The 57671-nt window shown below is 37.0% G+C and carries 55 protein-coding genes, 1 tRNA gene and 1 pseudogene (1 of these 57 running past the window's edge); 28 read left to right on the top strand and 29 right to left on the bottom strand.

Going from position 1 to position 57671, the window contains the following annotated elements; all coding sequences use genetic code 11:
* Positions 1 to 84: 84 nt before the first annotated feature.
* Positions 85 to 1518, bottom strand: a complete 1434-nt coding sequence (locus tag AVJ19_RS09625; RefSeq protein ID WP_111859511.1) for an amino acid permease — start codon at positions 1516 to 1518, stop codon at positions 85 to 87.
* Positions 1519 to 1796: 278 nt separating this feature from the next.
* On the opposite strand from AVJ19_RS09625, the gene AVJ19_RS09630 reads away from it, so the two are divergent.
* Both AVJ19_RS09630 and AVJ19_RS09635 read left to right on the top strand, forming a co-directional pair.
* Entirely contained in the window at positions 1797 to 2273 is a 477-nt protein-coding gene (locus AVJ19_RS09630; protein WP_111859512.1) for a YaiI/YqxD family protein, read from the top strand.
* 9 nt (positions 2274 to 2282) lie between these two features.
* Entirely contained in the window at positions 2283 to 3197 is a 915-nt protein-coding gene (locus tag AVJ19_RS09635; RefSeq protein ID WP_111859513.1) for a DMT family transporter, read from the top strand.
* Between the two features lie 10 nt (positions 3198 to 3207).
* Here AVJ19_RS09635 and AVJ19_RS09640 read toward each other — a convergent pair whose 3' ends face one another.
* Positions 3208 to 3780 (bottom strand): PilZ domain-containing protein, encoded by a 573-nt coding sequence (locus AVJ19_RS09640; protein WP_111859514.1) that lies wholly within the window; start codon positions 3778 to 3780, stop codon positions 3208 to 3210.
* Between the two features lie 23 nt (positions 3781 to 3803).
* Between AVJ19_RS09640 and AVJ19_RS09645 the strand changes: the two genes are divergently transcribed.
* The 3 genes from AVJ19_RS09645 to AVJ19_RS09655 all read left to right on the top strand — a co-directional run bounded on the left by AVJ19_RS09645 (position 3804) and on the right by AVJ19_RS09655 (position 8276).
* Positions 3804 to 5039, top strand: a complete 1236-nt coding sequence (locus AVJ19_RS09645; protein WP_111859515.1) for a lipoprotein-releasing ABC transporter permease subunit — start codon at positions 3804 to 3806, stop codon at positions 5037 to 5039.
* Positions 5032 to 5730: a lipoprotein-releasing ABC transporter ATP-binding protein LolD gene (gene lolD / locus AVJ19_RS09650; RefSeq protein WP_111859516.1), complete on the top strand. Its 699-nt coding sequence runs from the start codon at positions 5032 to 5034 to the stop codon at positions 5728 to 5730. Before AVJ19_RS09645 ends, lolD begins: the two co-directional genes overlap by 8 nt.
* A gap of 116 nt (positions 5731 to 5846) precedes the next feature.
* Positions 5847 to 8276, top strand: a complete 2430-nt coding sequence (locus AVJ19_RS09655) for a DNA internalization-related competence protein ComEC/Rec2 (RefSeq protein WP_111859517.1) — start codon at positions 5847 to 5849, stop codon at positions 8274 to 8276.
* On the opposite strand, the gene AVJ19_RS09660 is transcribed toward AVJ19_RS09655, so the two are convergent.
* Positions 8253 to 9215, bottom strand: a complete 963-nt coding sequence (locus tag AVJ19_RS09660) for a lysophospholipid acyltransferase family protein (protein ID WP_111859518.1) — start codon at positions 9213 to 9215, stop codon at positions 8253 to 8255. The genes AVJ19_RS09655 and AVJ19_RS09660 overlap by 24 nt on opposite strands.
* 135 nt (positions 9216 to 9350) lie before the next feature.
* Between AVJ19_RS09660 and sppA the strand changes: the two genes are divergently transcribed.
* Entirely contained in the window at positions 9351 to 10382 is a 1032-nt protein-coding gene (gene sppA / locus AVJ19_RS09665) for a signal peptide peptidase SppA (RefSeq protein WP_111859519.1), read from the top strand.
* A gap of 77 nt (positions 10383 to 10459) precedes the next feature.
* A complete protein-coding gene (locus AVJ19_RS09670) occupies positions 10460 to 11275 on the top strand; it encodes an alpha/beta fold hydrolase (RefSeq protein ID WP_111859570.1) in 816 nt (271 codons plus the stop codon).
* A gap of 80 nt (positions 11276 to 11355) precedes the next feature.
* Here the strand turns inward: AVJ19_RS09670 and AVJ19_RS09675 are convergent, their stop codons facing one another.
* From AVJ19_RS09675 to purM, 3 genes are all read right to left on the bottom strand, one after another.
* Positions 11356 to 11796 carry an META domain-containing protein gene (locus AVJ19_RS09675; RefSeq protein WP_111859520.1) on the bottom strand — a complete coding sequence of 147 codons (441 nt, stop codon included), beginning with the start codon at positions 11794 to 11796 and terminating at the stop codon, positions 11356 to 11358.
* Positions 11797 to 12039: 243 nt separating this feature from the next.
* Positions 12040 to 12672 (bottom strand): phosphoribosylglycinamide formyltransferase, encoded by a 633-nt coding sequence (gene purN, locus AVJ19_RS09680; protein ID WP_111859521.1) that lies wholly within the window; start codon positions 12670 to 12672, stop codon positions 12040 to 12042.
* Positions 12673 to 12694: 22 nt separating this feature from the next.
* Positions 12695 to 13765, bottom strand: coding sequence for a phosphoribosylformylglycinamidine cyclo-ligase (purM, locus tag AVJ19_RS09685; RefSeq protein WP_111859522.1), 1071 nt, complete (start codon positions 13763 to 13765; stop codon positions 12695 to 12697).
* A gap of 135 nt (positions 13766 to 13900) precedes the next feature.
* On the opposite strand from purM, the gene cxpE reads away from it, so the two are divergent.
* The 10 genes from cxpE (at position 13901) to AVJ19_RS22880 (ending at position 24224) form a co-directional block, all read left to right on the top strand.
* On the top strand, positions 13901 to 15100 hold the full coding sequence (gene cxpE / locus AVJ19_RS09690; RefSeq protein ID WP_111859523.1) for a chloramphenicol efflux transporter CxpE: 1200 nt from the start codon (positions 13901 to 13903) through the stop codon (positions 15098 to 15100).
* A 16-nt stretch (positions 15101 to 15116) separates the two neighbouring features.
* A complete protein-coding gene (hda, locus tag AVJ19_RS09695) occupies positions 15117 to 15827 on the top strand; it encodes a DnaA regulatory inactivator Hda (RefSeq protein ID WP_111859524.1) in 711 nt (236 codons plus the stop codon).
* A 106-nt stretch (positions 15828 to 15933) separates the two neighbouring features.
* A complete protein-coding gene (rbtA, locus tag AVJ19_RS09700) occupies positions 15934 to 17781 on the top strand; it encodes a rhombotarget A (RefSeq protein WP_111859525.1) in 1848 nt (615 codons plus the stop codon).
* A gap of 14 nt (positions 17782 to 17795) precedes the next feature.
* Positions 17796 to 20162: a CSLREA domain-containing protein gene (locus AVJ19_RS09705; RefSeq protein WP_228203340.1), complete on the top strand. Its 2367-nt coding sequence runs from the start codon at positions 17796 to 17798 to the stop codon at positions 20160 to 20162.
* Positions 20150 to 20224: a GlyGly-CTERM sorting domain-containing protein gene (locus tag AVJ19_RS22525; protein WP_228203344.1), complete on the top strand. Its 75-nt coding sequence runs from the start codon at positions 20150 to 20152 to the stop codon at positions 20222 to 20224. Before AVJ19_RS09705 ends, AVJ19_RS22525 begins: the two co-directional genes overlap by 13 nt.
* Positions 20225 to 20415: 191 nt before the next feature.
* The gene (locus AVJ19_RS09710; protein ID WP_111859526.1) at positions 20416 to 21198 is read left to right on the top strand and encodes a tellurium resistance protein; all 783 of its coding nucleotides are present in this window, start codon (positions 20416 to 20418) and stop codon (positions 21196 to 21198) included.
* A gap of 9 nt (positions 21199 to 21207) precedes the next feature.
* Positions 21208 to 22323 carry a toxic anion resistance protein gene (locus tag AVJ19_RS09715; protein WP_111859527.1) on the top strand — a complete coding sequence of 372 codons (1116 nt, stop codon included), beginning with the start codon at positions 21208 to 21210 and terminating at the stop codon, positions 22321 to 22323.
* Between the two features lie 17 nt (positions 22324 to 22340).
* Positions 22341 to 23264, top strand: a complete 924-nt coding sequence (locus tag AVJ19_RS09720) for a hypothetical protein (protein ID WP_111859528.1) — start codon at positions 22341 to 22343, stop codon at positions 23262 to 23264.
* Positions 23265 to 23355: 91 nt separating this feature from the next.
* On the top strand, positions 23356 to 23844 hold the full coding sequence (locus AVJ19_RS09725) for a hypothetical protein (protein WP_162626578.1): 489 nt from the start codon (positions 23356 to 23358) through the stop codon (positions 23842 to 23844).
* A gap of 140 nt (positions 23845 to 23984) precedes the next feature.
* On the top strand, positions 23985 to 24224 hold the full coding sequence (locus AVJ19_RS22880) for a pentapeptide repeat-containing protein (protein ID WP_416240578.1): 240 nt from the start codon (positions 23985 to 23987) through the stop codon (positions 24222 to 24224).
* A 79-nt stretch (positions 24225 to 24303) separates the two neighbouring features.
* On the opposite strand, the gene AVJ19_RS09735 is transcribed toward AVJ19_RS22880, so the two are convergent.
* The gene (locus AVJ19_RS09735; RefSeq protein WP_111859531.1) at positions 24304 to 25491 is read right to left on the bottom strand and encodes a YbfB/YjiJ family MFS transporter; all 1188 of its coding nucleotides are present in this window, start codon (positions 25489 to 25491) and stop codon (positions 24304 to 24306) included.
* Between the two features lie 376 nt (positions 25492 to 25867).
* Between AVJ19_RS09735 and AVJ19_RS09740 the strand changes: the two genes are divergently transcribed.
* Complete coding sequence (locus AVJ19_RS09740; RefSeq protein WP_111859532.1) at positions 25868 to 27259, top strand: L-cystine transporter; 1392 nt, start codon at positions 25868 to 25870, stop codon at positions 27257 to 27259.
* Between the two features lie 58 nt (positions 27260 to 27317).
* On the opposite strand, the gene AVJ19_RS09745 is transcribed toward AVJ19_RS09740, so the two are convergent.
* Complete coding sequence (locus tag AVJ19_RS09745; protein WP_228203341.1) at positions 27318 to 27608, bottom strand: hypothetical protein; 291 nt, start codon at positions 27606 to 27608, stop codon at positions 27318 to 27320.
* Positions 27609 to 27856: 248 nt separating this feature from the next.
* Between AVJ19_RS09745 and AVJ19_RS09750 the strand changes: the two genes are divergently transcribed.
* Together AVJ19_RS09750 and AVJ19_RS09755 are read left to right on the top strand one after the other, a co-directional pair.
* Positions 27857 to 28687: a PhzF family phenazine biosynthesis protein gene (locus AVJ19_RS09750; protein WP_111859533.1), complete on the top strand. Its 831-nt coding sequence runs from the start codon at positions 27857 to 27859 to the stop codon at positions 28685 to 28687.
* A gap of 152 nt (positions 28688 to 28839) precedes the next feature.
* The gene (locus tag AVJ19_RS09755; RefSeq protein ID WP_111859534.1) at positions 28840 to 31608 is read left to right on the top strand and encodes a M16 family metallopeptidase; all 2769 of its coding nucleotides are present in this window, start codon (positions 28840 to 28842) and stop codon (positions 31606 to 31608) included.
* Positions 31609 to 31726: 118 nt separating this feature from the next.
* Here the strand turns inward: AVJ19_RS09755 and AVJ19_RS09760 are convergent, their stop codons facing one another.
* The 3 genes from AVJ19_RS09760 to AVJ19_RS09770 form a co-directional block, all read right to left on the bottom strand.
* Positions 31727 to 32179: a DUF2726 domain-containing protein gene (locus AVJ19_RS09760; RefSeq protein ID WP_111859535.1), complete on the bottom strand. Its 453-nt coding sequence runs from the start codon at positions 32177 to 32179 to the stop codon at positions 31727 to 31729.
* A 57-nt stretch (positions 32180 to 32236) separates the two neighbouring features.
* Positions 32237 to 32312: transfer RNA gene (locus AVJ19_RS09765), tRNA-Asn, on the bottom strand.
* Positions 32313 to 32460: 148 nt separating this feature from the next.
* A complete protein-coding gene (locus tag AVJ19_RS09770) occupies positions 32461 to 32997 on the bottom strand; it encodes a hypothetical protein (protein WP_111859536.1) in 537 nt (178 codons plus the stop codon).
* A 142-nt stretch (positions 32998 to 33139) separates the two neighbouring features.
* Between AVJ19_RS09770 and AVJ19_RS09775 the strand changes: the two genes are divergently transcribed.
* Both AVJ19_RS09775 and mhpT read left to right on the top strand, forming a co-directional pair.
* Positions 33140 to 34084, top strand: coding sequence for an ADP-ribosylglycohydrolase family protein (locus AVJ19_RS09775; RefSeq protein WP_111859537.1), 945 nt, complete (start codon positions 33140 to 33142; stop codon positions 34082 to 34084).
* 295 nt (positions 34085 to 34379) lie between these two features.
* The gene (mhpT, locus tag AVJ19_RS09780; RefSeq protein ID WP_111859538.1) at positions 34380 to 35579 is read left to right on the top strand and encodes a 3-(3-hydroxy-phenyl)propionate transporter MhpT; all 1200 of its coding nucleotides are present in this window, start codon (positions 34380 to 34382) and stop codon (positions 35577 to 35579) included.
* Positions 35580 to 35963: 384 nt separating this feature from the next.
* On the opposite strand, the gene AVJ19_RS22340 is transcribed toward mhpT, so the two are convergent.
* Positions 35964 to 36959: a helix-turn-helix transcriptional regulator gene (locus tag AVJ19_RS22340; protein ID WP_111859539.1), complete on the bottom strand. Its 996-nt coding sequence runs from the start codon at positions 36957 to 36959 to the stop codon at positions 35964 to 35966.
* A gap of 236 nt (positions 36960 to 37195) precedes the next feature.
* Between AVJ19_RS22340 and AVJ19_RS09790 the strand changes: the two genes are divergently transcribed.
* The 4 genes and pseudogenes from AVJ19_RS09790 to AVJ19_RS09805 all read left to right on the top strand — a co-directional run bounded on the left by AVJ19_RS09790 (position 37196) and on the right by AVJ19_RS09805 (position 40960).
* A complete protein-coding gene (locus tag AVJ19_RS09790; protein ID WP_111859540.1) occupies positions 37196 to 38755 on the top strand; it encodes a circularly permuted type 2 ATP-grasp protein in 1560 nt (519 codons plus the stop codon).
* A 22-nt stretch (positions 38756 to 38777) separates the two neighbouring features.
* On the top strand, positions 38778 to 39386 hold the full coding sequence (locus tag AVJ19_RS09795) for an alpha-E domain-containing protein (protein ID WP_111859572.1): 609 nt from the start codon (positions 38778 to 38780) through the stop codon (positions 39384 to 39386).
* Positions 39383 to 40164 (top strand): annotated as a pseudogene (locus tag AVJ19_RS09800) (transglutaminase family protein). Before AVJ19_RS09795 ends, AVJ19_RS09800 begins: the two are co-directional and overlap by 4 nt.
* Positions 40165 to 40225: 61 nt before the next feature.
* Positions 40226 to 40960: a proteasome-type protease gene (locus AVJ19_RS09805; protein WP_111859541.1), complete on the top strand. Its 735-nt coding sequence runs from the start codon at positions 40226 to 40228 to the stop codon at positions 40958 to 40960.
* A gap of 193 nt (positions 40961 to 41153) precedes the next feature.
* On the opposite strand, the gene alr is transcribed toward AVJ19_RS09805, so the two are convergent.
* From alr to AVJ19_RS09825, 5 genes are all read right to left on the bottom strand, one after another.
* Complete coding sequence (alr, locus tag AVJ19_RS09810; RefSeq protein ID WP_111859542.1) at positions 41154 to 42227, bottom strand: alanine racemase; 1074 nt, start codon at positions 42225 to 42227, stop codon at positions 41154 to 41156.
* 482 nt (positions 42228 to 42709) lie between these two features.
* Complete coding sequence (locus AVJ19_RS09815; RefSeq protein WP_111859543.1) at positions 42710 to 43750, bottom strand: AraC family transcriptional regulator; 1041 nt, start codon at positions 43748 to 43750, stop codon at positions 42710 to 42712.
* Between the two features lie 357 nt (positions 43751 to 44107).
* The gene (locus tag AVJ19_RS22530) at positions 44108 to 44377 is read right to left on the bottom strand and encodes a hypothetical protein (RefSeq protein ID WP_228203342.1); all 270 of its coding nucleotides are present in this window, start codon (positions 44375 to 44377) and stop codon (positions 44108 to 44110) included.
* Complete coding sequence (locus AVJ19_RS09820) at positions 44374 to 45105, bottom strand: oxygenase MpaB family protein (protein ID WP_228203343.1); 732 nt, start codon at positions 45103 to 45105, stop codon at positions 44374 to 44376. The genes AVJ19_RS22530 and AVJ19_RS09820 overlap by 4 nt, the downstream gene beginning before the upstream one ends.
* Positions 45106 to 45328: 223 nt before the next feature.
* Positions 45329 to 46096 carry a hypothetical protein gene (locus tag AVJ19_RS09825; protein WP_111859544.1) on the bottom strand — a complete coding sequence of 256 codons (768 nt, stop codon included), beginning with the start codon at positions 46094 to 46096 and terminating at the stop codon, positions 45329 to 45331.
* 233 nt (positions 46097 to 46329) lie between these two features.
* On the opposite strand from AVJ19_RS09825, the gene AVJ19_RS09830 reads away from it, so the two are divergent.
* Together AVJ19_RS09830 and AVJ19_RS09835 are read left to right on the top strand one after the other, a co-directional pair.
* The gene (locus AVJ19_RS09830; RefSeq protein WP_111859545.1) at positions 46330 to 46743 is read left to right on the top strand and encodes a DUF4259 domain-containing protein; all 414 of its coding nucleotides are present in this window, start codon (positions 46330 to 46332) and stop codon (positions 46741 to 46743) included.
* 68 nt (positions 46744 to 46811) lie between these two features.
* Complete coding sequence (locus AVJ19_RS09835; protein ID WP_322873946.1) at positions 46812 to 47447, top strand: hypothetical protein; 636 nt, start codon at positions 46812 to 46814, stop codon at positions 47445 to 47447.
* A gap of 64 nt (positions 47448 to 47511) precedes the next feature.
* Here AVJ19_RS09835 and dnaB read toward each other — a convergent pair whose 3' ends face one another.
* From dnaB to ppsA, 12 genes are all read right to left on the bottom strand, one after another.
* Positions 47512 to 48960 carry a replicative DNA helicase gene (dnaB, locus tag AVJ19_RS09840; protein WP_111859547.1) on the bottom strand — a complete coding sequence of 483 codons (1449 nt, stop codon included), beginning with the start codon at positions 48958 to 48960 and terminating at the stop codon, positions 47512 to 47514.
* A gap of 164 nt (positions 48961 to 49124) precedes the next feature.
* The gene (rplI, locus tag AVJ19_RS09845; protein WP_111859548.1) at positions 49125 to 49571 is read right to left on the bottom strand and encodes a 50S ribosomal protein L9; all 447 of its coding nucleotides are present in this window, start codon (positions 49569 to 49571) and stop codon (positions 49125 to 49127) included.
* A 9-nt stretch (positions 49572 to 49580) separates the two neighbouring features.
* The gene (gene rpsR, locus AVJ19_RS09850) at positions 49581 to 49808 is read right to left on the bottom strand and encodes a 30S ribosomal protein S18 (RefSeq protein WP_004719336.1); all 228 of its coding nucleotides are present in this window, start codon (positions 49806 to 49808) and stop codon (positions 49581 to 49583) included.
* A gap of 11 nt (positions 49809 to 49819) precedes the next feature.
* Positions 49820 to 50206, bottom strand: coding sequence for a 30S ribosomal protein S6 (rpsF, locus tag AVJ19_RS09855; RefSeq protein ID WP_035267614.1), 387 nt, complete (start codon positions 50204 to 50206; stop codon positions 49820 to 49822).
* 236 nt (positions 50207 to 50442) lie between these two features.
* Positions 50443 to 51045, bottom strand: a complete 603-nt coding sequence (locus AVJ19_RS09860; RefSeq protein WP_111859549.1) for an HAD family hydrolase — start codon at positions 51043 to 51045, stop codon at positions 50443 to 50445.
* A 187-nt stretch (positions 51046 to 51232) separates the two neighbouring features.
* Entirely contained in the window at positions 51233 to 52111 is an 879-nt protein-coding gene (cyoE, locus tag AVJ19_RS09865; protein WP_111859550.1) for a heme o synthase, read from the bottom strand.
* Between the two features lie 6 nt (positions 52112 to 52117).
* Positions 52118 to 52447: a cytochrome o ubiquinol oxidase subunit IV gene (gene cyoD / locus AVJ19_RS09870; RefSeq protein ID WP_065994860.1), complete on the bottom strand. Its 330-nt coding sequence runs from the start codon at positions 52445 to 52447 to the stop codon at positions 52118 to 52120.
* A complete protein-coding gene (cyoC, locus tag AVJ19_RS09875) occupies positions 52447 to 53067 on the bottom strand; it encodes a cytochrome o ubiquinol oxidase subunit III (RefSeq protein ID WP_111859551.1) in 621 nt (206 codons plus the stop codon). The genes cyoD and cyoC overlap by 1 nt, the downstream gene beginning before the upstream one ends.
* Positions 53068 to 53071: 4 nt before the next feature.
* A complete protein-coding gene (gene cyoB, locus AVJ19_RS09880) occupies positions 53072 to 55066 on the bottom strand; it encodes a cytochrome o ubiquinol oxidase subunit I (protein ID WP_111859552.1) in 1995 nt (664 codons plus the stop codon).
* A 3-nt stretch (positions 55067 to 55069) separates the two neighbouring features.
* Positions 55070 to 56119 carry a ubiquinol oxidase subunit II gene (gene cyoA, locus AVJ19_RS09885; RefSeq protein ID WP_111859553.1) on the bottom strand — a complete coding sequence of 350 codons (1050 nt, stop codon included), beginning with the start codon at positions 56117 to 56119 and terminating at the stop codon, positions 55070 to 55072.
* 304 nt (positions 56120 to 56423) lie between these two features.
* A complete protein-coding gene (locus tag AVJ19_RS09890; RefSeq protein WP_111859554.1) occupies positions 56424 to 57191 on the bottom strand; it encodes an RDD family protein in 768 nt (255 codons plus the stop codon).
* 235 nt (positions 57192 to 57426) lie between these two features.
* On the bottom strand, positions 57427 to 57671 hold the end of the coding sequence (ppsA, locus tag AVJ19_RS09895) for a phosphoenolpyruvate synthase (protein WP_111859555.1). It continues 2131 nt past the right edge of the window; 245 of the gene's 2376 nt are visible here — the last part of the coding sequence; its start codon lies beyond the right edge, outside the window — the gene reads right to left on this strand; the stop codon is at positions 57427 to 57429.

Below are 57671 nucleotides of genomic sequence, written 5' to 3' on the forward strand. Positions count from 1 at the left end.
ATACACCACCGAATATTTTTATTTTGAGATAGCACATAAAAAAGGTGAATATTTTGAGAATATTCACCTGAAAAATAAATTTTATTATGATTTTTTATTGTGATATAGCCAGTAGTAACTCGCATAACATGCAGCCATAAACAATAAACAACCAATAAAACCTGACAGCATTTCAGGATCAGCAGCCATACTTAAACCTGTAATAGTACAGGTGATGAAACCTAAAATAGGCACTACAGGATACCAAGGAGTTTTAAACTTTAATTCTGCTAAGGTGTGACCATCACGCAACCATTTACGACGGAAGTTAAATTGACTCCAACAAATACTCATCCATACAATCACCATGGTAAATGCTGCAACACCAAGTAGATTTTTAAAAATAACGTCCGCACCAAATTGTTCTGAAAGTAAACCAGGTAAACCACCAATCATGGTGACTAAAATCGCAATGACTGGTGTACCTGATTTGGTCAGTTTAGAGAAGATTTTTGGCAATTGTTTTTGTATTGAAAGTGCCCACATCATACGGGAAGCAGCATATAAACCTGAGTTTGCGGTTGAAAGTAAAGCCGTAATAATGACGAAACGCATAATATCTTCAGCATATGGAATTCCGATATGGTTAAATACTGTCACAAAGGGACTGCTACTTAAACCATCACCATGTCCTGCATTTAAGCCTGCATCTTGGTAAGGCAATAACGAACTGATGACAATGATTGTGCCCACGAAGAAAATCATCAAACGCCATACTGCAGCATGAATGGCTTTGGGTACATTTTTCTCAGGATTCTCAGTTTCACCTGCTGCAATTCCGATCATTTCAGTCCCGTTAAAGGCAAAATTAACAATAAGCATAGTGGCGAAAATCGGGAATAAACCATTTGGCAACCAACCATGTTCAGTTAAATTACTGAATAATGGTGCAGACTCATAACCCGCAAAAGAAATAACACCAAAGATGGCAGCTAAACCAACCAAAATGAAAATAGCAACAGTTGCAACTTTGATAAATGACAACCAAAACTCGGATTCAGCAAAAAAACGTGTGGAATAGAGGTTAGAAAATAAAACACCACAGATAAAAATTAGTGTCCAAATCCAAACAGAAATACTCGGAAACCATTCTTGCATTAACAATGCTGCTGCAGTGAATTCAGTCCCGAGCGTTGCTGACCACCCCAACCAATACATCCATGACACCATATAACCTGTGCCTGGACCGATATTATTGGCAGCGAAAGCCCCAAAAGAACCAGTTACGGGTTGATTAACAGCAAGTTCTCCTAAGCACAACATCACCATATAGGCGATCAAACCACCAATGATGTATGAAATAACTGCGCCCAGTGGACCAGCTTGTTGAATCACAGCACCGGAGCTTAAAAACAAACCAGTACCAATCGCTCCACCCAAGGACAACATAATGAGATGACGGCGAGACATGGCTCTTTTTAAAGAAATAGGTTGTCCCTCAGCATGCACTTGCTGAGAGTGAGGGATAGGAGATTGCATAATTTATGTTAAGTGAGATTTTTAAAAACGTATTTTAGGATAAAACATGAAAATTCACAAAACAGTAACATTAAAATAAACAGGGAAATTAGTCTAAGCATTTTTTAATTTATGGAAAATAAGGATTTTTATTTCAAAAATAAGTGAATTTAATTGCATTATATGAGAATGAGCTTGGGAAAATTTATAAAAATAAAAGTTAAAAAAGCCTATTGTTATCATAATTCTCTAACAAAGTTTTGCTACAATCAAACGAATACTATTGAGAGAGATGTTTTGTGCTGCCATTTAAACTTTGGGTCGATGCCGATGCCTTACCAAAAATATTGCGTGAAGTGATTATTCGTGCTTCGGATCGTTATCAACTTGAAGTCACTTTTGTTGCCAATCAACCTGTGGGTATTACGCCATCTATACGCATTAATTCTATTCAAGCACTCAGTGGTGCTGATCAAGCCGATCAAGAAATCGTTGATCGTATGCAAATGAATGACATTGTGATCACTCAAGATATTCCTCTTGCTGCCCAAGTGATTGAAAAAGGCGGGATAGCCATTCACCCACGTGGTGAGGTCTATACCGATGCCAATGTAAAAGCACGTCTACATTTGCGTGATTTTATGGATACATTACGTGGTGCAGGAGTGCAAACAGGTGGCCCACCACCGATTTCTGAGCGTGATAAACGTGAATTTTCAAATAGTTTGGATCAAACCATTTTAAAGCAAAAACGTAAAACTGCAGCACAACAGTAGGACAGTTCGATGCCATCGAAAAACAACATCGTGATGACCTATGTTTTATTGGTTTTCATTTGGGCGAGTACACCTCTAGCAATTGTATGGAGTGTGCAAGACATTCATCTGATGTGGGCTTTGGTGATCCGCTTTTTGATTGCTTTGCCAATAGCTGTGTTACTACTGTTAATTTTAAAAATCAAATTTCCTGTCAATAAAATTGCTTTGCATAGCTATTTTGCAGGCTCATTTAGTTTGATTGGCTCGCAAATTTTTACTTATGCAGCAACCAGTTATTTGAGTTCAGGGATTATTGCCTTAATGTTTGGTTTAGCACCCATTATGGCGGGTTTGATTGGTCGCTTTGGTTTTCAACAGAAATTGCAAACTTTACAGTGGGTTGGCATGTGCGTTTCTGTTTGTGGGTTGGCGATTATCTGCACTAGTGGTGGAGCAACACAGCATGTACATCCGATCGGAATTGCACTGATGATGATGAGTGTATTTACCTATGCACTTTCTATTTTTTGGGTAAAAAAAGTTAATGCAACTGTTGAACCGATGGCACAAGCAACAGGATCAATTTTAGTTTCTACCTTGATGGCGATGTGTATTGTACCGTTTATTTGGCAATATGCTCCTGATCATATTCCCGAAGCTAAGTCTTTATTTGCACTACTTTATACGGTTGTCATGGCATCTTTGATAGCGATGTTCTGTTATTTCAAATTGGTACAAAATATCAAAGCCACAACGTTATCGTTAACGACTGTGATGACACCAATGCTAGCGATGTTATTTGGTGCATTTTTAAATAATGAAAGCTTATCTTTAATGGTTTTTGTCGGTGCAAGTGTGTTGTTATTTGGTCTGTTCTTATATTTCTTTAAAGATTTAAAAGCAAGTCGTGAACTTGCTCATAAAATAAAGTCATCATCATAAAATATAGGTTTTATTCGGATATGCAAGATTCTACACATTCCGTCAGTTTAACTTTGTCTTGTGGATGTAATGTCACAAAATACGCTCCTATACGGTAGTATTCTTGCTCTCCAGCAATACATTCTGAATAGGCAATTTGTGCTGTGGCTGCAATGTGAAAAAAGTTTTCAGCATGGCTTAAGGTGACATGAATATATGTACCTTCTTTGATATTTTGTTTACTAAAAAAACTAAAGCCACTCTCGGAAAAATTCACATTTTGCGGTGTTGGTAACATGGTTTGTACAATTGAATCGTATAGAGAGCCTGTAATGAGGTTTAATTTTTGGTTGAATAAGGATAAGATTCGAGCAATTTGTTGATCTTTTTCATTTAATTGGTCTAATTCGTATTGAAGTGCATGGTCAAATTGATCTAATTCTGCAAGTAGTAGAAAATAGCGCGGCAATACAAAATTTGGATCATATGGATCGTTAAGGGCGACATGATCAGAAATAATCTGATAGTTGATTCTTAGAGCAGCATCGATTCGAGACATGACACGACGCTCGTTGGCTTCGGTTTGATGCTGTAACGTTTCCATAAAACACCTCGGACTTTGATGGTATGTTTAAACCAATCTCGCTGTATATAGGGTTGAGATATACTCGCGCACGGCGTAGTAATCACTTTATTTCTTTTATTGCCTTGGTGTCGATGATCGGTCTAACCCTTGGCGTTGCTGTTCTTATTACAGTTTTATCTGTGATGAACGGCTTTGACCGTGAACTGAAAAATCGTGTTTTAGGCATGGTGCCACAAGCCACTGTTTCATCTACACAGATTTTAACAGACTGGTCCACACTTGCAAAGAAAATTGAGAAACATGAACATGTTACTGGAGTAGCACCGTTTACACAATTGCAAGGGATGCTAACCGCACAAGGGCGTGTTGCAGGGATCATGGTCAGTGGAATCGAGCCAAAATACGAAAAAAATGTTTCGATTATTCAGAACCACATGGTTGAGGGTAGTATTGATCAACTGAAAAAAGGTGAGTTTGGTATTGTTCTTGGTAAGCAAATGACCGATGCGTTAGGTTTGAGCTTAAATGACAGTATCACGCTTGTTCTTCCTGAAGCGACACCTTCACCTGCGGGCGTTGTACCACGTTTTAAACGTTTTAAAATTGTCGGGATTTTTAGTATTGGTGCGGAAGTGGATTCAAGTCTGGGCTATATTGCCTTAAATGATGCTTCTACTTTGCTACGTTTACCTGACGGTGCACAAGGTGTACGGATGAAGTTGGACAATATTTTCCTTGCACCACAAGTTGCTAATGAAATCGTACAAGATTTACCAAATGGTTTTTATGCATCTGACTGGACTTATACACATGGAAATTTGTTTAGTGCCATTCAAATGGAAAAAGCCATGGTCAGTCTATTATTGTTCCTGATCGTTTTGGTGGCAGCATTTAATATTGTGTCATCTTTGGTGATGGTGGTGACGGATAAAAAATCCGACATTGCAATTTTACGTACACTTGGTGCATCACCTGCAACAATTACACGAATCTTTATGGTGCAAGGTACGGTGATTGGTGTTATTGGTACTTTGTCAGGTGCTGTATTAGGCGTGATTTCAGCATTAGGAATTAGTAGCTTCATTGACTGGCTCAGTAAATTATTTGGTTGGCATTTATTTGATGCTTACTTTATTAATTACTTACCATCCTATTTGCGCTGGCAAGATGTATTGTTAATCGTTGGTGTTTCATTGGTACTGAGCTTTATTGCTACGATTTATCCTGCTTTACGTGCTGCGAAAATTCAACCTGCGGAGGCACTGCGTTATGAATAATGCAGCACATAGTCAAGTCGTGCTTGAAGCTGAAGAGATTTCTAAATCATTTACTGATGGTAAATCGACAGTTGATGTGATCAAAGGTTTGTCTTTACAAGTACATCAAGGGGAATTTGTTTCTATTGTTGGGTCAAGTGGTTCAGGTAAAAGCACTTTATTGCATATTTTAGGGGGCTTAGATCGTCCATCACAAGGTATTGTAAATTTAAATGGGCGACGTTTTGATAATCTTGGTGAGGCAGAACGTGGCTTTTTACGTAATGAACATTTAGGTTTTGTCTATCAATTTCACCATTTATTGCCAGAGTTTTCAGCATTGGAAAATGTCGCAATGCCATTGATGTTGCGTAAGGATGCTGAATTTAAAAAAGTGAAAGAACGTGCAGAATACTTACTCAATCGTGTTGGTTTAAGCCATCGTTTGACTCATAAACCTGGTGAGTTGTCAGGTGGTGAACGTCAACGTGTGGCTTTAGCACGTGCTTTGGTGACACAACCAAAATTGATGCTCGCTGATGAACCGACAGGTAATTTAGACCGTAAAACTGCGATGACGATTTTTGAATTGTTACGTGATCTGCGTCATGAGTTAAATATGGCAATGTTGATCGTAACCCATGATGAACAATTGGCAAAATCTGCGGACAAAGTGCTGCATATGCAAGATGGTTTATGGGTGAATGATTGATGTTAGTTTTTTTAAATTTATATTTAAAATAAAATTATAAATCCGATCAATCACCTTGTTAAAGCCCATTTATTGGGCTTTAATTCTTTCAAAATATGAAGAAAAAAATAATAACGATGTGGTATGTCTATTTACTGAGTTTAAGTTGGATCATTGGCATTAGTTGTATGGGGAGTGCCATTCCAAATCAATTAAATATTGTCTTATTTTTCAGTCTAATTTGCATTGTACTGATTGCTCTTTCAGCTATTTTAAAATGGACGTTATCACACTTTACTATTAGCAAAATACTATTACATTTAAGTTTAGGGCTGAGTACATTTATTGCGGCTTGGTTTTATGCTGACCATGCTTTGGAGCAACGTTTAAAATTACGTGTCCAAGAGGTTTCAAATGTCTCAGCATTGATTTATGTTGATAAAATGAGTCAAGTGTCGATGGATGCTGACCAGCAAGTACGAATAAAGCAGAATGCATGGTTGGTCAATGCGACAATTCAACCGATCAAAATTAGTGTTTATTTAAAACAAGGACAGATGCCATTAGAACTTGGTCAGTATTATGAAATTTCAGGGAAATTAAAACCTGCGCATAGTTATGCAGTTGCAGGTGCTTTTGATAAAGAGCGTTGGTTTTTACAAGAAAACATCATGGGCAGTTTGAATGCTCAATTTATTCAGCCCATTGATGCTCATCAAGTTTCTGCATTAGGTTATGCTAATTTTGTGCAGAAAAATAGTTCGTGGTGGTCTGGATTTCGATTAGGCATCGAAACACAACGATTATCATTTCGAAAGATCATTGAAAATAGCACTTTGCAGCAAAAGGGTTTGCTTTTGGCGCTTTTGACAGGGGATGAAAGCTTACTTTCAAGTGATACACAAAATTTATTTCAACGTCTGGGAATTTCGCATTTATTAGCCATTTCAGGACCACACGTACTGATTTTTGCGATGCTATTTTGTTTTGTCTTTCAGCGTGGTATTCAAAAATTTTGTCCCCATTTTTACCTTAAAATACCTCGACCATATCTATTGATTTTGCCATTTTTAGCATGTGTTGCACTGTATACGGCATTTGTTGGCTTTGAAATTCCTGCATTACGCACTTTGTTGACAGTCAGTTTATGTGGTGCTTTGATTTGGTTTAGGCAGTCGCTTTCTGCCTTGAAAATGTTATTGCTGAGTGCCTGTATTTTATTATGGATTGATCCTTTTAGTATTTTATCTGCTGCATTTTGGTTGTCTTATGGCGCATGTTTTATCTTAATTCGTGTTTATCAGACACTACAACAACAAACACATGAGTATCAAACGTTTTCACAAAAAATCGTCTTTTATCTGAAAGTCTTGGTTGAATCACAGTGGAAAGTTTTTATTGCTTTATTTCCTTTGGTGATTTTTATTTTTCAAAAAGTGGCTTGGGTTGCACCGCTAAGTAATTTGTTTGCCATTCCTTTGATTGGGGCAGTGATTGTTCCTTTAGAAGTTATTGGTGCGTGTTTAAGTTTGCTTTATACGCCTTTAGGAAAAATATTCTTTGTTGTGGCAGATTTGATTTTATCTATTTTACTACAAATTTTAAATATTCTTGATCAGATTTTTTCTAATAATTTACAGTGGTTTGCCTTTACACCTTTGATGATTATATGTTTGGCAGTGGCGATTTTTATCTTATTTTTACCTCGTGGGGTGGTGTCCAAAGCTTGGGTCGCTATATGCTGTATTCCTTTGATTTTTCCACAGCAAAAGCAGTCTGATTTTACTTTAACGGTGTTAGATGTTGCACAAGGGCAAGCGATTTTTGTGAATTTACCTAAACAGAAAATCATGATTGATACAGGGGGATCATTCGATGAAGCAAAATTTAGTATTGGTCGACAAGTGGTTGTACCCTATTTAAAGCAACAAGGTGTTTATCAGCTTGATCAAGTGATTTTGTCGCATTTAGACCAAGATCATAGTGGCGCATTTCCTGCGATTGCAGAAGAAATTAAAGTCAAACAGGTTTTGTCGAATGAAAATGATGGACGATTTGCAAAGGAAAATTTTAGCTATTGTCATGCAGGACAAGTTTGGCAATATGATCAGGTGAAAATAGAAGTGTTAGCACCTTCTGAAAATAGCCTAAGTAATGTTGCATCGCAACAAAATGAACTTTCGTGTATTGTCTATATTCAAGTGCAACATGCTAAAAATAATCAGAATATTTTGATCATGGGCGATGCAGGTTGGGAAGCCGAATTTGATCTGTTACAACATTATCCAAACTTAAAAGTAGATGTCTTAGTTTTAGGACATCATGGAAGTCAGCATAGTTCAGCATATGCATTTTTAGAAACACTCAAGCCGAAACTTGCGGTGATCTCAGCGGGTTTTGACAACCGTTATGGGCATCCGCATCCAATTGTCTTGGCTCGTTTAAAAGCACTCAATATACCTGTTGTGAATACGATTGAACAAGGGAGTATTCAGTTTCAGCTTGATGATCAATACAATATGCAAATGACCCATTATCGTAGCTCAAAGTTGTGGCTCGTCCGCTAGGCTGTGATTTTCTGCTTTAATGGCATTGATTTTTGCTATGGCTTGTTCGTTTGGCAAGGTATAGAGGTCTCCTAGCTCTGGGTTGGCTTTGAAACGTTTATAACTCCAATGATAATGCTCAGGAAAGCGAGTGATCAAATGTTCAATGGTTTGGTGAATCACCCGTGTACCATCATTGGCACTACCTTGATAAATCTGTTCATCCATCGGTTCAATGAACATATCAAAATCATCGGACTCATTACGAATCGCATATAAGAGTAAAGATCTTGCTTTGGTTTTTTGAATCAGTTTGGCACTGAGATTACTTGAAGCTAAAGGTACACCAAAATAACCAATCATTTCCCCACCAACATTCGGGGTGTGGTCAGGTAAAATAACGGTTGTGCCACCTTGTTTTAAGGCTTTGAAAATTTGACGCACACCAGACTCATCCGTTGGTACTAAGTGGGCTTGATCACGACTGCGGGCTTCACGAACAAACTCATCAGCATCAGGGTTTTTAATCGGTTTATACATGATGGTCATTTGGGTTTGCTGTGCAATCCATGAATTCATGATTTCCCATGTCCCAAAATGCGGTACGATTAGAACGAGACCCTTACCTTCTGCCAATGCTTCATGAAGATAATGTTCGCCATGAATTTTTCGTAGTCTAGAAATATTTTTTTCAGTTGGGCTACCCCAAATGCTAAAAAATTCCATATAAGATTGTAGTTCATTACGAATCGCAGCACGGGTAATACGTTCACGCTCTGCTTTATTTAGATGGGGGAGGCAGATTTTGATATTTAGGCGTATCGTTTTTTCTGTTTTGGAAACATGTAAGATATTCACAATACCCGCTAAAAGGCGTGCATAGAACCTAGAGAAAAGAATAGGTTGGCGACCAAAGAAGTGAAGTAGTCGAGTGGTAGAAGATTTTTGCTTTTCCGTCATCGTTTATCTATATTTAAAACTGAGCCAAAGTGCTAGTGAATTTAAAATTATTATAAGTGAATTATGTTGATTTAGACAGTTTAACTGCATTAGTTGTATATAATGATGCCTTAAAAATTAATTTGGATAGTATATATGTCCGATTGGCCACCAAAACCACATAATGAAAATACTCAATTGGGTAGTTCCTCACCACAACAACCGACAGGTCAAGAATGGCAACTTTTAGAAAAAGTTGTTTTGGCATCGGTACAAGAACAGCGCCGTAGTCGCCGTTGGGGAATATTTTTTAAAATTTTAACTTTCTTATATATTTTTATTTTGCTTGGCTTTTTATTGTTTGGAAAAAGCTGTTCAACAGGGGATGAAGCAGGTTCAATTTCAGAGTCACATTTAGGTGTGGTAAATATTATTGGTACGATTGATTCAAGCAATCAAGGTGTAAATAGTACTGATACCATAAAATCATTGAAAAAAGCCTTTGAAGCGAGTTCTGCTAAAGCAGTGGTACTAAATGTCAATTCTCCAGGCGGCTCTCCTGTACAGTCTGATGATATTTGGCAAGAAATTCGTTATTTAAAACAACAGCATCCTGAGAAGAAAGTCTATGCTGTGATTGGTGATATGGGTGCTTCAGGTGCATACTATATTGCTTCAGCAGCAGATGAAATTTGGGTCAATCCTTCAAGCTTAGTCGGGTCGATTGGGGTGATCATGCCAAATTATGGTGTGAGTGGTTTAGCACAAAAGTTAGGTGTCGAAGACCGTACTATGACTTCGGGTGCAAATAAAGACATTCTGAGTATGACTAAGCCTGTTAATCCTGAGCAAAAAGCCCATATTCAAGCATTATTGGACAATGTACATTCGCATTTTATTACGGCAGTAAAACAAGGTCGTGGTGAAAAATTAAAATCCAATGACCCTGCAATTTTTTCTGGATTGTTTTGGACAGGTGAGCAAGCGATTAAGTTGGGTATTGCAGATAAAGCAGGAAATATCGAAACCCTTAAACGTGAATTAAAAATGAAAAAAACAGTGAATTATACTGTTGAACGTAGTCCTTTTGATTCTGTTCTAGGGCGTTTAGGTTCAGAAATGGGACATGGTGTAGCTGAGGCAATGAGCCAAAAGCTCAATACGAACCAAGATGTAAAAATGCAGTAAGTAAATTTTATGACTTCTTTCTATAAGTGGTATGGAAAGAAGTCTTTTCGTTATTTAAACAAGTAGAAATCGAAATGATGTACAGTTCTCAGCAGTCCAAACCATTAATTCATTTTGCACATGCCAATGGTGTGCCTTCCAAGGTTTATTCAAAATTATTTGATCTATTGAGTGATCAATATGATGTGATCTATGTTCCTGTGATTGGTCCAGATAAACGTTATCCAATCCAGCAAGGTTGGGATGCGCTCACAGATCAGGTGATCGATAGTATTGTACAGCAAGCAGCAGGGCGTAAAGTGATTGGTATCGGACATTCATTGGGTGGTGTGTTGACCTTTAAGGCAGCTTATCGACGTCCTGAATTGTTTGAACAGGTGATTATGCTTGATCCTCCCTTGATTGTTGGTCAGGCTGCATTTGTGATGCAAATGGTGAAACTGTTTAAACCTGCGATGATTGATAAAATTACTCCAGCAGGTTTGAGTATTAAGCGCCGTGATCATTGGGAATCCCGTGAACAGGCTGCAGAACTTTTAGGTGCTAAAGGTTTTTATCAGCATTTTGATCCACAGTGTTTTCATGATTATATTCAATATGCTTTGACCGAAGATGCCAGTCGTGGTGGCGTGGAACTGACAATTTCCAAATACGATGAAGTAGCAATATTTAGAACCAATTCCAATGCGATGTGGTTACCCATGCCGAAACCACCTGTACCCACACATTTAGTGGTGGGAGAGTCGAGTCCATTTTTAAAACAAAAAATTCCGCAAATGATTCAGAAAAAATTTAAAATTCCAATGACATCAACCGCTGGTGGGCATATGTTTCCATTGGAGCACCCTAATGAAGTGGTACAGTTGATTAAAAAATTAATCTTGTTGCCATAAAATTAGTGTTTAAAATCATTTTTAAAAAAAAGCAGCACATCATTGATGTGCTGCTTTTTATGGAACATATCAGGTTGAAATTATTTTACAACATGAAATTTAACAAGGACTTTTTTGTTTGCATCTAAGAATTTCAATTCTTTTTTCGAAGCATCATAATGAGTAACTTGACCAAGTGCCTGAGTATATTTCTGTGAAATGTCTGTTGCACTTAGACATGCTTTTTGTGTTGAAGCAAGTTGTGAAAATTTAATTTCAGTACCTTTTACTGCATAGCCACCCATAAAACGATTACAACCATCTGAACCACTTACACGCTCATTATCAAACTGAATTGAAGGAACATCTGCTTGCTGCGCTGGATCAGCAACAAGTTTGGTACCATTAATCTCACTCACAACCCAGTTTTTGTTTTGTAATTCATTTAGATTACGTTCAGTAGATGGATTTGACATGGTAGCACAGCCAACCATAGACAGTGTTACAGCGGCACAAGTTGGGAGGATAAGAGATTTCAACATTTAAAGTTCTCCACTTTTATCAGAAATAAAAAAAGATCAATATGTATTAGAGGTATATTTTACTTTTGAATTTTTAAATAATTTGTTTAAGTAACTTAAAAAAACACAAACAAGTCAGACCTAAACATTTTTTTGCATAAGTATTGCTTTATTTTTGAACTGTTTTCATGTAGTTAAAATATATATTTATTTTCCAAACGTTAAAAAACGCATCCGAAGATGCGTTGATTGATCAATTATATTTTAAAATTTACAAAACTGGATTGGTTGTTCAAGTAATTGCTCTTTATACAGCACTTGACCATTATCCAAATGTTGAATCGTTCCATTACAGATCCATTCAACCGCTTGCGGATAAATCAAGTGTTCAAGTGCATGTACACGTTCAGCCAAAGTGTCTACGGTATCGTGTAAATTGACTTTAACCACGCCTTGTGTCAGTGCTTGACCTGCATCCAATTCCGCAGTGACATAATGTACAGTACAACCATGCAATACATCTCCCGTGTTTAAAACACGTTGATGGGTATGCATACCTTTGTAATGTGGTAACAGAGAAGGGTGAATATTCACCATCTTCCCTTGCCATTTTTGGACAAAGCCTGCACTTAGAATACGCATAAAGCCTGCGAGAATCACTAAATCTACATTCCAGTCGAGCAATTGTTGATGCATCACCGCATCAAACGCTTCACGGTTTGGAAATTGTTTGTGTTCAATGATCGCAGTGTCAATTCCTGCTTTTTTTGCCCGTTCCAAGGCATACGCTTCAGCTTTGTTGGAAATCACCCCAACAATCGACCCTGAGAGATTTGCATCAATCAGGGCTTGTAGGTTGCTTCCACTGCCTGAAACCAGTACAGCAATTTTTATCATATGACTTAACTATGCTTTGGACTTAGGCAAAAATCACACGAATTCTTTCGTCAGCGCCTTCAACAGACTCAGCATTGTCTTGGATTGAACCAATTTTCCAAGATTTTTCACCCAATGAGTTTAACAACTCGACAGTTTTGTCTGCATCTGCTGCATCAACTGCAATCACCATGCCTACGCCACAGTTAAATGCGCGATACATTTCGAATTGATCAACACCACCTTCTTTTTGAAGAAGTTTGAACAATTCAGGCCATTCCCAAGAAGATTCATTGATCACGGCTTGTGCACCATTTGGCAATACACGTGGTAAGTTACCAGGTAGACCACCACCCGTGATATGTGCCATAGCATGAACATCAACTTGTTTAATCAATTCAAGAATTGATTTTACATAAATACGTGTAGGTTCCATTGCAACATCTGCAAGTGGGCGACCATCTACGATTTGAGTTAAATCAACATTTTTTACATCGAAAATTTTACGAAGTAAAGAGTAACCGTTTGAGTGTGCACCTGAAGAAGCTACACCAATCAAAACGTCACCTGCTTTGACTTTAGTACCATCAATAATTTTGCTTTGCTCAACCACACCTACACAGAAACCTGCTAAGTCATAGTCTTCGCCTTCATACATGCCTGGCATTTCAGCAGTTTCACCACCAACCAATGCACAGCCTGCAAGCTCACAACCTTTGCCGATCCCTGTTACTACATTTGCAGCAACATCTACATTTAAATGACCTGTTGCGTAGTAATCAAGGAAGAATAATGGTTCAGCACCACATACTAGAAGGTCGTTTACACACATTGCCACCAAGTCTTGACCAATGGTGTCATGACGGTTTAAGTTCAATGCTAAACGTAATTTTGTACCAACACCGTCTGTGCCAGATACGAGAACAGGTTCTTCATAACCTTTAGGAATTTTACAAAGTGCGCCGAAGCCACCGAGTCCACCCATCACTTCAGGACGAGTTGTACGTTTAGCGACAGATTTGATTCGATCGACAAGTGCGTCGCCCGCTTCAATATCGACACCAGCGTCTTTATAGCTTAAACCAGTGTTTGGGGTAGAAGTTGAGTTGCTCATATTTGAAGTCTCCGCATTCGCGCGGCGATTATACCCGAATATACGAAACTCTTATGTTATTTCTGTACTAAAATGCTATCTTTATTGAAATATTTTACTTTCTATAATGAATAAACCTGAAAAAGGCATAATTGTATGCACGATCGGACATTAAAACGAATTTTTATCCTCGCTGGGATCGCACTGATCCTATGGGTCTTGTATTTACTCAAACCTGTGGTCGTGCCATTTATTGGCGCTTTTCTATTGGCATATTTATTTAGCCCTATTGTTGAAAAGCTCGATAAAGTTTTACCACGATGGTTAGCAATTGCAGTTGTATTCATTGGAATTGGTGTGGTTTTGACATGGGCGATGTGGTTTGTGGTGCCTTTGGTTTGGAAACAGCTTATTTATGCACGAGATAGTATCCCAGGTGGAATTCATTGGGTAAATTCGACATTTTTACCATGGGTTTCACAGACTTTTAATGTCGAACGGATGGAGTTGGATACTGATCAAATTTCCAAAGTCGTGATGGAGTATGTACAGACGAATTACAGTGCAGACAGTATCCAAGCGATGGCACTTAAAATTGCACAATCTGGGCTGAGCTTTATTTCTGTTGGTGGTACGATTGTTCTTATTCCAATTATTGCATTTTATTTTCTTTTAGATTGGAAGCGTATGCTGACCAGTATGAAAGATTTAATTCCTCGTGCTTATGAAGCAAGTACTTTAAAAATTGTGGGTGAATGTCATAGCGTCTTAGGTGCCTTTGTGAAAGGGCAGTTCCTTGTGATGTTCTTGCTTGGCGTGATCTATGCGGTAGGGTTACAACTGATTGGTTTAGAGGTTGGTTTGATCATTGGCATGGTAGCGGGGTTATGTAGCATCATTCCTTACTTGGGTTTTGGTGTGGGCATTATTGCAGCCATGATTGCAGCATTTTTTCAATTTGGTTTAGATTGGACGCATTTTGCTCTAGTTGGTGTTGTATTTTTAGTAGGGCAATTGATGGAAGGTTACATTCTTCAGCCCTTTTTACTCGGTGATAAAATTGGTTTATCTCCTGTAGCTGTGGTTTTTGCTGTTTTAGCGGGCGCACAATTGGCAGGTTTCATGGGAATGCTGATCGCATTACCTGTTGCTGCAATTATTGTTGTACTGTTGAAACATGCACGAGAATGGTATGAGCAAAGTTCACTTTACCAAGCACCAACAGCAACCGTTGTGGTTGAAAATAATGGAAATAGTCATACAGTTTCAATAGAAAGTGCGCAAGTCGATCTTGATCTTGAGATTAAAAACCCGCAAGATAATGACGAAACAAAGCCTAATAATGATCCACTTTAAGGAACAGTGAAGATATATGCGTCAATTACAGTTGGATATAGAGCCACAACTGGATGCCAAAATCAGTGATTTTTCTGGTCCAGGTTGGGGACCTGTAATTGATGCAGTTAGACAATTACACGCAGGTTTAATGAACCGTTTTTATATTTATGGTAGAGCAGGTTCAGGAAAAAGCCACCTACTTTCAGCGATTTGTGATTCTTATTTGGAAATAGGCAAGTCAGCAATTAAAGTTTCACTTTTAGAATTACTTGATGCACCGATTGAAGCAATTAATTCTTTAGAAAATTATGACTTGGTTGCATTGGATGATATTGAAGCCATTAGTGGTGTACCGCATTGGCAAAAAGCAGTATTTCATTTGATTAATAGTAATAATGAAGATGGTGGTCAACTGGTGTTTTCATCACGTTTTGCACCGATAGAACTCAAACTCGAATTGCCTGATTTACAATCACGTTTAACCCAAGCTGTCAGTGTAAAAGTGCCGAATGGGCATTCATATGCAGATCGTCAAGCATTGTTACATTCAGTCCTAGAACGTCGGGGTGTACATTTTGACCCACAAATAACCGAATATCTGCTATTACATGGTTCGCATCAAACGAGTACACTGTTGCAGTCAGTGGATCGTTTAGAAAAATTATTGAAGGGTGAGAGGGTAAAACTCTCTCATGCAACACTAAGACAAATCTATGCACTGATTGATGAGTACCGTCCACAATAAAATTCTTGAGAATTTTATTGAGCTGTGACAAAGTACGCACAAGGAATGTTAGCAAAGCTTTATGCTGGCTTATAAGAAATAATTAAAAGAAATCAAGGAGACTATAATGCTCAAACGGGGCATAGGCTTAGGATTATTATGTATTAGTGGTCATGCATTTAGTGCAAATATTACAGTAACAACAACAGAAGATGTTGTGAAAGCTGATGACCAATGTTCCCTTCGTGAAGCAATTGAATATGTCAATAAAGGCATGCCAGAAGCAGGTTTGAATGGCTGTGGTGGCAAAGAATCAAATGCGATTATCGAGCTTAAGGGTAAACAAGAATATCTTTTGAAAAGTCAGATTTCGATTGCACAAAGTGTTGATATCAAATCAGTTTATGATACTACGGTCACAGATACAGCGAGCCAAGTTGGTTTGTCAAATGCCATAATTAAAGCATCAGGTAATCACCGTTTATTTAATATTAAAAAAGTTGCTTTAGCGACAGATAAGACTGAAGTTGAGAAAAAGGCAAAAATTTCAGTTAATCTTTCTGAGCTGACTTTGCAAGGTTGTGGCGCAAGTCGTTGCGAAACACAAGGTGGCTTAATTTATAACAATGAAATATTGTCAATTACAGACTCACGGCTTTTAAATGGTACTGCAAGTCAAGGCGGTGCGATTTATAATGCAGGCGTTCCAGGTATAGATTTCAACTGGAGTGTCGTGAGTATTGAAAAATCATTAATTAAAGGCAATAAAGCGGCACAAGGTGGTGTGGTTTATAGTGAAGCCCCTCAGTTTGTGATTGCTCAGTCTGTCGTACGTGATAACGAAGTGACAGATAGTAGTTCATCATTATTTGAAGCAAAAGCACCATTTAGTGCTGAGGTGAGTAAAAATCTATCTGCCTCTACGCTTACACGTGGTATCTTTAGTAGTACTATTTTTAATAATAAAGGCTATATCATCAAAGTTTTAGATGATATGCAAGTCATCAATGCGACTATGATTTTAAATAGCATGGGCTTGGTGGTGAATGCACCGAATAAGAAAGGTTATGTTGCCAATAGCATTTTGGCAAAAAATGGTTCACAAGACTGTAAAATCGTTGCTGGTGGTGAAGCCAATCAAATCAGTAATAATTTATATTCTGTAGGTTGTGGTGGTACTGGAGCACAGGCTTTAGGAAATACAACTTTGATTGCTGGGAAAACGACAGAAGGTAAATGTGATCTCAGTTCAACGGGGATTCTATGTCCATACAATCCTCTTGGTGAATCTGTGATTAGTTTCTTTAAGCCGCGCTTAATCGAAAGCTATAAAACCATAGCAGACTCTCCAATTGTCAATAAAGGTCCACAAAATAGTGATGTGTTGGCATGTGTGATGGACCAGCGTAGTACCAAACGTCCAGACAATGGCAAATTATGTGATCGTGGTGCAATTGAATTGTCAGTCGATACCAGTACAAATACTACTGTTGGTGAAGATATTTCTTATGGTGGCGTTGCTAAATTCAGTCTTTCTGCAAACATTGAAAATGGTAGTTCTGCAAAGTTTGACCTACCTGATCAGTTGCAAGATGGCGAATTAGTAACACCTGCACAGTGTACGGCATTATTTGGTAAACCAACGGATGGTAGTACTTGGAAACCGGGTTGTTTGAAAATTGTACAAACCAATACGCCTTCGAAAGGAAAATTAACAATCACTCAAGATGGTGATATTACCTATGTACCAAATGGTAATTGGCATGGTTCAGATGAGTTTCAGTTAAAAGTTATCACTTCTACAACTTATTTCAGTGACAATACTGAACCTTATATTGCAATTAATGCACGTGTAGTACAAGCACCTGTGAATACTTTTGAAGATAAAAAGGTGAAAACTTCAGGTGGTGGCGTAGGTGTAATTGCATTGTTCACTTTATTTGGATTAATTGGGTTACGTAGAACTAAAAAATAACAAAGGAATGAGTGATGAAATATTATAAAAAAGGGGTTTTAGCCCTAGCGGTCTTATCGACAATGTCTTTGATGGCGGCAGAAGACAGAACCATTTATGTCACTACATTTGCAGATGAAAATGGTGAAAATACAGATAAATGTTCTTTGCGTGAGGCGATTACTGCCGCATCAACCCATAAAGATTTTGGGGGGTGTAATAAAGGTCAACTGCAAAGTAATGTAACCAATGTGATTCAGTTAGAGGCGGGTGAGTATAAGCTCAATTCTGAATTACAACCGACTGCTGCGATTAGCATTGTAGGTAAAGAACCGAGTGATTATACCAAAAAGGATGTATTGACTAATGAGTATCCAGCGTTAACAGCACTCAAGACAACGATTAATGCGCAGGGACTATCGCGTATTTTTAATACCAATCATACCAATGCACCAACATTAACGTTGAATAATTTAAAGTTAATCAATGGTTCAAGTAAAAATGCACGAACCAATGCGGGTGGTGCATTGTATTTGGGAGGTGCAACAACTTTAAATAATGTTTCGATTGAAAATTCAAATAGTCAAACGGGTGGTGCGATTTATTTGAATGGTGCAAATAGTAGTTTAACTATAGTAGGTGGTATCTACCAAAAAAATAATGCGGTTACGGGTAGTATATTGGCAATGACCTGTAGTGATCAATTAAATGACACAAAACGTAGTATTGATATTTCAAGTGCAACTTTTTTGAATAATGGGGCTGCAAGCAGTAATAGTACGTTTGCATTTTGTGGTCAGCCAACAGCAAAATTTACCACCAACACCATCACTGAAAATACGGCAAATCCAAATAGTGGTAGCATTATCCAATTTAGTGATGTAACACCACAGGGTAATGTTAATTTAAGTACTTTATCTGCCATAACACTACTTAGTAATACCATTGTTAAAAATTCGGCTTGGACGACCTTTTTATATAATGTCGCAGGAAATAAGATATTAAGTTTTAATGTGTTAGCTTATAATGGAAATGGTAAATCTTGTCGTTATGCAGGGAACGATTTAGCAACAGTTGAAAAACCAAGCATAACTTTGGAAAAAAATGCTTTGGCATTATCGGCAAGCAGTGCAAATTCAAGCTGTGAATTACCTGCAAAAGTTGCAACAGATGTCGTGAAAGATTCAGTAGATTTGAGTACAGCAGCATTTTCAACAGTTTTAAGTACTTTACAACCTGCATCGCAATATACAGGTTTTATGCCTTTGTATTTCCCAGTAAATACAACAGCTTCGACTAGCCTGATTGATACTAAATTATTCTCATGTAGTGGCTATGATCAGCGTGGTATAGGACGTGTAGATACAGATGAATCAAAAACATCAGATAAATCAAACTCATGTGATATTGGTTCGACAGAAATTGTTCGTTTAACAGCATTTAAAGCAGAACTTGCAAATGGTTCTGTTGTTGCTTTATTGGATCAATATAAAGGTTATGCAGATAAATTTAAGTCGTTGATTGCAGACAAAACCACCAAAGCTGAGTATTTACCCTACTATAAAGCTGAACAAGCCAAATATGAAAATCTAGCAAATATTAAAACCAAACAAAAATATCGCACGATTTTCTTTGATCCATTTATAGCAAATTTACCGCATGAAGTCCCTCTTGCGAATGGTGGGCGTGAAATTAAACACTTAAATGCGGATAACTATATCGTAGAAGCCAAAGCAAAAGGTATTGGTAATATTTCTGAAAATGTGGAAACGATTATTCCTGATACTGATTTAAAGTGTGAATGGGATGCAAGTTTGGGTTTGATTAAAATGTGGCGTATAGATGATAATATCACACCTACAGGTGATAAAGAATTCTGTCAATATACGTTAAAGCTTAAAACTGATCCGAGTAAAACCTCTTCTGCATATATATTAGCGACATTTAGTAATATTGCACCAATTGCTAAAGATGCTGAGTTTGCGGTGAAAGCTGGCTCAGATATGAAAGTCACGGTTGATTTACTCAATTATGTCAATGATGATGGTGATGGTTTGGTGAGTGCGTTGACTGATCCAAAGTCCAAGAACAAGTTGGCTTATTATACCAATAAGAATGGACAAGATTTAGCGATTCGTATTACCAAAAAAGTTGATCCATTGGTATTCAGTGCTGAGCGTAGTGGACCATGTCCTGGCGAAGATCGTTTATATACTTGTTATGGTGGTAAAATTACTGTCCAGTATAAAAATACTTTAGATCCATTCAGTTATAAATTTAGTTATGCAGCTTATGATGCAGATGGCAAAATTTCTAATGAAGCGACTGTCAATATAAAGAATAGTGCTACATCTGATAGTGGTGTGCGTAACAGTGCGGTGGTGGTGCGATGGGCTGGTTAGGCATCTTTGGTTTAATGGGTCTAGCAGGGTATCGCCGTTATAAAGACCAACGTGCTAAATAAGAAAAAGAGATTTAAAACCAGTGTTCGCACTGGTTTTTTCTTGGTGATGATTTAAATAAGCTGTCTAAAAATAAGCGTTTACATATTTCTATATTTAAAATATCAAAATTGTATTATAAGTTTGCATAAGACTTGTATTTTATGTCTTTGCCACCCATAACATAGATGTATAATTTTTATATGATTTTACCATGACTCAATTGATTTCATTGACACCTTTACAGCATATACAGATAGATCCTGAGGATTTATTGTCGATCAAACGCAATGATTTGGTGCCGTTATTAGATAACCAAAGCCGTTTAAATCTGTATGCAGATCAGTTGATTCAGGCACAATCCGTGTTACTTAATGGTGTGGATACTCAGTTAACACAGAAACTGAGTCAAGTCATTGCACAAATTATTCAACAACTTTCAAATTCGCAGAAAAAGCTGAAACAGCGTAAGTTCAATGCTTTACAAAAATGGCTTGGTTTAGATTTAGAGTTTAGTGCAGGGCAAGTTAAATATTTTAGAGATTTAGATAGTCTGATTCAGGAAGCCAATTATTTAAATCAAAAAATGGCAATTGAAATCCAAAAATCGCAAGCACGTTATCAGCAAGCACTCGGTTTTCGGGAACAAATGGCGAAATATATTCGTGCCGCACAAGAGTTTTTAGGTGAATATCCTGCCTTTGTTAAAAATAGACATCCTTTAGATAATTTTGAAGAACGATTATCTAAAAAAATTAACACTTTAGAAACGTTACAAGCCAGTAATGATATTGCTTTGGCACAAATGCAACTGACACAACAATTGTCACTCAGTTTGATGGATCGTTTTAAAGAAGCACAGCAGGTGTTGATTCCTGCTTGGCAATATCATTTAAAGCAAAACTCAGAGCAACAGTCGATGGCATCTGTACAAGAACTTGACCAAAGTCGTGAGAAATTGATCACCTCATTGAAAAAATCATTAGAGCAAAAATAGGGTAGGGTTATGACTGAATTAGATAAAAATGTCATTGTTGAATCTTCGGTAGACTTACAACAGTGTTTTGAGCAACTTAGCCTCAAAGAGATCGGTTTAAGTGCGGATGACTATCATGAAGTGTTGAATGCACAAAAAGAATTGTTGAATATTGACCATCATGCAGTGGCTGAGTATGGGAAAAATATTGCAACTAAAACATCATCTTATACCGATGAATTGTTAGACTTGGTGAAAAATAAAGATCTTGATACTACGGGTCAAAAACTGAACCAAGTGGTACAAGTTGCGCAACAGTTAAATACGTCTAGTATTTTAAATCAATCTAAAAGTTCAGGATTTTTTGGTGGCATTTTAAGTAAATTTAAAGGTGCGAAACAAAGTTTTGATCAACATTTTAATTCTACCAAAGAGCAGATCGAAAGTTTGGTCAAAGAGATTGAAACCTCGCAAAATGGCTTGAAAGCACGAGTCACAACTTTAGATAAAATGTTTGCTGCGGTGCAAGATGAATATAAACAATTGGGTGTGTATGTTGCAGCTGGTAAACTGAAGCAGCAAGAATTACAACATGAAATTTCAACCTTAACGACACAAGAACAAGATCAGCAGACGCATCAACGCATTTATGACTTAAATCATTTAGCCAATAATCTGGAAAAACGGGTCAGTGATTTGCAAGTACTCCAACAGTCAGCGATGCAAACTTTGCCGATGATTCGTATTATCCAATCGAATAATATGATGTTAGTTGATAAGTTTTATGCGATAAAAAACATTACTTTACCAGCTTGGAAAAACCAAATTAGTTTGGCGATTTCACTGCATGAACAACGGAATAGTGTACAACTGGCAAATACTATTGATGATGCAACCAATGATTTGTTAAAGCGTAATGCTGATTTGTTGCATCAAAACTCAGTGGATACCGCCAAAGCCAATCAACGTTCAGTAATTGATATTGAAACCCTTGAACATGTGCAAAATACCCTCATTAAAACTGTAAATGATGTGATTCAAATCCAAAAAGAGGGTGTACAAAAACGTGAGGAAGCATCTGAGCGAATTCGTGCCTTACAAAGTAATTTGAAGCAATTGGTTTTGGAAAATACTCATTCTTCTTAAGTGTTTAGGAGAACATATTGTCACTTAAAAATGACTATCCTGTGCAGTCGGCAGATTTAACAACAGGTTTAGCACGTTTAAAACAACGTCAGGGTAAATTAACCACCTTGACTGTGTTGAGTTGTACATTGTTTATTGCTACAAGTTTAAGTTTGTTTATTCAGCAGGATGTGGTTTTTCATTTTTTAGGTTTGACGCAAAATATTTCTCAGTTACATATTCCTTTGAGTGTCGATCAAAATTTACAAGCTTATATTGATCATCCAAATTATTTAATGAGTTTATTCTCATGGTTTGGGTGGTTATTGCTTAAAGTTGTGGTGTCATTTATTGGTGCATTTTTCATTGTTGGATTTTTAAAGAAATTCCGCTTTTTTTTAGTACGTTTTCAGTCTTTTATTTTAAAGTTTGTTGCTTGGTTAATTGCTTTTGCTGTGTTGTGGTCAGCTTTGACTTATGTGCAATATGACTGGAATGACAATGAGCAATCTGCCTATGAAGACTTGGTACATTATGATCGTAATATTCAACAAAGTCATATTTTTCAATATTTACAGCGCTCTGAAACTGCGCAACCTGTGCAAGCCTATTTGTTAGGGCAAGCGGCTTTATTACATAAACCGCAAGATCAAGATGCTGCTACGGCGTATGTTGCACAATTGGTTCAAGCTGAACGAGCAGATCCGCATTTTTTTGAATATGGTTTTAAATCTGAGCAGCTGTGGGCGATGCAACATGCGATTTATGGAAAATCCGTTACAGCAAGTACTGCAAAATTACAGCCTCGTATTGAAAATGCACAGTATTGGTCAGCGATGATTCAAAAGATTTTATTTGCCATTTCAGCCCTATTTTTGCTGTTGAGTTTGGTGTTGTATGCTTTAACGCAACGATTTAAGCAGCGTGTGATTCGTATTCAACGACAAGTTCATTTGGAATAATTTTTTGATAATATGAATGGAAACCTGCAAAATTTGCGGGTTTTTGTATGTAAATTATTTATTGAAAATAGAGAAAATTAATACTAAAAGTATGAACAAAGAATTTTATAAAACCCTGATTTCATTAAATGTACCGAGTTGTTGGGCGATTGCTAAAAATCATTTGATCCAAGTGCCTTTTGATGTGATCAATGCATTAGACGAAAATGAACTCTTTGAAATGACGGAAAGTTATCTAAGTTATAATGTTTTTTTGGCTGAATATAAATACACAGGAAATTATAAAGTTACGCTTTGGGTAAGCTCTTATCCTGAATATGTAGAGAATAAAATTGTAGATTTAAGTTATGAAATTGATCTGTATGTGATTAATGAAGGGATTACAAGTAAAAAACGTAATTCAGCTGTGTTCTCAAAAGTTTTGCATATCCCAACGTTTGAGTTGTTACAGGCGAGTTTAAATACTTTAATGCTGAACACATATTATGATTTTAATGCCTGTTTAAAGAAGGGATTGTTTGCAGATTTGCTGCAAGATATTGATCCTGAAATTGTACAGAGTGATTATCACTTAGACTAAGTGCATAAATGATTGAATAACAATACTTTATCAAAGTTAAAAATGAGCAGATGAATCGGAGTTAAGCAATGACATATGACTTTATGTTTCAACAAAATTTTAGAAGTTATGTGTTTATTGGAAAATACCAGTTTAATGCGATGAATTTACATCAAGTAAGATTGAAATACCTGAATTTAACAGGTTTTACGTGGGTGAATACCAATTTACGGGGTGCTTTTATTGCGAAGTCAAAATTTAAAAATTGCCATTTTATTGCTGCGAATATGATTACACTGATGATCAATGATTGCTATTTTGAAAATTGTATTTTTGAGAATTGTAAGATGAAATATATGCAAATCAGCAAAACAAATTTTGTGAATTGTCATGTAAATTAACGGCTTGATTTAGATTTTGTGTAGGAAATAGAACCAATATTTCCTACACATTTAAAATACTTTTGGATCAGAAAATATCTTAACGCTGCCCATATTTAGGTACAGCACTTCGTAAACTATAAACAAAAAACTGCACTGTTCCCAACAACAAAACTGCCGAAGCCAAAACAAACTGTTGATGATAAGACACACCAAAATGTTGCAAAGCGCTAAAGCATAAACCACCGATCAGTTGTGTCAACGCAAAGCATAAAGTCGCAATACTCCATAGTTTTTTATACGCCACGCCATATAAATGCATAATGGTATATGAAGTCAAAAACACCACTGCAGGATTCAACAGACCTGTAAAAAATGAGGAGGTATAGGTAAAAATAGGATGAATATCGAGTACAGCAATGATAATGGCGATGACATAAGCACTATATAAAATTTTCAGTGCGCTAAAATGCCCAAATTTACGTGCACATAGATAAGCTGTCACAGCACCTAAAGCACTGCCTGTACCATATAAAATCCAGTTAAAATTAATGTGATAGAGGTCTAAATCTAAGGTGTTTTTTAAATAATCAATCCAAAATAATGAATGCGGTACATAGGCAAAAGCACTGCTTGCATATACGATCAATAAGCAAATATACATTCCATCAACCACATTAGCTTGTTGTGTGGGTGCTTGGATGTTATTTAAATGGCTTTTAAAAATATTAAGTAAATATAATAAAATCAGGCAGATTAAAAATGCAAATGCAAATAAAATCAGCCATGCAGTTTGGGTCAAGATCCGATCTAAAAATGGCATAAATAAGGTTGCCAATAATACCCCGATGCCAATGCCACTAAAGCCAATAAAATTAATCTTTAAACGGTCTTCCGCAGCACAACACTGAACAACTACACTGGGTGCAAGAATCATGAGCAAGCCACCACTGATCCCTGAAATGGTGCGCCAAAAAATATACCAAAGGTTTGGAAATTCGGCAAAGGCACAACTTAATAGGCTAATCGTTCCTATAAATGCAGCATAGAGTAGATATTTTGCCATACTCTGATTTTGTGGTAATTTCATTGCCAAAAAAGCACCAATTAAATAACCAAGTAAATTGGCACTGCCCAAAATGCTGGCAAAGTTGGCTGTCCATTCATAACTTTCACGGGTTGAAGGTAAAAGGGCGGTATAAGAAAAGCGTAATAAACCGATGCCTAAACATGTGCTTAAACACAGGAAAAGGCTGAGCTTAATTTTACTAATACGAGTGTCATCCATGTGCTATTTTTATCTTTTGGTCAATCTTTAAACTTACCCTAAATCTCTTAGTGGCGCTTGGCAAGTAATAATCATTATTTATTTTGGATATATTCATGCTGTGAGTGAGTAGATACTTTATTATGTGAAAAATATTGTTATTTTCAAATAAAGGAAAATATGAGACGAATGTTTGATTTTTGAGTGTGATTTTTTTCATGGTTTATTTTATTTTCAGCAATGTTTAGCATTTTTTAAGATATAGAGAGAATATACTGATATATCAAATCATTAGTATGGTGATAAAAAATACGCTTTTATATATAAAAGTGCTAAACAATCATGGCTACAGCTGAATTGCCATATAATAGAGCAGTACGAAATTTTGGAAAATTAAATGAATTATCCACTCGTTTTGAATATTTTAATATTCTTAGCTCTCATTTATTTACTTTTACAAACTCGAAAAACCGATTGGAGTTTAGCCAAAAAGGTTTTTGCAGGTTTGTGTTTAGGTGTGGTTTTTGGTTTAGGTCTACATTGGGTATATGGTACGCAACCTGAAATTTTAGCTGAATCTATTCAATGGTTTAACATTGTAGGTAATGGTTATGTAAAACTTTTACAAATGGTGGTGATGCCATTGGTTCTAGTTTCAATTTTAAGTGCTGTGATCAAATTACATGATGCTTCATCGCTCGGAAAAATCAGTATTTATAGTATCGGAACATTACTCACAACAACATTTATTGCAGCATTGGTGGGGGTATTTGTCACCAATTTATTTGGTTTAAGTGCAGCAGGTTTGGTACAAGGGACAGAAGAAACCGAGCGTTTAGCCAAAATTAATGCTGAATATGTAGGCAAAGTCACTGATCTAAATGTGCCTGATTTTATTCTTTCTTTTGTGCCAACTAATCCTTTTGCAGAACTGACAGGTGCACATCCAACTTCCATTATTAGTGTGGTCATTTTTGCGACTTTTTTAGGTTTGGCAGGTATTCAACTGATCAAAGATGCACCTGAAAAAGGGCAGCGCATTGTTACAGCAATTGATACTTTACAAGCTTGGGTAATGAAACTTGTACGTTTGGTGATGTTACTTACACCTTATGGTGTATTTGCATTGATTACCAAAGTTGTAGCAAGTTCTAAGATGGCTGATATTGTTAATCTTGGCGGATTCCTTGTTGCATCATATCTTGGTTTAGCCATTATGTTTGCAATCCATGCAATTATTTTAACTTTAACAGGGGTTAATCCGATTCGTTTCTTTAAAAAGGTGCTGCCTGTTTTAACGTTTGCTTTTACGAGCCGTTCAAGTGCTGCCAGTATTCCTTTAAATATTGAAGCGCAAACACAGCGTTTAGGTGTTCCTGAGTCGATTGCAAGTTTCTCAGCATCTTTTGGAACAACGATTGGTCAAAATGGTTGTGCTGGTTTATATCCTGCCATGCTTGCTGTGATGGTTGCACCTACTGTTGGTATTAATCCTTTAGATCCTGTGTGGATTTTCACATTGCTGTGTATCGTGACTCTAAGTTCTATTGGCGTTGCGGGTGTTGGTGGTGGTGCAACATTTGCGGCATTGATTGTATTGCCAATTATGGGTTTACCTGTGACTTTGGTTGCGTTATTGATTTCGATCGAACCTTTGATTGACATGGGACGTACAGCATTGAATGTGAATGGTTCAATGACAGCGGGTATGGTCACGAGTCAATTTATGGGGCAAACGGATCAAGCCATTTTAGCCAATGATGCAGATTTGGAATTATCAAATCGTTAAATTCTGAGTCAAAATGACTTGAATTTCAGATCAATTTATCATGTTAAGCATCAGTTGATTATCGAGATTTACTGATGCTTTTCTTTGTATATACTGAATTACACTGTGCAAGTTCAGTAGATTTATAACTCCAAATTTGACCTTTATTATTTTTATAAAATCGTAATAGTCCTGTGTGCTTAACCAAGCCTTGACATGCTTCAAGAGACAAATGTTCGCCAAATGAACCTGTTACACGACAGACTGTTCCATTGCACTTCCACAGCAAATCTGTTTGATCGGGCAGAGTGATCGTGACTTGCCCCTTATAACGCGTTCCTGCAATCCATGTGGTATTTTTAGCATGCACAATGGGGCTGAATATGCAAAGACTCAATATTAGACTTGGTATTAAATGATGGATGATTCTCATAAAATATCTTCTATTTAACCAGCAATAAAAAGTTATAACATTGATGGCCATTTAAAGCATCGGCTGATTATACCAATAGATTTTAAGCCGCTGCTGATTTGATCTGTATCCATTTAAAACAAAGTATTGTATCTGTATTCATTTTTAAATTGCCTTAAAATAAGTAAAAATCAGGAGTCTTAACAATGAAAATGTATCAAGTCGATGCTTTTACTCAAACTTTATTCAAGGGTAATCCTGCTGCTGTATTGGTATTAGATGAATGGCTAGACGAAGCTTTAATGCAAAATATTGCCTTAGAAAATAATTTAGCAGAAACCGCTTTTGTAAAGAAAATTGATGACAGTCATTTTGAAATTCGATGGTTTACGCCAGTGCTTGAAGTTGATTTTTGTGGACATGCGACTTTAGCATCTGCATTTGTGCTTTTTAAAGATTATACATCAGCGAAAATCATTCATTTTCATGTTAAAAATCTTGGAATATTTATTATTGAACAGGCAGAAGATGGCAAGATCAAAATGAATTTTCCGATTCGTGCAGCGCAGCCACTGATTGATTATCCTGAATTGTTAAATCATGTGATTGATCAACCTTTTAAAGCAGTGTATCAAAATGCGCAGGCATTTATTTTAGTGCTTGAATCAGCACAAGCCGTCATTGATGCTGTTCCTGATTTAGTTGCTATCCAAAAGTTAGCAGCAAGCCATAAAATAAGCACAGCAATTACAGCCTGTGAAGATGAACTTGATGTCAGCATTACGGCAGCATCTGATCAATATGACTATGTTGCTCGTTATTTTGCACCACATAAAGGTATTAATGAAGATCCTGTGACAGGCTCTATGCATACAGGTTTAGCACCTTTATGGGCTGAAAAATTAGGTAAAAATCAATTAATTGCTTACCAAGCATCTGCACGAGGTGGACAACTGTATTGCAAAATTTTGGCTGAAAATCGTATTGAAATTTCAGGCTATGCCAAACTGTATATGCAGGCAGATATTTACCTTTAATCTAAGATTAATCTTCGAGTAGCAAGAATAGAACAAAAGCCGTTGAAAAAAACGGCTATTTTTTCAAAAAATTACTATTTATTTGTTTCAGTCTTTCCTAAGATAAGTCATCTATAAGTTTTTAAAATTTCTCAAAAAAATCTGGAATTTCTATGTTAATGCGGTTGAAAAAACTCACTTTATCACTTTGTTTATTGGGAATCAGTGCGACAGGTTTTGCACAAACTGTTTTAGTCAAAGCTGAGCATAATATTGAAGAATATAAGTTAGACAACGGCTTTCGTGTGCTATTAGCCCCGAATGATAAAGAGAGCAAAGTCTTTGTAAATACAGTCTATTTCACAGGTTCTTTGAATGATCCACAAGGCAAAGGTGGTTTGGCGCATTTACTGGAACATTTGGCATTTAAAGGTACAGAAAATGTTAAAGGCGAAGAATTTCAACGCCGTTTAGACCGTTATACTTTAATGACCAATGCGAGTACGGATTATTATTCCACCAAATATACCAATATTGTTCGTCCTGAAGCTGCTGCTCTGAATGAAATTATTTATTTAGAAGCTGAACGGATGGATAAATTAGTCCTACAAGAAAAATATGTACCCTCTGAAATTAACATCGTCATGCGTGAGCGTGAAGTGCGTATGGATCAGCCATTTTCTGTGTTGATGGATCAAATGTGGAAAGCTGCTTATGGAAATCAGTCTTTAGGACGTTTACCGATCGGTGATTTATCAGAACTACAATCGATTAAAATGAATGAGTTAAATAAATTTTATAAAGATTGGTATGCGCCAAATAATGCAGTGATGGTCATTTCGGGTAAGTTTGATAAAGCTGAGGTGCTAAAGCAAATTGATAAAAGCTTTAGTGCGATTCCTGCACGTAAATTGCCACAACAAGCGCAAGTACCTGTATTGGATTCTGCGGCAGTGAAAAATCGTCAGTTTTTAGTGCAAAAGGGGAGTGATTTAGCCAAGTTTAATATTTATATGAATGGTAAAAATCAAGCAATTCAGCCTGCACTGGCACTTGCACCTTATTTATATACTTTACAGCCAAGTGGACATTTATATTCCAATATGGTGGAAACAGGTATTGCCACCAATGTGCAATCAACAACATGGCTAGATGATGACTTTAACTTGGTCTTTATGGGAGTAATTTATTCTCCAAAGCATGATGAAAAGCGTATTAACCAGTCTTTAGTGGCTGAAGTTGAAAAGAATCCAAGTTTTAATGAAGTGGAATTAAAACGTGTGAAAAATCTTGTAAAAAATGCACAGGATAATTTATTGACCAATGCCACTTCTGTGGGTTCAATGCTGAGTGAATATGTGGTGTCTTCGCATGGTGATTGGACGCAATATTTTAAAGATCAACAAGCTATTCAAGCATTAACCGTTGCACAAACCAATAAAACACTACAAGAATTTTTAACTGCACAGCATCGTTTTAGTGGCGACATTAAACCTACGCCTGAAGATCAAAAGAAAGCATTAGAGCAAAAGCAAAGTACTGAAACGAATAAAACTTTAGATCAGCAAGCGGTGGCTGAAGAGCCATTAAAATCGGCAGATGAATATAAAAATGAAGTCACTGGTTATGTAAAAACATCTCAGCAATTGTTAAATCAAACTGAGCAAAAAATTCAGCGTGGTCAGTTAAAAAATGGCATGCAATATGCACTATTTCCAACCACTACTCGTGATGATAAAACTTATGCCACGATCAATATCGGCTTTGGTACAGTTGAGTCGTTATTTAATAAAGATGAAATTATTGAATTTACATCTTATTTGTTATTAAGAGCTTCTGATAAGTATAGTTTACAAGACATTGCGGATAAATCGATTGAGGCGGGTGGGTCAGCAATGGCAACATCGGCAGATAATGGCATTCAAATCCAAATATCAGCGAAAAGCGAAAAATTTGATGATTTCTTCCAATATATTGTTGAGGTGATGAAAAATCCAAAATTTGAACAATCACAGTTTGATTTGATCAAATTACAAAGTCTCGCAACATTGGATCGCCCATATACTGAACCTGAAACGGTGGCTGCATTGACCATTTCACGTTTGCTGGAAACCTATAAAGCAGGTGATTTGCGTTATCACTATGAACCTGAGCTTGCGAAAAAACAAATTAAGTCGATGACCAATCAACAAGTTAAAGATTTGTATCAAAAATTCTTCACAACTGAACATGCACAAATTGCCATTACAGGGAAATATGATGCAAAACACATTGAAAATATTTTAAATAAGCAGCTTGGAAATTGGAAAAGTAAAGAGAAATATGTGCGTTTAAGTGGTGATTTTGACCAATATAAAGCACAAAAAGTGCATGCTTTGTCTGAACAGCGTGAGTTTGGAAATTATCAAAGTATTTTAACCATTCCAGTCGGAGCATATCATAAAGATGCTCCTGCTTTGATTGTCTTGGATAGTATTTTGGGTGATTCACAATTGTCATCACGTTTAGGTAAAGAATTACGTGAAAAGAATGCTTTAGTCTATGGTTTTGGCAGTCAGTTACAATTGGATGATATGGTGGATTCAGGTGCGATCAAAGTTGAAGCGAATTATACCGCAGGTAAATCAGCACAAGTTTCACAAGTAATTCATCAAGTCTTTACCGAACTGTTAAATCAAGGTGTCACCGAGCAAGAAGTAGAAGCAGCCAAAGCACGAATCATGAAAAAACGTGTTACTTCACTTGAAGATGACCGTATTATCCATCAAATGCTAGTGCCACAAATGCAGAATCAAAAAACTTTAAAAGATCGAGTTGAACGTGACCAAGAGTTTGCTCAGTTAAGCAAAGCGGATATAGATGCAGTGATTAAAAAATATATCAAGTTAGATCAATTGGTTGAAGTGATGGCAGATCAATATGGTACTGTGCAAAAGCCTTAATTAATATCATTGAACCTTTCCTCGAAAGCATTGAAAATATGTTTGATCAAGGAGAGGTTTTTTATATTTTAGTGCGAATGCAGGAAAGCTGCATTCCACTGATGATGAATAATTTGTCTTATTGTATATTTTTAAAATCTTTTCTTAATTGTTGTAAAGTTGGAATTTGGGTATAACGCAATACGACATAACCTGCTTCATGTAACATTTCATCCCGTTCGGCATCTCGTTGTTCTTGTCCTATATGACTCGGGTCATCTAATTCAATAATTGCTAAAACCTGAAAATGATCATTAACAATAACAAAATCGGTGACTTTACGATTAAAGCGTGCACGAAATTTATATTGTTTGCTGCTGATCAGCGCACTAAAAGCCACTTGTGCCAAGATATGATGTTGAGGAAAAGCATCCTTTAAACGGATAAACATTTTTTGTTCAAAATGGGTGAGGATTGGTTTTGAGTAATATTGTTGTTTTTTAAATAGATGTGAACCAAAACAAATCATGAGAAAAGCGAGACAAGCAGCACAGCCGATAACAAAAAATACGATTTCATGTAAATCAAACATAAACGATGATCTTTAAAAAGAAAAAACCCACTCAATTTAAAGTGGGCTTTTAGAATTTGGCTCTCCAACCTGGGCTCGAACCAGGGACCTGCGGATTAACAGTCCGTCGCTCTACCGACTGAGCTATTGGAGAATCTGAAACGCATTTTAGTGATGGAAGTGTAGTTGGTCAAGGAAAAAATGTAATATTTCCCTAGAATTGGATGTATTTGATATAAAATTAACCATTTAAAAGGCTTTACTGATACATTTTTTAAAAATTAGTTATGATTATAGGATAACTATTCATCTTCAATGTAAAGATATTTTTTATAAATTTGATAAAAATCATCATTCAAATGTCGTTGTATTAAATTTAAAAATGTATTTTTAATTTGATAGAAAATAAAAAGCGCATCATCAATTTTAATGGTTTCATTTTTCCCAACGTCTGCACCATATATGTTGGTTGCATGGATTAAATAAAAACCATCGTTGAAAGTAAAATGATAATAGTTGTCCCAACCTTGTTCAATCATATCTATTGTGAAATGGCTTCTGGTTTTTAAAGCATTCAAAATTTCAGGGAAAATATTTAAAAACTGATCAAAGATGTATTTATAATAAGTTTTCCCCAAATGACAAATATCTAAAATAAAATTAAAATCAGTATGTTCTAAAAGGTACTCTTTCAGATAAAAATTTAATAAAAAATAGTAGGTTCCTTCATCACTGTAAGGATCATCATTCATATCATTTTCAACATGATTAAAAATTTTCTTTGCTTCATCGGGTTGAATTTGATAATGATGTGAAGAGGAGAGAAGTTCTATTTGCATATTTTACCTTTTATTGTGTATGCGCTATTTCAAATATTTTACTGTTGTATATTTTAGTATGTATTCATTTTTAGAAATGAAAGATTGATAAAATATTGTCCTTATGACACTATAAGTTGAATTTTAAATTAAAGAACACTCCATGAATCAACAAGACCAAATCAAAGGTGCAATTTACGGACTTCTCATTGGTGATGCAGTAGGTGTGCCGTATGAATTTAACTTGCCAAATCAATTACCTGAATATTCCAAAATTGACATGATTACACCAAAGGGCTTTGGTAAAACTTATTCCAATATTCCTTTTGGAACATGGTCGGATGATGGGGCACAGGCTTTATGTTTACTCGATTCCTTATTGTATAAAAATAAGCTCGATGCCGAAGATTTGATGCATCGTATGTGTAATTGGTATCAACATGGTTATATGGCTGTTGATTACCAAGTGTTTGATGTTGGTGTGCAAACAGCAGAAGCAATCCGAAAATATTTACAGGGCGTTCAATTAGATCAAGTTGCAAAAAATGATGAACATTCCAATGGCAATGGTTCACTGATGCGAGTGTTGCCGCTAGCATTGTGGCATCAAGGCACAGATGAGCAATTGATTCAGGATGCTTATGCACAATCACATATTACTCATGCTCATCTACGTTCAAAAGTCTGTTGTGCGCTGTATTGTTTATGGGTGAGATCTATTTTAAATGGCTTAAACATCAATACAGGATGGGAGCAAGCTGTAGCAATTTTACGTGAATATTATCAGGACAAACCTGAAGATTCGGAACAACTTGAATTTCATATTCGCCCTGATGAAATCGGCACACATACAGGCAGTGGCTATGTAGTGGATTGTTTAAAATCAGCAAAATTTGCTTTAGAGCAAACGACTTATCAAGATGTGATTAAAACAGCCATTTCACTTGGACGAGATACAGATACCACAGCTTGTGTCGCAGGTGGAATTGCAGGTTTGTACTATGGTTTTGAGGCAATTCCAAAAGTTTGGACTGAACAACTAAGAGGTAAAGCGCTTGTAGAACCTTTGCTGAATACATTACTGAAGCATGTATCTTCATCTATTTAAAGTCTAAGCAAATTAAGCCATTAACAGGATTTTTAATACTGAATAGATTTAAGTGATTATATGATCATTATTAGCTTCTATTAAATTAAGTAATTGAATTAAAAATATAAATAATAAATCCAGCGATTAAAACTATCAATAAACTCGCTTTGAAGTCTTATTTCGCTAAGAAATTACGGTATTTATTTGCAGAAGCCCGACCTTTGTCGTGCTATTTCTCCTCGGAATTTGATTTCACAATAGTCGAGCAAATTACTCGGTCATGTAATTTGTTCACTATTGATGGAGATCAATCATGGCGCATGAACAGTCAACAAAGGTGCAAAAAATACTCACAGTATTTTTATGTTTCTGGGTCGCATTCTTTGAGGGATTCGATTTACAAGCACCAGGCATCGCGGCAAAAGGAATCGCAGCGACATTTGGTTTAGACCAAGTGCAAATGGGCTATGTCTTTAGTTTAGGTGTATTTGGAATGCTTTTCGGTGCATTCTTCGGTGGACGTATCGCAGATTATTTAGGACAGAAAAAAGTATTGATGCTGTCTATCGCCATCTTTGGTGTATTCATGACACTGACTGCAATTGCACCGAATATTGAAATTTTATATGCAGCACGGTTCTTTACGGGCTTAGGTTTAGGCGCTGCTATGCCAACCATGATTTCAGTGGTAGGCGATGAGGCAACTGAAGCCAATCGAGGTAAATTAAACAGCCTAATGTACTGTGGTTTACCTGTGGGGGCGATCTTTGTTGCAGGATTAGGTATTTTATTCAAAGATATTTCTTGGCATAGCTTATTCTTGATTGGTGGGATTACACCATTGCTACTCATTCCATTTATGGCAATGATTTTGAAAGATCAACGTAAAGAACAAGTGGTTGCAGTGGATGAACATGTTCCTGCAATGACAGAAATTTTATTTAAAAATAATACCTATAAACAAACGCTACCACTTTGGGTGAGTTTCTTTTTCACATTAATGGTGAATTATATTCTGATCAGTTGGTTGCCAAACCTACTCATGGAACAAGGCTTAGAAAAACAGCAAGCATTTATGATTATGTTGATTTTCCAAGTCGGTGCTGTGATTGGGACTTTAGGTCTCGGTTATTTATTAGATCGTCTTAAACTTTGGCAAATGGCGATAATTATCTATACAGGTTTATTTATTGCGGTATTGATTTTATTCACCACAAAATCAATTCCATTATTGATTTTCGCAGGGCTGATCGGTGGTATTTTCTCTACAGGCGGGCAGTCGATTCTTTATGGTATTTCACCGATTTTCTATACAGCAACAGGTAAAGTCACAGGCGTGGGGAGTGCGATTTCACTGGGGCGTTTAGGTGCAATGACTGGACCATTATTAACAGGGAAAATCTTAGCATTAGGTTTGGGGACGACAGGTATTTTATTAGCAAGTGCGCCAGGCATTATCTTATCAGCAATTGCTGTGACAGCATTATCAACCTATAAAGCCAATAGAAAATAGTTTGTTGATTTAGTCTTTGAGATAGAAAGCTTTAGATTTTAAATCTACTTAAAAAGCGATCAGTAAAAAGGTCGCTTTTTGATTTAACAGATAAAAATATCAGGATAATTGTTTAACATAATTTAAGAATAAAATTTCAAAATTGCTTATTTCACAACCATAAAATATTGGGCTAAATTAAAACTACATTCAAACGAGAGGTGAAAACCATGACCATGAAGAGCATTCGATTTAATACAGGTGATCTAGCCTGCTTATGTTAAAACGCTATTTTTTTCATTCTCCAATATTTTAAATGCGAGTCTCTTATCAAAATTTGAAACTCGCATCTTTTAAAACAAGAAGAAAATTAAGAATATTTAAGAGCCTGCGGGGGCTCTTTTTTTATTCTATTTCATGTACAGCATTAAAAACTTCTACAGGTTCGATACGAATCAATTTTTTACCAAAACTGCGTAGCCACCATACTAATTGAGAAGTGAATGGTACAGTTGCGCTGACTTCATAAAGTTCATCATTAAGCTTTTTGACCTTTTGCGCTTTGCTGAGCTGGCTTTCGGTGAAATATTGTGCATCATCTTCATGCATGACCAATTTTAATTCAATATTTTCAGTGGGTTTGTTAAAATCTACACGGAAACCAAGTGCACCTGAGTCGATATAGGCATCTATATCAAAATCAACAGGATGTAGGGCACGACTATCTAAAACATTTGCTGATTTAAAGCGATGTAAGGCGAAAGTTTGTACTTCAGATTTGTCATGACGGGTACAGATCAAATAAATAATTGCACCTTTTTGTACCAAGCCAAGTGGGTTGAGTGTATAGGCTTTTTCCTCACCAAGATGTCCTCGTGCACGATAAACGCATTCGATTTGTTTATCTTGCAATAAACCTTCATAAATGGCTTGTTGTGCCTGACGTTCTACTATCGGTGGAATCACAGGTTGATTGGCAGGAACAATGCGTACCCGATTGACCCATTGACGGACATTATTTTGTGTTGACAAACTATGCCGTGCCAAATCAAACCAAGGATTCATTTCTTCGATCAAACTTGGCGGTAGTAAATGGTTGAGATGTTCTTCGACCATCATGAACGTTACTGCTTGTGAACTGGTCATATGCGGTAAGCTTTGAATAGGGGCATCTGAGCGCCAACGCCAACCTTGTGGCACAGTTTTGTTACTTTCGATTGGAAAGCGTTGAGAGATTTGATTTAAGTCACGTTGAATGGTGCGCAAACTGATGTCAATGCCTTCACGTTCTAAAGCTTCTTGCAATTCACGTGTGCCCATCCATTTTCCAGTAGAAAGACGAGATAAGATTTGCCACTGACGGTACAGGCTGTTTGAAGTTTCTTTTTCAGGGGAAGACATAATCTGATTACGAAAATAAGTGAATGAAATGATAAAACCTGAATAACAATAGAAAATATCAGCAGCTTAAGCAAGCTTTATCCCTAAAAACTCTGTCTATATTTTGAAACAAGTTCACGCAAAACTGTACTTGAGTCTGTCAATGAATGCTGAATAAATAATCAATGCGTTCCATCTATTTGGCATTGTTGTTGCTTATATAACAGCAACACTTCATAACAAAAGTAGAGGTTTGTATGTTTAAAGAAGATCACCTTGCAAATTCAAGTCTCGACCATTTTACTTTGCCTGTAGAGGCATTAGAACATTTAGAAGTGCAAACGGCTTTGAATGGGAATACCGCCTCAATGTATCAAGGCAAAGCACTATTGAGCCAAATTCAAACACAATTTTTTAATGAATTAACTGATGATCCACATGTGTCTGCGGAGATGCGTCAAAAATTAGAAGCATGGTTAGCACAACATAGTTTAGAAGAATTGCACCAACTGAATGACTTTTCTAAGTCTCATTTTATGTATCATGGCATTACCTTTACGGTATATAGCGAGTCTGAAAATATTGAACGTACTATTCCTTTTGATTTGATTCCACGAATCATTGCAAAAAAACAATGGACGAAAATTGCGGCAGGCTGTACGCAACGTATTCAAGCATTAAATCTATTTTTAGATGATATTTATCATGATGCTGAGATTTTAAAAGCAGGCATTATTCCCAAATTACAAGTCTTTAGTCATGAAGCATTTCAACCACATATGATGAATTTTCATGTTAAAGGTAAGGTTTATAGCCAAATCAGTGGTGTGGATTTAGTACGAGATCGGGCAGGTGAGTTTTATGTGCTTGAGGATAATTTAAGGACACCCTCAGGTGTATCTTATATGCTTGAAAGTCGTAAAATTAGTCAAAAAATTATGCCTGAATTGTGCCAAGCAAATCTGCAAGGTATTGAGCATTATCCTGTTTTATTAAAGCAAATTTTGGCTGAAAGTGCCTATGTAGACTCACCTTTAATCGTGGTGTTAACACCAGGACGATTTAATAGTGCTTATTATGAGCATGCTTTTTTAGCAAGGGAAATGGGTGTCCCTTTGGTAACATCAAGTGATCTTTTTGTGGAGAACGATAGGGTTTATGTGAAAACTGTCCGCGGGCGGCAACGTGTTGATGTAATTTATAGACGGATTGATGATGATTTTCTTGATCCATTGTGTTTTAAGCCTGATAGTGTTTTAGGTGTTGCGGGACTGATGTCAGCATATTTAAAACAACAGGTTGTGATTGCCAATGCACCAGGAACAGGTGTGGCGGATGATAAGTCGATTTATCCCTATGTTGATAAAATGATTGAGTTTTATCTGGGTGAGCAGGCGATTTTAAAGAATGTTCCGACCTATTCATGCCGTGAGCCGCAACATTTGGATTATGTTTTGTCCAATATGAACCGTTTGGTGATCAAAGAAGCGCAAGGTTCGGGTGGTTATGGGATGTTAATTGGTTCTCAAGCCAGTGATGCAGATATAACTTGTTTTAAACAGAAATTAATCTCAGCACCTCATGCTTATATTGCCCAACCTATTTTAGATTTGTCTATTTCTCCGACATTGACCCAAGAGGCTATTGAAGCGCGTCATGTCGATTTGCGCCCCTTTATTTTAAGTTCGCCTGAGCGAACAGAGATTGTACCTGGTGGTTTAACCCGTGTCGCAATGCAAAAGAACTCATTGGTGGTCAACTCTTCTCAAGGTGGAGGGATTAAAGACACTTGGGTATTGGATCAATTGCATAACTGACACAAACCTAAGGAGAATAATGATGATTTTATTAAGCAGTAGTGCACAACATATTTTTTGGCTAGGGCGTTATCTGACACGAATTCAATATGCGTGTAGCTTATTTCCATTTACAGAAGATGAGGTGGCAAGACAATATGCACATGCTTTTTGTTTGCCTGCTTTTGATGCGTGTTCATTAAATGAATTAATTTTAGATCATGAACAACCTTTTTCATTTCATCAACAATTCCAAAATGCCAAGAATAATATTCATGATTTACGTGGCGTATTGTCAGCTCATTGCTTTGCACAGTTGAATCAGTTGTTACAACAAGCTGAAAATCATGCAGGTTATATTTGTGATGTTGCTGCTGAATGTAGTGATGTGCTTGATGCAGAAGCGGAAGAAAATATGTTTATGTTTTTCTGTTTAGGTCAGAAGATTGAACAATTAGACCGACATATTCGCCTACAACAAAATCGACAAATAGCTTTGACAGAATTAGATCTTTTGATTCAACAATTAAAAGCTTTGGGCTGGTCAAGCTTAGATACTGCTTGGCAACAATTAAAACAAACACCTGATTGTAATCATTTTTATCATTTTAGTGACCATATGCAAAACCTATTTGAGATGGATGCAGCATGAAACTTATGATCAATCATCAGACCTATTATCAATATACTGCACCTGCAAGAAATAGCATTCAGTATATTAAAATGATGCCACAGAGCAATCGGCATCAGCAAGTACAACACTGGAATATCAGTGTGCCAGGTGCAAATAGTTGTCAAAAAGATAGGTTTGATAATCTGTGGATGACAACAACTCACGTTTTGAATATGTTGATTTGATGATTATGGCACAAGGTGTGGTGGAAATTGATCAACACAATCTTTTTGGGATCGAGACAATGCTTGATCCGATGCATTTTCTACAAGTAACGCCGTTTACAGTGTGTACATGGGAGATGTTGCAATTTGCTCAGCATCATGTGAAACAGGTGGATGTAGAGCATTTACAGATTTTAGCTGCTGCCATCTTAGCCGAAATGCCATATATTCCTGCGAGTACCACTGTGATGCATAGTGCAAATGAATCTTTTGCTGCGAAGCAAGGGGTTTGCCAAGATCATAGCCATGTATTTATTGCGATGGTGAAAGCACTAGGTGTGCCTGCACGTTATGTTTCAGGTTATTTATTTGCCAATGACCAGGCACATTTAGCCAGTCATGCATGGGCTGAAGCTTTTATTGAGGGAAAATGGTATTGCTTTGATGTGAGCAATCAAATTTTTCAGCCAAGTTCACACATATATATCGCAACAGGGCGAGATTATTGGGATGTTGCACCTGTACGAGGAGTACGTTCACAAGGGGGCATAGAGTCAATGCAGTCTATTGTGCAAGTATTGGCATGCGCTTAGAATATTGCTGCATAAAACCTTACATGATTGTGATCATTTTAAAGAAAAATAAGGAAGATCTATGACCTATTGTTGTGCGTTGCGTCTAAAAGAAGGCTTGGTCTTTATCAGTGATACACGAACCAATGCAGGCGTGGATCATATTTCGGTATATCGGAAACTGTATACCTTTGGTGTGCCAGATGAGCGAATGATTTGTATTCAAACCTCAGGTAATCTTGCCACAACTCAAGCAGTGATTGGACATTTAAAGAATCATTTGGCTTTAAATCAAGAACCAAATCTTTACAGCGTCAATACCATGTTTGAAGTTGCGGGTTTGGTGGGGCAGATTCTGCGTAAAGTGATCGCTGATGTCACTGAAGATACGCAGGAACAGAGCAATTATTTTTGTAGTTTATTGGTCGGTGGTCAGATCAAGGGCGAGGAAATGCAGTTATATAATATTTACCCACAAGGGAATTTTATTTCTGCAACGAGCGATACGCCGTATTTTCAGATTGGTGAAAGTAAATATGGCAAGCCGATTTTAGATCGTGCTCTAAGTTATGACATGCCTTTAGATGAAGCTTTACGTTGTAGTTTAATTTCTTTTGATTCTACTTTGCGTTCCAATGTTTCTGTAGGCATGCCATTGGATACTTTGGTCTATCAAAAAGATTCTTTTGTGATTCCGCAAGGAAAAAGAATCAATGAAGATGAACCTTATTTTCAGCAGATCAGCAAACAATGGTCAGAAACCTTGAAAAAGGGTTTGCAGGATTTACCAAAACCGAATGATGATTTTTTTCAGTGAGTGGAATGATTTGTTTTATCAATAAATTAGAGAGCTAGGCTAATTTAAAATGTCTATTCTAAAAAATACTTAGGTTTTAAATTCACAATAAATTCAAAAACGTATCGGGAGTCCCTTCTCCCACTGGGAGAAGGTTAGGATGAGGGGCTTTTTATAGAAGGTTAGGATGAAAGGACTTCAAAAATTATAAAGCTCAGATTTGCTTACGAACAGGGCGATTACTCATACGACATAGCAATTCATAACCAATCGTACCATTGGCTTCAGCTACATCATCGACCAAACGATCTTTACCCCAAAGCTCAACTTCTGTGCCTAAAGGCGCATTTAAATCTGTGACATCAATCGCAATCATGTCCATTGCCACACGACCAATCACACGAGTTGCTTTGCCATTGATTGCCACATAGTTTTGCTTTGGAAATGCACGTGGATAACCATCTCCATAACCAATCGACACAATGGCGATATCCATTTCTGATTCAGCAACAAATGTTGAACCATAACCAACCGATTCACCCGCTTGGATATGATTTAAAGCAATAATTTCCGCTGTAAACGTCATCACAGGTTTGATGTCTAAATCATTGGCAGACTTATCGGCAAAAGGTGATGCACCATAGAGCATGATGCCTGGACGGACAAAGTCAAAATTTAATTCAGGCCATTTAAATATCGCAGCTGAGTTACAGCATGACGCCATAATTGGAGCACAGGCTTCTTTGACATCTAAGAATTGATTTTTTTGTTGCTCATTTAAAGGATGATCTTCTGCATCAGCATTGGCAAAGTGCATTGCAAGTACGCAAGTAAAACCGTCTGCTTTGAGTGAGTTAATCACATCAATAATTTCAGGGACTTTAAAACCTAAGCGATTCATACCACTGTTGAGTTTCACCCAAACTTTTAAACCTTTGGCAATGTAGGCATCTTTTTGAGTGCGTAACCAATCCAATTGTTCTTGCTGATGGACGACGACTTCAATGTTATTTTCAACAACCACAGCCATTTCATCGGCACTGAAAATACCTTCGATTAAAGTAATCGGCTGTTGATAGCCCAATGTACGAATTTCTAAAGCTTCTTCAAGGCAGGCAACACCGAACGCATCCGTTTCAGCTAAGGCGGCTAAACAGTCTTTTACGCCGTGCCCATAGGCGTTGGCTTTGACCATGCTGACAATTTTAGCAGTTGGGGCAAGTTGTTTAACACGGTTTAAATTATATTGCAGCGCTTTACTGTCAATATAAACTATTGCTTGGCGCACCCTGATTACTCCTTCAGGAAGATTTAAAAAAATAAACGTGCAGTCTAAGCTGCACGTCATTTGGAAAATATCAAATATTGCTGAGGATTTTCCAATAGGGTCTATTGTATGCCGTTCAATTTGAAATAAACATCAACATTTATGTTTTTGATGATTTTAATATTCAGCATCGGAAAATTAAACTTGATGATGAAAAGTTTTGCATTTCATTTGAGTATTTAAGAGCATTAAGATGCTATTCGGCGGAGTCTTACATCAAAAGTTTTAATTTCAGGATTAGCCTTCGGCTCGACCTACTTTTCTTTCGGGAAAAGTAGGCAAAACCATTGTCATTCGCAAAACTCGTCAACTACCTGATATTGATTAATTTCATCGCAAAAACAAGATATAGCAAAAGTAGTCTTGCCTCAAACAGTTGCGAATGACGTTGACGCGTATCAAATATTTTATGAACGTTATTTTCCAATATTACTTCATGATACTTATAGTATGGATTTTCGATATTGATTCGGTGTCATGCCTGTATGTCGTTTGAAAAAATGATTTAAGGCACTTTGTTCTGAAAATGCCAATAAACTTGCAATATCAGACAACGAAAGCTGTTCATCCTGCATATAGGTTTTGGCAAGTTCAAGGCGCATCGAATCTAAAATACTTTTAAAATTTAATTTCTGTTCACGTAACAGATTTAGTAGTTTAGATTTGGAAATTGCCATTTCTTTAGCCACAAAATCAAGCGTCGGTGAGTTTTGCTCAATCCCCAAAGCCAAGGCTTTTTGCACTTTATTTAATACTGTATTTTCAGGTGTAATATGCAGATGATGCATGTATTTAAGTTGCGCTTCGGCTTGGCGATGATAGAGTCCGATAAAATAATCATGACTTAAATTAATCGGTTGTTTTAAATTATTTTTTTCAAAAATGATTGCGCCAACTTTGCATTGAAAATGGATGTTGCAGTTAAAAAATGACTCATAAATCGTTACATTTTTGGGCAATGTACCAGGTAATTCAATATATTGTGGTTTTAGCGTTTTATTATCAGGGCTGAGTTGCCACAGCATTTGCATAAAACAACTGATCCCCAACTCATATCCGATGCGGATGGTATTCATAAAAACTTCATTATTTACAAATGCTTCTAGCTGAGGCACGTTCCACTGAACTTTAAGTGTTTGATCATCTTCAATAATATCAACTGCGAAGCCATCCCACATCAGGGCATAATATTTTTTAAAATGTAAAATGGCTTGTTCAAGATCACGACTATGTAAAATTAAATAGCCCAACACGCCCGAATATGAGGGTTGAAAATGTTGCGCGATTTTTAAACCCAAAGCATCGCCAGGATACAGTTGGGAAATATAATGCAGAATAAAACCCAATTCAGTGAGTTGCACCCGATGATCAGGTTGCCATGATTGCATGTGGCGAAATAATTCTGCATTTTGAATATTTTGTTCCGCTAAAAAATCACGGAACATACCTGCAATAGCACCATTCACTGTTGCTTTTTGATTCATATCATGTGCTAAGTTTTATTTTTAAATATAACGAAATCATAGCAAACCATACTCAGAATTGAATCCTGTTATTGCAATAAATTTTGAAATAATACCATTCTATTAAAGTTTGATAATATAAATTAAAGGTTTGCACAGACTCAACTTACATTGAGAAGTTTAAATTACTTTGCGTAGTAGATGCCTCACTTTTGAAGGATCAAAAGTGACAAAAATCCTTTGTTAGACTGAGGGTAAGTCCCTTTACCCCAGTCTAACGGGCGACATCCATGTCGCCTAGCGCGATAGCATCACTGAATGTGAAATCTTTTAAAGCTTTAGCTTTTATATTAAGTTAATTTCAAAGATTGGTATTAATTAAGCAATTTTCTGCAAATTTTCAGTAGAACGAGGGCTTTTGGTGTTATTCATCGCTTGATGCATCAGTTGATAACCTTGTGCACCAATTTTCTCTTGAAATATTTTCAGAACAGCAGGCGCTTGCATCGCTTTGACTAAGGCTTTACCTGCTTGAATTGCCACACGATCTTTCATTGCTGAACGTGGCAGCCCTGCAAGTTTGCAAATTTCTTTTGGTGTTAAAGCAACCACGATGGTTTTGAGTACAGGATAAAATTTCAAAATCATTGCATCATCTGATCATCGGTTTCAACGCCTGATGGATCAAGCAAGGTGTTGATAATATCTCTTGTTTGTTGTGTGATTGCAGCTTTACTATTGGTCAGTTGAATGTAAGTACGAAATTCTTCACGAGTTTGTGGAAGATTGTTCAATTCACCGATTCCTTCTAGTGGATAGCCATGTTTACGGGCACTTTCTTTAACGGTTTCAATGCTCAAATCAGGATAAACTTCTTGTAAAGAAATCAGATATTGCACACTTTCTTTAAAAAATTGCGCTTCTTCTTCGGCAGGTAATTTTCCAACAAGTTTCTCATAGGCATAATAAACCGAATGCCATGTGATCAAATGTGTACCGACGACCAATAAGGGATCAAGCGCACTATATTGTTGCCCTGTCAGTGGAATATTGCCTTTAATGTGTGAATGTAGCTTGAACAAACGCTGATTGGCTTTACTCACAGTTTCTGTATCGGCAAAAATCACGGTCAGAAAATAGGTCATGGTACGACTTAAACGCCCAATCGGGTCTGATTTATAGGTTGCACGATCTGAGAGTGCCGCAGCAGCATCAATACTTGCCAAAACCTCGATATAGAATGATCGTGTCAGCCCGATAAATGCAGCAGGGTGTGACCATACTTTCCAACTGATTGAATCTGGACCAAATAATCCATGATCTTTGAAATTATTATTGGCAGTATCTAAATGAAAATGTATTGAAGATTCAGTCATGGCATTCCCTAATGTTGTTATTTTGCTGAGTAAAAATATAAATATCAGGATGATGCTAAAGCAGAAAACTTTGAAAATATTGATCGTAAATTGAGAAAATTGATTATAAATACAATTATTGGAAGGTATTTTTTGAGATTGAGAGAAATGAATGAACATTTCTCTTTAAATACTGGGCGATCAGGTGTAACCATGATTGTATTTTAACAACATATAGTCAAGTTTATGCTCCACCTAAAAAACTGCCTTCCGTAGATATCAGGAGATAGAGTACCAATGGGATGGTTACTGGCGTGGTGGCAATATCGACTGCTGCTGTGACAGGTAAAAAGATCAACAGAGGAGATTTTTGATATTCAATGACATTATCTTTATAACTTACATTGAACTGAAATGCAGGCATATCAATCAAAGTAAGTTCTGGTAACGTTGTTGTTTTGGGTAGAATCGTGAACTGATTACCAAGACGGATGATACATTCCCGATCTTCTCCTGTAAAATGGTTACTCGTTGGGCTACTGCATGAAAATTTGTGGGTCTCCAAAAATTCAGTTTCCTCAGGTCGCATGTCATTTTTACGTTTATAATAGTAGAGATTAAAAGGTACATTGAGTTGAGATTTTTGCTGTGGTTTGCCTGCAAGTTCATACTTGTAAATATTGTCATGGCTCAGTTTGTATTGAAAATAACAACAACTATGTTCTGGGGCAGCAAGTAATGGTTTTAAGTTTTCATTCAACAGTTTTAAGTCAAGCTGATCAGGATTGTTGACCATATAATTATTTTTTTGACCGACTAAAATGACGGGTTTTTCCTGATTTTGAAAGTTTGTAGTCGCTTGTCCTATATGTTGGATTTGATCTGAAATAACCACTTTTGTTTTTTGCCCATCTTGAATTTTTGCGTAATCCCACAGGGATGTGCTCAGACACCCTTGTAAAAATAAACAACTTAAGAATAGACAGGCGAGGCTTAATTTTTTGAAATACATTGTTTTCTTTCTCTTTTTTATTTCCATGACAGTCTAAAGGAACGAATTTTTAAAGTAAATTGTCAATAAATGTGACATTTCTCACAGATTGTTAACAGTGCTTTCACCGTAAAAGTGCCGCAGATGTAGAGCTTTGAAAGTGTGCGAGCTATTTACATTTTCATAGATGAACTGAAAATGTAGTCATGCTATAAATTTTCCTCGTTAAAATTATAAATCAGTGAGAAATAATAATGGGCGCTTGGTCACACGAACCATTTGGTAATGACGATGCTTTAGATTGGGTCTACCAACTCGAAAATGTAAAAGATGAGTCTGTTTTAGCACGTGTTTTTAATCGTGCCATTGAAAATCAAGATGACTATCTTGAAGCCGATGATGGCTTTGTGATCGTGGCAGCAGCAGAAGTTGTAGCAAAATTATTGGGCAAAGGTACACAGCAAGATGGATATACTGAACAAGTCGATGCATGGGTAAAATCTGTGGATTTTCAGCCATCTGCTGATTTGTTGGCAAAAGCACAAACTGCCTTGGATTTGGTCTTGGGTGAAGAGTCTGAGTTGAAAGAACTTTGGAGTGAGGCTGAAGAAGAAGATCGGGATGCGTGGTATAGTAATATTGAAGCGTTGAAAAAAATCTTAAAATAAAATCTTGAACTTCAATATGTTCTGAAATTTAACAGTAAATTTCAGAACATTTTTTATGGTGAATGAAAATGTCTACAATACAAAATTATGTTTCGGCTGGATTTGTACTTTGTGGAATCATGTCAATCTCACAGAGTTTTGCATGCATGCCACACTCACCAGATGATGTATTTATTGCACGGTTTCAAAGTTCTCAAGAAATGAAACGTGATAACGCAAATTTTGAAATTAAACTCAGTTCAGATCAATTTATTCTTCGTTCATTCATGGATCGATGGCGCTATTCCAATCCAAAACAATGGCATAGTGCATTTTCAAGCGAACATGTTGCAAAAGACAGTTTAATCATTGGTTTGGCTTATACACCTGATGGTGGGAAACCTGAGCAATATCAGATTGCTTCATTTGCAGAACTAAGTTGTAAGAATGATCAGTTGAGTATTTCTAAACCCATTGCACCATTTTTAGCGTGGAATAGACAAACGGCAAATTGTGCCTTAGGAGATCGGAAAGACATAGGAATTCTGGATGGTTTTTTAGAACATGACCAAGCTTATTACTTGGGACAACTGCAACAGAAATATCCAACATGTCAGAAGTTAAATGCAAAATTTCCACCACTTGAAATGAATGATCATCCTCAACATTCACAAGCAATGTCGGGTTGGGAAAGGTTGATCAACTGGTTTAAATCATGGTTTTGAGAATATCACTGAATATAAAACGGTAAACTAAAGACCACTTATGAAACAAAGAGCAGGGAATTCCTTACTCTTCATCATCATATTGTGCATAGTATTCAGGCGATAGGTTACTAAAACGGGTATATTGACCTTCAAAAGCCAAACGTACTGAACCAATCGGACCATTACGCTGTTTACCAATAATAATTTCTGCTGTCCCTGCTTCTTTTGATTCTTTGTTATAAACCTCATCTCGGTAAATGAACATAATCAAATCGGCATCCTGCTCAATCGCACCTGATTCACGTAAGTCTGACATGACAGGACGCTTGTTTGGACGATTCTCTAATGAGCGGTTGAGCTGTGAAAGTGCAATCACAGGACATTGCATTTCTTTGGCGAGAGCTTTTAAGCTTCGTGAAATTTCACCAATCTCACCGACACGGTTATCGCCCATACCAGGAACTTTCATGAGTTGAAGATAATCGACCATGATGCAACCCAATTTACCACCATGTTGTTTGGCAATACGTCTTGCACGTGCACGCATTTCTGTAGGTGGCAGGGCAGAAGAGTCATCAATATACAAATGCTTTTCTTGTAGTTGCAAAATAGTCCCTGTGACTTTAGACCATTCATCCCCATCAAGTTTACCCGCACGTAAATGACCTTGATGTACTTTACCGTATGAGGAAATCAAACGCATGGCAATCGAGTCAGCAGGCATTTCCATAGAGAAAACGAGGGCAGGTAAGTCACAGTTAAATAACACACTTTCAACCAAGTTCATGGCAAAGGTTGTTTTACCCATGGATGGACGTGCTGCAACAATAATCATGTCACCAGCCTGCATGCCTGAAGTTTTATTATCCAGTTCAACGAAGCCAGTGGTTAAACCTGTGATATTGCCTTCAAGTTGGGAAAGTTCATTTAATTTATCAAATACATCTGCTACAACCGAGGTAATCGGTTTTGGTCCTTGTGCTTTAGCATTATTATTATGTTGTTCCGCAATCGAGAAAATATTGGTTTCAGCCAAATCTAAAATTTCACTGACTTCACGACCTTTAGTGTCATAAGCATTTTGCAAAATTTCATTGCCGACTTTGATCATATTTCTTAAGGTGGCAAATTCACGAATTTTAGTGGCATAGGTTTCTAAGTTATAGAAACTTGCAGGCGAGTCTGCCATTAGTTGAACAAGGTATTCTTCCCCTCCAATGGCTTCAAGGAGATTTTGCTTGATTAACCAGTCATTGACCAAAACAGCATCATAAGGTGAACCATCTTTGTTGAGCTGTTCAATCGCACGGAAAATATATTTATGGCGTGTTGCGTAAAAATCATTTTCATGTAACACATCGCTGACTTGTTCAAAAGATTCAGCAACAGTCATTAGTGCTGCAAGCACAGCTTGTTCAATCGCTAAGTTATGTGGAGGCGTGCGAAATTCTTTTAATTGTTGAGCAGAGTCAGTGGACTTAGCATCTTTATTAAAATGATTTGATGAAGCTGTGGCAGTAGCCTGTGACATAAAAAACCTTGATTTTTACATGAATAAAAAATAAATCAGTGTTGATATATTTTATTAAAAATAGACTAAGAGGATAACCTATATTAGGAGGGGAATGTCGATTTCAAATATTTTAAAGATAAAAAAAGAGCATACAAAAGTATGCCCTTTTTCTTGGTACGAAATTACTCAGATACGATCGTAACGAGAACTTCTGCAACAACATCATGATGCAATTGGATTGCGATGTTGAATTCACCAGTGTGACGAAGCGCACCGTTCGGTAAACGAACTTCTGCACGGTCTACTTCAAGACCAGCATTTGTTAACGCGTCAGCGATGTCACGAGTACCAATTGAACCGAATAATTTACCTTCGTCACCAGCTTTCGCAGTGATTACGATATTTACTTCGTTTAATTGGTCAGCACGTGCTTGAGCAGTAGCTAAAACTTCAGCTTCAGCTTTCTCAAGTTCAGCACGACGAGCTTCAAAAGCAGCAGTATTTGCTTCAGTCGCAGCAACTGCTTTACCTTGAGGGATAAGGAAGTTACGGCCGTAACCAGCTTTAACTGAAACTTTATCGCCTAATTTACCAAGGTTTTTAATGCGTTGTAATAAGATAATATCCACGGCTCAACCTCACTTATGATTGTCAGTGTAAGGAATCAACGCTAAATAGCGAGCTTGTTTAATCGCAAGCGCTAATTGACGTTGGTAACGAGCTTTAGTACCTGTAATACGGCTAGGAACAATCTTGCCGTTTTCAGTGATGTACTGTTTTAAAGTGTCGATATCTTTGTAGTCGATGTACGTAACGTTCTCAGCTGTAAAGCGGCAGAACTTGCGACGACGGTAAAAACGTGCCATGTGTGTTCTCCTTATGCTTCAGCAGAGTCTTGAGCTTGTTGTGCTTCTTCACGTTGAGCTTTACGCGCACGTTTTTCTTCAGCACTCTTAGCCAATAAAGACTCTTCAGTGATAGCGTTTTCACGACGAATAATAACGTTACGAAGAATAGCATCGTTGTAACGGAATAATTCTTCCAATTCATTAAGCGTAGTTTGATTACATTCAACGTTCATTAAAATGTAGTGCGCTTTGTGAATTTTGTTAATTGGGTATGCCAATTGGCGACGGCCCCAATCTTCAAGACGGTGAATTTGACCTTCAGCATCTTTAATGTGAGAGATATAGCGTTCTACCATACCTACCACTTGATCGCTTTGGTCTGGGTGTACCAGAATTACGATTTCGTAGTGACGCATTGTCAGCTCCTTACGGTTTATGCAGCCCCATCCAAATATGAATGAAGCAAGGAGTCTCAAGCAGATATGTACTTTTAAAAAGTATAAATCAAATTGAGTCGCAAAATTTGCGAGCGCTTATTATAGGAAAGTTTGTTATCAAATACAAATGAATCGTGAAATATTTATTGTCACTTTCTTGAAGGAACGGGGGATATAATTGTTCATTTAATTGAATGCTAGAATATCCGAGCATTTTATAGATAGTCACCTAATACATCATGCAGCGATTGACCATTTTTACGATTAATTAATTTGGCTGACATGCCAAAAGCTGTTGGACCTTGCACATCTGCAAGTGGTGTGTCGCCAATAAATAGAACTTCTTCAGCAGTGCAATGTAATTGGTCTATAAAATATTGGTAAATAATAGGATCAGGTTTGCATGCATGTACTTCATAGCTCCACGCATAGACATCGATATCTTTCATTAATTTACTAATGTGCATACCATAAGGTGTTGCTGAATTGGAACACAGCACGATTTTATAACCTTTATTTTTTAATTGTTGCAGGGTTGGCAGGGTATCTGCAAAAAGTTCAATTTCTGCTAACTCTGCTGCTAGTTCAGCATTCAGTTCATCTAAAAAATCTTGGGGAATCTGATAACCTAAATGTGCTGCGATGTCTTGAAAGTCACCATTGATCGACATGACCATGACAGCATCACTCGCTTGTGGCGTATGTCCTTGCGTGTGTAGCCAAAGGATAAAATTTTTATAAGGTGATATTTTTTGTTTAATTTTGGCGAGTGTGCCAAAAACATCAAAAGCGATGACTTTGATTTGGGTATTTGACATTTATAAATCCTCAAAGCTTTATTGTGATCTTCTTTTGTATTCATTCCAAAATAATAGATTTAAGATTATTTGGGAAGTTATTTTAAATCAGTTAATTTTTTTATAGATTGAATAGATACAGTGGAGGAATTGAATTGTATTTAGTCATAGAAAAACAGCTAAAAAAAGATAGAGTGACCTCTATCTTTTAAAACAACGGTAAATGTGGTGCAGGAGAGATGTAAGTAAAACTAAAACTAAAACTTAGTGCAGTGATTAGAATTACTGAATATAAGAAATAGCGTTTTGCCCAAACCTGATCATTTTCAGCTTTAAAACCAATCAATGATAAGTACACCCAATAAGCGCACATCACATTAAAGATAATTAAAAAGAAAATATTGGTATAGCCAAAACAATACAAACCATTCAATACCAGTGCAAATAAGATCACATAGATCAGGCTTTCAACCTTAGTACGATAAATCGAACGCGCAACAGGTAAAATTGGAATCCCAGCATTTTTATAGTCATCGAAACGATAAACTGCAATTCCCCATGAATGTGGCATTTGCCAAAGTGCATATGCTAAAAAAATTAGTAGCGCAGCAACATCAAATTCATTTGAAACAGCGGTATAACCAATCACTGGAGGGCTTGCGCCAGAAATACTGCCAATCACGGTTTGGTGAATGGTGGTACGTTTACTCCATAAACTATAAAAAATCACATATACGACAAAGCCAAGTACCGCAAAGCCAAATGCGTAGGCGTTGACAAAAAACCACAACAAAGCAAAGCCAAGTAAACCGAGCACAGCAGAAAACATTAATGCAACTGTTGGACTGATGGTTTTTTTGACTAAAGCACGATTCATCGTACGTTGCATTTTTTGGTCAATGTCTTGGTCAATGACATTATTCACAACACAGCCAGAAGCAACCACGAGGGTAGTACCAAGGAGTGTGATGAGAAGTAAAAGGAAATCTACAGAACCTTGAGCGGCTAAGAAAAAGCCGCCCAAAGTGGTAACGAAGTTACCGAAGAGAATTCCTGGCTTAGTCAGGAATAGATATTTCTTCAACATGACACCCTAGAGCATCATGTTTGAATGTAAGTAGTTCATGATCCATACAGAACCAATAAGAAGAACTGCAATACACAAGATCGTGTAAATGAATGCAATCACATTCCAACGTTGTTCTGATGAAGAGTTCATGTGCAAGAAGAAAACTAATTGAACTAGAACCTGTGCTACAGCTGTAATTGCAATCGTTGCTACAATCGCACCACGACCGAAGTCAGCTGGATGCATTGCCATATAGAATGGAACGATAGTGAGCAATACAGAAACAATAAAACCAATGGTATATTGTTTCACGTTACCGTGAGAAGCACCTGCAGAATTATGATCGTGACTCATTAGATAACTCCCATTAAGTAAACGACGCTGAATACACAGATCCAAACGATGTCAAGGAAGTGCCAGAACAAGCTTAAGCAAGCAAGACGACGAGTATTTGGTAGAGTCAAACCATATTTTTTGATTTGAATCATTAATACAAGCATCCACACTAAACCTGAAGTTACGTGAATACCATGCGTACCTACTAAGGTAAAGAACGCAGATAAAAACGCACTTGTGCTTGGACCATGACCAGCATGAACTAAATGATTAAACTCATAAAGTTCCATACCAATGAACGCTGCACCAAAAATCCAAGTGATTGCTAACCAAAGTAAAACTTGGTTGACATTTTTCTTGTAAGAAGCAAGTACTGCAAAACCAAAAGTCACAGAAGAAATTAAGAGAGCAAAAGTTTCAGTTAAAACGAAACCTAAAGACTCACCAAATAAATCTTTTGGACTTGGTGTTCCAGGTGGAATATGACTGCTTAATACAGCGAACGCGATGAAGAGTGTACCGAATAAAATCAAGTCACTCATCAAGTATGTCCAGAAACCAAAGACAGTGATGTCAGTGTCATCATGATGATGATGTTCATCATGTCCATGGTTATCGTGATGAAGTACTTCAGCCATTGTCTTAGTCCTTCTTCAAGTGTTTTTCAAGGATTGCATAGCGTTCATTCTCGATGCGTTCTACTTCAGCAGCAGGAACATAATAATCCACTTTTTTCGTAAATGAACTTACGATAAAGCTGATGATTGCACCAACGAATGTAACAACAACCAACCACCAAACATGCCATACAAGTGCTAAGCCCATTACAGTCAATAGCATTGCAATGACAAAACCAGCAGCACGGTCAGTTGGCATATGAATATCTTCATAATGCGTAGGACGTGCATACGCTACGCCATTCTCTTTGTCGTTCCAGAAAGTATCAATACCATTGATCTTTGGAAGTTCAGCAAAGTTATAGAACGGAGCAGGAGATGATGTAGACCATTCAAGAACACGACCATCCCACGGGTCACCAGTGTGATCCATGTTATTTTCGCGTTGTAAGAAGCCAACAACAACTTGCATAACAAAACAGAAGATACCGATTGCAACCAATACTGAACCAAAGAATGCAATAGCAAGGTATGGATCCCATTCTGGATTGTCATATGTATTCAAACGACGAGTCATACCCATGAAACCAAGGATATAAAGTGGCATGAATGCAAAATAGAAACCAAAGAACCAGAACCAGAAAGATGCTTTGCCCCAAGTTTCATTTAACTTCCAACCAAACATTTTTGGCCAGTAGAATGTGATACCTGCGAACATCGCGAATACTACACCACCAATAATTACGTTATGGAAGTGAGCAATCAAGAATAAAGAGTTGTGTACTAAGAAATCCGCTGGTGGAACAGCCATTAATACACCAGTTAAACCACCGATACCGAAAGTCACAAGGAAGCCAAGTGTCCAGTACATTGGTGATGTAAATGTAATACGACCCTTATACATGGTGAATAACCAAGAGAAGATTTTCACACCTGTTGGGATCGCAATAATCATGGTCATGATACCGAAGAACGCGTTAACGTTGGCACCAGCACCCATGGTAAAGAAGTGGTGTAACCATACAACGAACGCAAGAACTGTAATTGCGATAGTTGCATACACCATTGATTTGTAACCGAACAAAGTTTTACGTGAGAAAGTAGATACTACTTCTGAGTAAATACCAAATGCAGGTAAAACTAAGATATATACTTCTGGGTGACCCCAAGTCCAAATCAAGTTCACATAAAGCATTGGGCTACCGCCAAGCTCATTGGTGAAGAAATGGAAATCAAAGTAACGGTCAAGCGTTAACATTGCAATAGTTGCAGTTAATACTGGGAAAGATGCAATGATCAATACTGCTGTACAAAGTGCAGTCCAAGTAAAGATCGGCATATCCATAAGACCCATGCCAGGTGCACGCATTTTAATGATAGTAACAAAGAAGTTAACACCAGTTAAAAGTGTACCAAGACCAGAGATCTGAAGTGCCCAGATATAGTAGTCAACACCAACACCAGGAGAATATTGAATACCTGAAAGAGGAGGATAAGCCATCCAACCTGTTGCAGCAAATTCACCCAATACTAGTGATGCCATCATCAAACCTGCAGCGCCTGCAAATAGCCAGAAGCTTAAAGAGTTTAATAATGGGAATGCAACGTCACGCGCACCAATTTGAAGAGGTACAGTGATGTTCATCATACCAACAACAAGACCCATTGCTACGAAGAAGATCATGATCACGCCATGCGCAGTAAAGATCTGATCGTAATGGTCAGGATGTAAGTAACCTTCACCGCCACCTTTTGCAAGGAACAGTTGAAGACGCATCATGATCGCATCTGCGAAACCACGCACAAGCATGACCACAGATACAATGATATACATGATACCAATTTTCTTATGGTCTACAGATTTAAACCATACATTCCACAGGTAGCCCCATTTTTTGAAATAGGTGATACCACCAAGAAGCGCAGCAGCACCGATTGCCATGATGATCATGGTTACAAGTACGATTGGCTCTTGATAAGGGATCGAGTCCCAGTTGAGTTTACCGAATAATACAGACATGTCTTATTCCTCTACTGAAGCAGTTGCATGTTCAGCATTCACATGCTCAGTACCTGCTGCAGAATGATCCGCACCATGGTAGTTGCTCATGTATTTATTGATAATGCTTTCGAACAAATTAGGCTCAACTGAAGAATAGTAAGTTACAGGATACGGCTTAGTAGGGAATGGACCTTTACGTTTAGCTTCTTCTGCAAGTGCTTTTTCTTCTGGAGTATGCGCATTATTGAGCATGTTCTCAATTTGGTGTTTAGAACGGTCACCATCTTTAAGCGCTGCAAATTCTGCTGCATCTAAAACAGTTTTTTGTTGAGCTTCAGGATTAATTGAAGTTCCAGTACCTGCTTTAACTGCTTCTACCCAACTGTTGAATTCTGGTTCAGTTACAGAATGAGCTAAGAAGCGCATTTGTGTGAAACCATAACCACTATAGTTAGAAGAGAAACCGCGATAAACACCAGTTTCATCAGCTAATACGTGTAACTGAGTTTGCATACCTGCCATTGCATAGATTTGACCTGCTAACTTAGGAATGAAGAAAGAGTTCATTGTAAAGTTAGAAGTCACTTTAAAGTTAACGGGTGTCTTTTCAGGGAAACGAACTTCGTTAACAGTTGCAATTTGTTGCTCAGGATAGATAAAGACCCATTTAAACTGTTCAGCAATAACTTGAATAGTTACAGGCGCTTTGTCAGATTCAAGCGGACGGTAAGGGTCATATTTATGTGAGCCCCACCATGTTAAATACGCAAGAATACCAATAATAATTACTGGAACACCCCATACTACAATTTCAATTGCCGTTGAGTGTGCCCATGTAGGTTTATAGTCTGCGTCTTTATTCGATGCGCGATATTTCCAACCAAACCATAAAGCCATGATGATCGAAGGAATTACGACCAATAGCATTAAGTAGATCGCAGTCATCATTAAGTCAGATTGACCTTGTGCAACTGGACCTTTAGAGTTTAGAAGTACCATATCACCACCACACCCTGTTAAAAGTGCGGCAATCGTAGATAAAGACAATACAGCTAAAATCGTTTGTCTCATTTTACAACCTCGGTGAAGAGTCCCATTCCCTATTAAATATGGGATAGCGATTAAAGTGTCGCATGATTGAAAATGAATATTAATTACAAATAGTAAACATTCTCAATGATCTGACACCCAGACGTTGTAGGGCATTATGCCTCATATCAACAAACTTAGCTATATGTAAAAAGGCTTTAAATAACTGTAACAAAAACCAATTTTTTTACTCGGGTTTGTTTGTGAATATAATATTTTATAATTGTAAATCAAAGTTATAAGGCTAAAAAAGGATGCTTTTGCATCCTTTATGAAAAATTAAAAATTATTGCTTGATGACTTTGGTCTTAACCAACTTATCATGTAATGTTTGTCGTTTTTTACTCAATGCGAATAACAAATCGACAATCGCAAATAAACTTAAAAATCGGTAAATCACAATAAATAGAATTGAGCGTAAGACGAACACACGTATAAAGCTAACTTGTTCATTATTTTCTTCATCAACGATCTTAATCTTTAGCAGTTTTTTACCAATGCTTTGCCCAAATTTTGAGAGTAAATAAGCTTGTACGGCAAGCATGATAAAAATATAGCTGAACATCGCAATCCAAGCTTGATCTGGGAAGAGTGCGAGCATTTGTGATTGAAGCTCAAGAACTTGATTGACATCGTTGCTTTGTGCTTTGGCAAGCATTTGATCTTGTAGGGTTGTGAGTTTTTGAATTTGATCTGTATTTAAAAATAAGCCCAAAATAATTGAGGTTGGTAACCACAATAAAAGATCAATAATTTTGGCAAAAAAACGAGAGTGCAGCGATGCAAGTTCGATATTTTGTTTCGCTTGATTTTGTTGTATTGTTGGTTGATTTGCAAATGGTTCTGTTTTATTGAGTGAAACAGGGGCAACATAACCTGTAGGTTCATAGACAAGTTTACCTTGTGTGAGTTCACCCAAAGCTTTCCATTCAGTCATCCCTTGATGCCAAGCCAAATCGGTGAGTAGGATTTGTTGGTCAGCAAGCATTTGATTGATTTGTTCCAGTGTGTATGGACCAGCTTGTTGATTATTTCTCGCCAAGTAAATTTGCATAAAGCATTATTCTCAAAAATCTAAAACGTAAAAATTGTAGATAAACTAGTATAGCGTAGCATTAAATTGCTTCATCTACTTTTTTGAACCCTTATGTATACTCGATTTTTCATCTGATGAAAATTAAATTTACATGAAATCTTAAATATCAATTCAAAATAATGGTATTGCTTGAACGTATTATTGATCTATAGACATAAAAAAGACCCTCGAAAGGGTCTTTTCTTCAGCTTGATTAAGCTTTAGATTTTTCTTCTGCAAGGAAGAACCAAGTGTCTAATACTGAGTCTGGGTTTAATGAAACAGATTCGATACCTTGTTCCATCAACCAGAATGCTAAGTCAGGGTGGTCAGAAGGACCTTGACCACAGATGCCGATGTATTTACCTGCTTTACGGCATGCATGAATTGCCATAGAAAGTAACACTTTTACAGCAGCATCACGCTCATCAAACAAGTGAGATACGATACCTGAGTCAC

The organism is Acinetobacter sp. CFCC 10889 (assembly GCF_003268395.1).
Taxonomy (GTDB): Bacteria; Pseudomonadota; Gammaproteobacteria; order Pseudomonadales; family Moraxellaceae; genus Acinetobacter.

Excerpts from the sequence above, each read along its gene's own strand:
- AVJ19_RS09710 (WP_111859526.1), top strand. The coding sequence starts at position 20,416 with ATGACTCAATTGATTTCATTGACACCTTTACAGCATATACAGATAGAT.
- AVJ19_RS09755 (WP_111859534.1), top strand. The coding sequence starts at position 28,840 with ATGTTAATGCGGTTGAAAAAACTCACTTTATCACTTTGTTTATTGGGA.
- AVJ19_RS09775 (WP_111859537.1), top strand. The coding sequence starts at position 33,140 with ATGAATCAACAAGACCAAATCAAAGGTGCAATTTACGGACTTCTCATT.
- AVJ19_RS09625 (WP_111859511.1), bottom strand. The coding sequence starts at position 1,518 with ATGCAATCTCCTATCCCTCACTCTCAGCAAGTGCATGCTGAGGGACAA.
- AVJ19_RS09640 (WP_111859514.1), bottom strand. The coding sequence starts at position 3,780 with ATGGAAACGTTACAGCATCAAACCGAAGCCAACGAGCGTCGTGTCATG.
- cxpE (WP_111859523.1), top strand. The coding sequence starts at position 13,901 with ATGCACGATCGGACATTAAAACGAATTTTTATCCTCGCTGGGATCGCA.
- purN (WP_111859521.1), bottom strand. The coding sequence starts at position 12,672 with ATGATAAAAATTGCTGTACTGGTTTCAGGCAGTGGAAGCAACCTACAA.
- cyoE (WP_111859550.1), bottom strand. The coding sequence starts at position 52,111 with ATGTTGAAGAAATATCTATTCCTGACTAAGCCAGGAATTCTCTTCGGT.
- cyoA (WP_111859553.1), bottom strand. The coding sequence starts at position 56,119 with ATGAGACAAACGATTTTAGCTGTATTGTCTTTATCTACGATTGCCGCA.
- AVJ19_RS09740 (WP_111859532.1), top strand. The coding sequence starts at position 25,868 with ATGAATTATCCACTCGTTTTGAATATTTTAATATTCTTAGCTCTCATT.
- AVJ19_RS09675 (WP_111859520.1), bottom strand. The coding sequence starts at position 11,796 with ATGTTGAAATCTCTTATCCTCCCAACTTGTGCCGCTGTAACACTGTCT.
- mhpT (WP_111859538.1), top strand. The coding sequence starts at position 34,380 with ATGGCGCATGAACAGTCAACAAAGGTGCAAAAAATACTCACAGTATTT.
- AVJ19_RS09860 (WP_111859549.1), bottom strand. The coding sequence starts at position 51,045 with ATGTCAAATACCCAAATCAAAGTCATCGCTTTTGATGTTTTTGGCACA.
- lolD (WP_111859516.1), top strand. The coding sequence starts at position 5,032 with ATGAATAATGCAGCACATAGTCAAGTCGTGCTTGAAGCTGAAGAGATT.
- AVJ19_RS09715 (WP_111859527.1), top strand. The coding sequence starts at position 21,208 with ATGACTGAATTAGATAAAAATGTCATTGTTGAATCTTCGGTAGACTTA.
- sppA (WP_111859519.1), top strand. The coding sequence starts at position 9,351 with ATGTCCGATTGGCCACCAAAACCACATAATGAAAATACTCAATTGGGT.
- purM (WP_111859522.1), bottom strand. The coding sequence starts at position 13,765 with ATGAGCAACTCAACTTCTACCCCAAACACTGGTTTAAGCTATAAAGAC.
- AVJ19_RS09725 (WP_162626578.1), top strand. The coding sequence starts at position 23,356 with ATGAACAAAGAATTTTATAAAACCCTGATTTCATTAAATGTACCGAGT.
- AVJ19_RS09820 (WP_228203343.1), bottom strand. The coding sequence starts at position 45,105 with ATGACTGAATCTTCAATACATTTTCATTTAGATACTGCCAATAATAAT.
- AVJ19_RS09735 (WP_111859531.1), bottom strand. The coding sequence starts at position 25,491 with ATGGATGACACTCGTATTAGTAAAATTAAGCTCAGCCTTTTCCTGTGT.
- AVJ19_RS09635 (WP_111859513.1), top strand. The coding sequence starts at position 2,283 with ATGCCATCGAAAAACAACATCGTGATGACCTATGTTTTATTGGTTTTC.
- AVJ19_RS22340 (WP_111859539.1), bottom strand. The coding sequence starts at position 36,959 with ATGTCTTCCCCTGAAAAAGAAACTTCAAACAGCCTGTACCGTCAGTGG.
- AVJ19_RS09705 (WP_228203340.1), top strand. The coding sequence starts at position 17,796 with ATGAAATATTATAAAAAAGGGGTTTTAGCCCTAGCGGTCTTATCGACA.
- AVJ19_RS09645 (WP_111859515.1), top strand. The coding sequence starts at position 3,804 with ATGTTTAAACCAATCTCGCTGTATATAGGGTTGAGATATACTCGCGCA.
- AVJ19_RS09670 (WP_111859570.1), top strand. The coding sequence starts at position 10,460 with ATGTACAGTTCTCAGCAGTCCAAACCATTAATTCATTTTGCACATGCC.
- cyoC (WP_111859551.1), bottom strand. The coding sequence starts at position 53,067 with ATGGCTGAAGTACTTCATCACGATAACCATGGACATGATGAACATCAT.
- AVJ19_RS09890 (WP_111859554.1), bottom strand. The coding sequence starts at position 57,191 with ATGCAAATTTACTTGGCGAGAAATAATCAACAAGCTGGTCCATACACA.
- cyoB (WP_111859552.1), bottom strand. The coding sequence starts at position 55,066 with ATGTCTGTATTATTCGGTAAACTCAACTGGGACTCGATCCCTTATCAA.
- AVJ19_RS09830 (WP_111859545.1), top strand. The coding sequence starts at position 46,330 with ATGGGCGCTTGGTCACACGAACCATTTGGTAATGACGATGCTTTAGAT.
- cyoD (WP_065994860.1), bottom strand. The coding sequence starts at position 52,447 with ATGAGTCACGATCATAATTCTGCAGGTGCTTCTCACGGTAACGTGAAA.
- rpsR (WP_004719336.1), bottom strand. The coding sequence starts at position 49,808 with ATGGCACGTTTTTACCGTCGTCGCAAGTTCTGCCGCTTTACAGCTGAG.
- AVJ19_RS22880 (WP_416240578.1), top strand. The coding sequence starts at position 23,985 with ATGAATTTACATCAAGTAAGATTGAAATACCTGAATTTAACAGGTTTT.
- AVJ19_RS22530 (WP_228203342.1), bottom strand. The coding sequence starts at position 44,377 with ATGATTTTGAAATTTTATCCTGTACTCAAAACCATCGTGGTTGCTTTA.
- AVJ19_RS09750 (WP_111859533.1), top strand. The coding sequence starts at position 27,857 with ATGAAAATGTATCAAGTCGATGCTTTTACTCAAACTTTATTCAAGGGT.
- AVJ19_RS09760 (WP_111859535.1), bottom strand. The coding sequence starts at position 32,179 with ATGTTTGATTTACATGAAATCGTATTTTTTGTTATCGGCTGTGCTGCT.
- AVJ19_RS09825 (WP_111859544.1), bottom strand. The coding sequence starts at position 46,096 with ATGTATTTCAAAAAATTAAGCCTCGCCTGTCTATTCTTAAGTTGTTTA.
- rbtA (WP_111859525.1), top strand. The coding sequence starts at position 15,934 with ATGCTCAAACGGGGCATAGGCTTAGGATTATTATGTATTAGTGGTCAT.
- AVJ19_RS09770 (WP_111859536.1), bottom strand. The coding sequence starts at position 32,997 with ATGCAAATAGAACTTCTCTCCTCTTCACATCATTATCAAATTCAACCC.
- dnaB (WP_111859547.1), bottom strand. The coding sequence starts at position 48,960 with ATGTCACAGGCTACTGCCACAGCTTCATCAAATCATTTTAATAAAGAT.
- AVJ19_RS09815 (WP_111859543.1), bottom strand. The coding sequence starts at position 43,750 with ATGAATCAAAAAGCAACAGTGAATGGTGCTATTGCAGGTATGTTCCGT.
- AVJ19_RS09655 (WP_111859517.1), top strand. The coding sequence starts at position 5,847 with ATGTGGTATGTCTATTTACTGAGTTTAAGTTGGATCATTGGCATTAGT.
- AVJ19_RS09660 (WP_111859518.1), bottom strand. The coding sequence starts at position 9,215 with ATGACGGAAAAGCAAAAATCTTCTACCACTCGACTACTTCACTTCTTT.
- AVJ19_RS09835 (WP_322873946.1), top strand. The coding sequence starts at position 46,812 with ATGTCTACAATACAAAATTATGTTTCGGCTGGATTTGTACTTTGTGGA.
- AVJ19_RS09795 (WP_111859572.1), top strand. The coding sequence starts at position 38,778 with ATGATTTTATTAAGCAGTAGTGCACAACATATTTTTTGGCTAGGGCGT.
- AVJ19_RS09805 (WP_111859541.1), top strand. The coding sequence starts at position 40,226 with ATGACCTATTGTTGTGCGTTGCGTCTAAAAGAAGGCTTGGTCTTTATC.
- hda (WP_111859524.1), top strand. The coding sequence starts at position 15,117 with ATGCGTCAATTACAGTTGGATATAGAGCCACAACTGGATGCCAAAATC.
- rpsF (WP_035267614.1), bottom strand. The coding sequence starts at position 50,206 with ATGCGTCACTACGAAATCGTAATTCTGGTACACCCAGACCAAAGCGAT.
- AVJ19_RS09790 (WP_111859540.1), top strand. The coding sequence starts at position 37,196 with ATGTTTAAAGAAGATCACCTTGCAAATTCAAGTCTCGACCATTTTACT.